The organism is Parabacteroides sp. Marseille-P3160 (assembly GCF_900162725.1).
In the GTDB taxonomy this organism is placed as follows: Bacteria; Bacteroidota; Bacteroidia; order Bacteroidales; family Tannerellaceae; genus Marseille-P3160.
Genome location: NZ_LT799418.1, coordinates 3,298,690 through 3,347,618, shown reverse-complemented (window position 1 = coordinate 3,347,618; position 48,929 = coordinate 3,298,690). Strand labels below are relative to the sequence as shown.

Annotated in this window: 53 protein-coding genes, 2 tRNA genes and 1 pseudogene (1 of these 56 running past the window's edge); 48 read left to right on the top strand and 8 right to left on the bottom strand. The window is 37.3% G+C overall.

Features of this window, described 5'->3' with window-relative positions:
* The 34 genes from BQ8014_RS13425 to BQ8014_RS19745 all read left to right on the top strand — a co-directional run.
* A partial coding sequence (locus BQ8014_RS13425) for an MATE family efflux transporter (protein WP_255376311.1) occupies nucleotides 1-439 on the top strand: 439 nt, incomplete at its 5' end.
* Nucleotides 440-498: 59 nt separating this feature from the next.
* Nucleotides 499-1,125, top strand: coding sequence for a cytidylate kinase-like family protein (locus tag BQ8014_RS13420; protein WP_080904788.1), 627 nt, complete (start codon nucleotides 499-501; stop codon nucleotides 1,123-1,125).
* Between the two features lie 61 nt (nucleotides 1,126-1,186).
* Complete coding sequence (gene radA, locus BQ8014_RS13415) at nucleotides 1,187-2,554, top strand: DNA repair protein RadA (RefSeq protein ID WP_080904787.1); 1,368 nt, start codon at nucleotides 1,187-1,189, stop codon at nucleotides 2,552-2,554.
* A gap of 5 nt (nucleotides 2,555-2,559) precedes the next feature.
* Entirely contained in the window at nucleotides 2,560-4,131 is a 1,572-nt protein-coding gene (locus tag BQ8014_RS13410) for an NAD(P)/FAD-dependent oxidoreductase (RefSeq protein WP_080904786.1), read from the top strand.
* A gap of 96 nt (nucleotides 4,132-4,227) precedes the next feature.
* A complete protein-coding gene (locus BQ8014_RS13405) occupies nucleotides 4,228-5,907 on the top strand; it encodes a putative transporter (RefSeq protein WP_080904785.1) in 1,680 nt (559 codons plus the stop codon).
* 97 nt (nucleotides 5,908-6,004) lie between these two features.
* A tRNA-Lys gene (locus tag BQ8014_RS13400) sits at nucleotides 6,005-6,077 on the top strand.
* 679 nt (nucleotides 6,078-6,756) lie between these two features.
* Entirely contained in the window at nucleotides 6,757-7,098 is a 342-nt protein-coding gene (locus BQ8014_RS13395) for an ArsR/SmtB family transcription factor (RefSeq protein ID WP_080904784.1), read from the top strand.
* Nucleotides 7,076-7,579: an SRPBCC family protein gene (locus tag BQ8014_RS13390; protein WP_080904783.1), complete on the top strand. Its 504-nt coding sequence runs from the start codon at nucleotides 7,076-7,078 to the stop codon at nucleotides 7,577-7,579. Before BQ8014_RS13395 ends, BQ8014_RS13390 begins: the two co-directional genes overlap by 23 nt.
* A gap of 890 nt (nucleotides 7,580-8,469) precedes the next feature.
* Nucleotides 8,470-9,654 (top strand): serine palmitoyltransferase, encoded by a 1,185-nt coding sequence (locus BQ8014_RS13375; protein ID WP_080904781.1) that lies wholly within the window; start codon nucleotides 8,470-8,472, stop codon nucleotides 9,652-9,654.
* Nucleotides 9,655-10,423: 769 nt separating this feature from the next.
* Nucleotides 10,424-10,498 (top strand) — tRNA-Val (locus tag BQ8014_RS13370).
* Between the two features lie 264 nt (nucleotides 10,499-10,762).
* Nucleotides 10,763-12,028 (top strand): site-specific integrase, encoded by a 1,266-nt coding sequence (locus BQ8014_RS13365; RefSeq protein ID WP_234998046.1) that lies wholly within the window; start codon nucleotides 10,763-10,765, stop codon nucleotides 12,026-12,028.
* Between the two features lie 107 nt (nucleotides 12,029-12,135).
* Nucleotides 12,136-13,443, top strand: a complete 1,308-nt coding sequence (locus BQ8014_RS13360) for a WYL domain-containing protein (RefSeq protein WP_080904779.1) — start codon at nucleotides 12,136-12,138, stop codon at nucleotides 13,441-13,443.
* Nucleotides 13,444-13,474: 31 nt separating this feature from the next.
* Nucleotides 13,475-13,798: a nucleoside triphosphate pyrophosphohydrolase family protein gene (locus BQ8014_RS13355; RefSeq protein WP_080904778.1), complete on the top strand. Its 324-nt coding sequence runs from the start codon at nucleotides 13,475-13,477 to the stop codon at nucleotides 13,796-13,798.
* Between the two features lie 3 nt (nucleotides 13,799-13,801).
* A complete protein-coding gene (locus BQ8014_RS13350; RefSeq protein ID WP_080904777.1) occupies nucleotides 13,802-14,380 on the top strand; it encodes a YybH family protein in 579 nt (192 codons plus the stop codon).
* Nucleotides 14,381-14,388: 8 nt separating this feature from the next.
* Complete coding sequence (locus BQ8014_RS13345; protein ID WP_080905970.1) at nucleotides 14,389-14,952, top strand: DNA-3-methyladenine glycosylase I; 564 nt, start codon at nucleotides 14,389-14,391, stop codon at nucleotides 14,950-14,952.
* The gene (locus BQ8014_RS13340) at nucleotides 14,949-15,329 is read left to right on the top strand and encodes a DUF1801 domain-containing protein (RefSeq protein WP_139785129.1); all 381 of its coding nucleotides are present in this window, start codon (nucleotides 14,949-14,951) and stop codon (nucleotides 15,327-15,329) included. Before BQ8014_RS13345 ends, BQ8014_RS13340 begins: the two co-directional genes overlap by 4 nt.
* Nucleotides 15,330-15,444: 115 nt before the next feature.
* Nucleotides 15,445-15,681 (top strand): hypothetical protein, encoded by a 237-nt coding sequence (locus tag BQ8014_RS19225; RefSeq protein ID WP_139785128.1) that lies wholly within the window; start codon nucleotides 15,445-15,447, stop codon nucleotides 15,679-15,681.
* Nucleotides 15,682-15,733: 52 nt separating this feature from the next.
* Nucleotides 15,734-16,084, top strand: a complete 351-nt coding sequence (locus BQ8014_RS19760; protein WP_234998045.1) for a hypothetical protein — start codon at nucleotides 15,734-15,736, stop codon at nucleotides 16,082-16,084.
* Between the two features lie 146 nt (nucleotides 16,085-16,230).
* Nucleotides 16,231-16,575: a helix-turn-helix domain-containing protein gene (locus tag BQ8014_RS13330; protein ID WP_080904775.1), complete on the top strand. Its 345-nt coding sequence runs from the start codon at nucleotides 16,231-16,233 to the stop codon at nucleotides 16,573-16,575.
* Nucleotides 16,576-16,879: 304 nt separating this feature from the next.
* A complete protein-coding gene (locus BQ8014_RS13325) occupies nucleotides 16,880-17,467 on the top strand; it encodes a BfmA/BtgA family mobilization protein (RefSeq protein ID WP_080904774.1) in 588 nt (195 codons plus the stop codon).
* A 12-nt stretch (nucleotides 17,468-17,479) separates the two neighbouring features.
* A complete protein-coding gene (locus BQ8014_RS13320) occupies nucleotides 17,480-18,445 on the top strand; it encodes a DUF5712 family protein (protein ID WP_080904773.1) in 966 nt (321 codons plus the stop codon).
* Nucleotides 18,446-18,465: 20 nt separating this feature from the next.
* The gene (locus tag BQ8014_RS13315; RefSeq protein ID WP_080904772.1) at nucleotides 18,466-18,867 is read left to right on the top strand and encodes a GNAT family N-acetyltransferase; all 402 of its coding nucleotides are present in this window, start codon (nucleotides 18,466-18,468) and stop codon (nucleotides 18,865-18,867) included.
* 339 nt (nucleotides 18,868-19,206) lie between these two features.
* A complete protein-coding gene (locus tag BQ8014_RS19535; RefSeq protein ID WP_200814398.1) occupies nucleotides 19,207-20,475 on the top strand; it encodes a hypothetical protein in 1,269 nt (422 codons plus the stop codon).
* A gap of 130 nt (nucleotides 20,476-20,605) precedes the next feature.
* Complete coding sequence (locus BQ8014_RS13305; RefSeq protein WP_080904771.1) at nucleotides 20,606-20,818, top strand: helix-turn-helix transcriptional regulator; 213 nt, start codon at nucleotides 20,606-20,608, stop codon at nucleotides 20,816-20,818.
* An 11-nt stretch (nucleotides 20,819-20,829) separates the two neighbouring features.
* Nucleotides 20,830-21,876 (top strand): nucleoid-associated protein, encoded by a 1,047-nt coding sequence (locus BQ8014_RS13300; protein WP_080904770.1) that lies wholly within the window; start codon nucleotides 20,830-20,832, stop codon nucleotides 21,874-21,876.
* Between the two features lies 1 nt (nucleotide 21,877).
* Entirely contained in the window at nucleotides 21,878-23,041 is a 1,164-nt protein-coding gene (locus tag BQ8014_RS13295; RefSeq protein WP_080904769.1) for a hypothetical protein, read from the top strand.
* A complete protein-coding gene (locus BQ8014_RS13290; protein ID WP_080904768.1) occupies nucleotides 23,014-24,051 on the top strand; it encodes a nucleoid-associated protein in 1,038 nt (345 codons plus the stop codon). The genes BQ8014_RS13295 and BQ8014_RS13290 overlap by 28 nt, the downstream gene beginning before the upstream one ends.
* Nucleotide 24,052: 1 nt before the next feature.
* On the top strand, nucleotides 24,053-25,096 hold the full coding sequence (locus tag BQ8014_RS13285; protein WP_080904767.1) for a virulence RhuM family protein: 1,044 nt from the start codon (nucleotides 24,053-24,055) through the stop codon (nucleotides 25,094-25,096).
* Between the two features lie 489 nt (nucleotides 25,097-25,585).
* On the top strand, nucleotides 25,586-26,113 hold the full coding sequence (locus BQ8014_RS18995; RefSeq protein ID WP_234998133.1) for a hypothetical protein: 528 nt from the start codon (nucleotides 25,586-25,588) through the stop codon (nucleotides 26,111-26,113).
* Nucleotides 25,998-26,252, top strand: coding sequence for a tyrosine-type recombinase/integrase (locus tag BQ8014_RS19755; RefSeq protein WP_080904766.1), 255 nt, complete (start codon nucleotides 25,998-26,000; stop codon nucleotides 26,250-26,252). Before BQ8014_RS18995 ends, BQ8014_RS19755 begins: the two co-directional genes overlap by 116 nt.
* A 218-nt stretch (nucleotides 26,253-26,470) precedes the next feature.
* Complete coding sequence (locus tag BQ8014_RS13275; RefSeq protein WP_080904765.1) at nucleotides 26,471-26,959, top strand: RNA polymerase sigma factor; 489 nt, start codon at nucleotides 26,471-26,473, stop codon at nucleotides 26,957-26,959.
* A complete protein-coding gene (locus tag BQ8014_RS13270) occupies nucleotides 26,946-27,551 on the top strand; it encodes a hypothetical protein (RefSeq protein WP_080904764.1) in 606 nt (201 codons plus the stop codon). The genes BQ8014_RS13275 and BQ8014_RS13270 overlap by 14 nt, the downstream gene beginning before the upstream one ends.
* Before the next feature lie 335 nt (nucleotides 27,552-27,886).
* Complete coding sequence (locus BQ8014_RS13265) at nucleotides 27,887-28,885, top strand: IS110 family RNA-guided transposase (protein ID WP_080902553.1); 999 nt, start codon at nucleotides 27,887-27,889, stop codon at nucleotides 28,883-28,885.
* 784 nt (nucleotides 28,886-29,669) lie between these two features.
* Nucleotides 29,670-30,164, top strand: coding sequence for a transposase (locus tag BQ8014_RS19745; protein WP_139785127.1), 495 nt, complete (start codon nucleotides 29,670-29,672; stop codon nucleotides 30,162-30,164).
* Nucleotides 30,165-30,333: 169 nt separating this feature from the next.
* On the opposite strand, the gene BQ8014_RS20075 is transcribed toward BQ8014_RS19745, so the two are convergent.
* Nucleotides 30,334-30,570 (bottom strand): response regulator, encoded by a 237-nt coding sequence (locus BQ8014_RS20075; RefSeq protein WP_369808830.1) that lies wholly within the window; start codon nucleotides 30,568-30,570, stop codon nucleotides 30,334-30,336.
* A gap of 68 nt (nucleotides 30,571-30,638) precedes the next feature.
* Here BQ8014_RS20075 and BQ8014_RS20070 point away from each other — a divergent pair.
* The 4 genes and pseudogenes from BQ8014_RS20070 to BQ8014_RS13225 all read left to right on the top strand — a co-directional run.
* A pseudogene (locus tag BQ8014_RS20070) lies at nucleotides 30,639-30,779 on the top strand (tyrosine-type recombinase/integrase); the annotation flags it as partial.
* A gap of 168 nt (nucleotides 30,780-30,947) precedes the next feature.
* A complete protein-coding gene (locus BQ8014_RS13235; RefSeq protein WP_080904761.1) occupies nucleotides 30,948-31,763 on the top strand; it encodes an AraC family transcriptional regulator in 816 nt (271 codons plus the stop codon).
* An 18-nt stretch (nucleotides 31,764-31,781) separates the two neighbouring features.
* Nucleotides 31,782-32,738, top strand: a complete 957-nt coding sequence (locus BQ8014_RS13230; RefSeq protein ID WP_080904760.1) for a ketopantoate reductase family protein — start codon at nucleotides 31,782-31,784, stop codon at nucleotides 32,736-32,738.
* A gap of 163 nt (nucleotides 32,739-32,901) precedes the next feature.
* Nucleotides 32,902-33,474: a GNAT family N-acetyltransferase gene (locus BQ8014_RS13225; RefSeq protein ID WP_080904759.1), complete on the top strand. Its 573-nt coding sequence runs from the start codon at nucleotides 32,902-32,904 to the stop codon at nucleotides 33,472-33,474.
* 97 nt (nucleotides 33,475-33,571) lie between these two features.
* Here the strand turns inward: BQ8014_RS13225 and BQ8014_RS13220 are convergent, their stop codons facing one another.
* Genes BQ8014_RS13220 through BQ8014_RS13210 form a run of 3 tightly spaced genes read right to left on the bottom strand, consistent with a single transcriptional unit; the run spans nucleotide 33,572 to nucleotide 35,240 of the window.
* A complete protein-coding gene (locus BQ8014_RS13220; protein ID WP_080904758.1) occupies nucleotides 33,572-34,285 on the bottom strand; it encodes a DNA alkylation repair protein in 714 nt (237 codons plus the stop codon).
* Nucleotides 34,282-34,815: a DUF2867 domain-containing protein gene (locus BQ8014_RS13215; RefSeq protein ID WP_080904757.1), complete on the bottom strand. Its 534-nt coding sequence runs from the start codon at nucleotides 34,813-34,815 to the stop codon at nucleotides 34,282-34,284. The genes BQ8014_RS13220 and BQ8014_RS13215 overlap by 4 nt, the downstream gene beginning before the upstream one ends.
* Nucleotides 34,812-35,240, bottom strand: a complete 429-nt coding sequence (locus BQ8014_RS13210; RefSeq protein ID WP_080904756.1) for a DUF3788 family protein — start codon at nucleotides 35,238-35,240, stop codon at nucleotides 34,812-34,814. The genes BQ8014_RS13215 and BQ8014_RS13210 overlap by 4 nt, the downstream gene beginning before the upstream one ends.
* Nucleotides 35,241-35,646: 406 nt before the next feature.
* Here BQ8014_RS13210 and BQ8014_RS13205 point away from each other — a divergent pair, with 406 nt between their 5' ends.
* The 10 genes from BQ8014_RS13205 to BQ8014_RS13160 all read left to right on the top strand — a co-directional run bounded on the left by BQ8014_RS13205 (nucleotide 35,647) and on the right by BQ8014_RS13160 (nucleotide 42,806).
* Nucleotides 35,647-36,582, top strand: a complete 936-nt coding sequence (locus BQ8014_RS13205; RefSeq protein ID WP_080904755.1) for a helix-turn-helix transcriptional regulator — start codon at nucleotides 35,647-35,649, stop codon at nucleotides 36,580-36,582.
* A gap of 121 nt (nucleotides 36,583-36,703) precedes the next feature.
* Nucleotides 36,704-37,135, top strand: coding sequence for a YybH family protein (locus BQ8014_RS13200; protein ID WP_080904754.1), 432 nt, complete (start codon nucleotides 36,704-36,706; stop codon nucleotides 37,133-37,135).
* An 11-nt stretch (nucleotides 37,136-37,146) separates the two neighbouring features.
* Nucleotides 37,147-37,710, top strand: coding sequence for a DNA-3-methyladenine glycosylase I (locus BQ8014_RS13195; protein ID WP_080904753.1), 564 nt, complete (start codon nucleotides 37,147-37,149; stop codon nucleotides 37,708-37,710).
* The gene (locus BQ8014_RS13190) at nucleotides 37,707-38,087 is read left to right on the top strand and encodes a DUF1801 domain-containing protein (RefSeq protein WP_080904752.1); all 381 of its coding nucleotides are present in this window, start codon (nucleotides 37,707-37,709) and stop codon (nucleotides 38,085-38,087) included. The genes BQ8014_RS13195 and BQ8014_RS13190 overlap by 4 nt, the downstream gene beginning before the upstream one ends.
* A gap of 118 nt (nucleotides 38,088-38,205) precedes the next feature.
* The gene (locus BQ8014_RS13185; protein WP_080904751.1) at nucleotides 38,206-39,009 is read left to right on the top strand and encodes an SDR family oxidoreductase; all 804 of its coding nucleotides are present in this window, start codon (nucleotides 38,206-38,208) and stop codon (nucleotides 39,007-39,009) included.
* Between the two features lie 94 nt (nucleotides 39,010-39,103).
* Nucleotides 39,104-39,682 (top strand): TetR/AcrR family transcriptional regulator, encoded by a 579-nt coding sequence (locus BQ8014_RS13180; RefSeq protein WP_080904750.1) that lies wholly within the window; start codon nucleotides 39,104-39,106, stop codon nucleotides 39,680-39,682.
* Nucleotides 39,683-39,733: 51 nt separating this feature from the next.
* Nucleotides 39,734-40,528, top strand: a complete 795-nt coding sequence (locus tag BQ8014_RS13175; protein WP_080904749.1) for an SDR family oxidoreductase — start codon at nucleotides 39,734-39,736, stop codon at nucleotides 40,526-40,528.
* Nucleotides 40,529-40,559: 31 nt separating this feature from the next.
* Nucleotides 40,560-41,555 (top strand): saccharopine dehydrogenase family protein, encoded by a 996-nt coding sequence (locus BQ8014_RS13170; protein WP_080904748.1) that lies wholly within the window; start codon nucleotides 40,560-40,562, stop codon nucleotides 41,553-41,555.
* 2 nt (nucleotides 41,556-41,557) lie between these two features.
* Complete coding sequence (locus BQ8014_RS13165) at nucleotides 41,558-42,475, top strand: helix-turn-helix domain-containing protein (protein WP_234998043.1); 918 nt, start codon at nucleotides 41,558-41,560, stop codon at nucleotides 42,473-42,475.
* A gap of 7 nt (nucleotides 42,476-42,482) precedes the next feature.
* Nucleotides 42,483-42,806 carry a nucleoside triphosphate pyrophosphohydrolase family protein gene (locus tag BQ8014_RS13160; RefSeq protein ID WP_080904747.1) on the top strand — a complete coding sequence of 108 codons (324 nt, stop codon included), beginning with the start codon at nucleotides 42,483-42,485 and terminating at the stop codon, nucleotides 42,804-42,806.
* 317 nt (nucleotides 42,807-43,123) lie between these two features.
* Here BQ8014_RS13160 and BQ8014_RS13150 read toward each other — a convergent pair whose 3' ends face one another.
* The 4 genes from BQ8014_RS13150 to bglX all read right to left on the bottom strand — a co-directional run.
* The gene (locus BQ8014_RS13150; RefSeq protein WP_080904746.1) at nucleotides 43,124-43,897 is read right to left on the bottom strand and encodes a class I SAM-dependent methyltransferase; all 774 of its coding nucleotides are present in this window, start codon (nucleotides 43,895-43,897) and stop codon (nucleotides 43,124-43,126) included.
* Between the two features lie 78 nt (nucleotides 43,898-43,975).
* Entirely contained in the window at nucleotides 43,976-44,416 is a 441-nt protein-coding gene (locus BQ8014_RS13145; protein WP_080904745.1) for a relaxase/mobilization nuclease domain-containing protein, read from the bottom strand.
* Between the two features lie 198 nt (nucleotides 44,417-44,614).
* A complete protein-coding gene (locus BQ8014_RS13140) occupies nucleotides 44,615-47,242 on the bottom strand; it encodes an alpha-L-rhamnosidase (RefSeq protein ID WP_080904744.1) in 2,628 nt (875 codons plus the stop codon).
* Nucleotides 47,243-47,302: 60 nt separating this feature from the next.
* On the bottom strand, nucleotides 47,303-48,929 hold the 3' portion of the coding sequence (gene bglX / locus BQ8014_RS13135; protein ID WP_080904743.1) for a beta-glucosidase BglX. 683 nt of this gene lie beyond the right edge of the window; 1,627 of the gene's 2,310 nt are visible here — the last part of the coding sequence; its start codon lies off the right edge, out of view; the stop codon is at nucleotides 47,303-47,305.

Genomic DNA, 48,929 nt, shown 5'->3' with positions numbered 1-48,929 from the left:
CGGCGCCCGCCTCTATAGCCGTGTGTTGGAAACAACAAAGTTAACAATCCGTTGGGCGGTCGGAATAGCGGTCGTCGGATTCCTTATTTGCCAGTTATTCCCGGGGGTGATCGTCCGGATGTTTACTACGGACCAGGAACTGATCGACCTTTCCATTTTCGGACTCCGGGTTACCTTGATTATTTTTCCCATTGTCGGATTCCAGATCGTAGCGACCAACTTTTTCCTTTCGATCGGGATGGCGCGTACCTCTATCTTTTTGTCACTTACGAGGCAGTTGATTTTCCTGGTTCCTTTCCTTATTATATTGCCTATGTTTTTCGGTACGACGGGAGTTTGGGCCAGTATGCCGTTGGCTGATGCCATATCGACAATTGTTACGGCGATTGTTTTTTTCCGGCAAATAAAGATCCTGCGAAAAAAATGGGAGGTACAATAATGGAATCCGATTAGAATGTGTAAATTAAAAGCGTGGAAATAAAATAAACGGATAAGGGCATGAAAAAGAGAATGATAATTACGATCGGGCGGCAGTATGGCAGTGGCGGGCGTGAAATAGGGAAGAGATTGGCCGAATCCCTGGGCATCGGTTACTATGATAAGGAGTTGTTGGCGGTAGCCGCCAAGGAAAGCGGCTTTTCGAAAGAACTTTTTGAAAAAGCGGATGAACGGGCAAGCAGCGGTTTGCCGTATGCTTTCAGCATGGGATTTTCCTATTTAGGCGGCATGACGCCTTATCATGATGTATTGTCAAATGAAGGGCTATTTAAAATACAGAGCGATGCTATCCGCAAACTGGCTGCCAGGGAGTCCTGCGTTATGATCGGCCGGTGTGCGGATTATGTGTTGAGGGAAGATCCGGCCTGCCTGAGCATTTTTATTCATAATACGGATGAAAACCGGATCCGGCGGATCATGGAGAGGCGGAAAGTATCGGCCGATGAAGCCAAAGAGCTGATGCGGAAAATAGACAAGACGCGCGCTTCCTATTATGATTATTATTCAAATAAATCCTGGGGGCGAGCTTCTTCCTACAACTTATCGATCGACGTTTCCGTCTTGGGTGTGGAAGAAACGGTCGGTTTCCTGAAAATATTTATCCATAAGAAATTTGATAAGGCCTGACCTTCCCGCCCGGGTTGATTCACGCGCTTTTTTGTATCTTTACCTCCTAAAATAGCAAAGAATGGCAAAGGCAAAAACAGTATATGTCTGTACAAACTGCGGTGCCGATTCGCCGAAATGGATCGGTAAATGTCCGGTTTGCGGCGAATGGAACACGTATGTGGAGCAGGTTGTCGTGAAAGAACCGACTGTCAGGCATACGATCCCCGGCCTGAAGCAGGAAGGGATGCGTATCCAGTTATTGCGGGATATCACCTCGCAAGAGGAAGTACGTGTCGATCTGCTGGACAGCGAGTTCAATAGGGTATTGGGTGGAGGCTTGGTGAAGGGCTCCCTGGTGCTGATCGGCGGAGAGCCGGGCATCGGAAAATCGACGTTGGTACTGCAGACCGTTTTAGGGTTGGAGGGACTTAAGACGCTCTATGTCTCCGGTGAAGAGAGCGCGCAGCAGTTGAAATTGCGGGCGGACCGCCTGCCGCACCAGAATGGGGATTGCTTGATTTATTGCGAGACCAATCTGGAACAGATTCTGGTACAGGCGCAAAACGTACAGCCGGATTTATTGATTGTCGATTCGATCCAGACAATTTTTTCCGAATCGGTAGAGTCTTCTCCTGGAAGCGTTTCGCAAATACGCGAATGTAGCGCCACAATTTTGAAATACGCAAAAGAGTCGGGCGTACCCGTTCTTCTGATCGGACATATTAATAAAGAAGGAACGATTGCCGGCCCGAAGGTGTTGGAGCATATCGTGGATACGGTGCTGCAATTCGAGGGCGACCAACATTATATGTATCGTATCCTTCGGAGTATCAAGAACCGTTTCGGCAGTACATCCGAACTGGGAATTTACGAGATGCGGCAGAACGGCCTGCGAATTGTCAGTAATCCTTCTGAGTTATTACTTACTCAAAACCATGAAGGACTGAGTGGGGTCGCGATTTCGGCAGCCATCGAGGGTGTTCGCCCATTCCTCATCGAAACGCAGGCGTTGGTTAGTTCCGCCGTCTACGGGACGCCGCAACGCAGCGCGACCGGCTTTGATATTCGGCGGATGAATATGTTGCTGGCCGTACTGGAAAAGCGGGCCGGCTTTAAATTGATCCAGAAGGATGTTTTCCTCAATATTGCGGGCGGATTACGAGTGAACGATCCGGCGATCGATCTGGCAGTGATTGCCGCCGTCCTATCTTCAAACCTGGATATTCCGGTGGAACCGAATAGTTGTATGGCGGGTGAAGTCGGACTTTCCGGAGAAATCCGGCCGGTCAACCGCATCGAGCAACGGATCCGCGAGGCGCAGAAACTCGGGTTCTCCCGCATGATTATTCCGTATAACAATTTGAACGGAATGGAGAATTTCAAAAGCGAAATCCAACTCTTTCAGGCAAGGAAGGTGGAAGAAGCCTTTAAAATATTATTCAGATAAGTTTTATGATAAAAGAATTACAGCTCCGTATTTTGCCGGAACAGGCCGCCCGGGAAGAGTTACTGAAAAAGGTGGTCAGCCGGGAGACGGGCGAGAAAGTGGAATCGATTTCTGCCATCCGGATTTTGAAACGTTCGATCGATGCCCGCCAAAGGGTAGTCTATATTAATTTGCAGGTTCGCATTTTTATTAATGAACTGCCTTCCGAACCGGAATACCGGTCGGTTTCCTATCCGGATGTGTCGTCCGGGAAGCAGGTGGTTGTCGTCGGGGCCGGACCGGGCGGGCTCTTTGCCGCTCTGCGGCTGATCGAGCTGGGGCTTCGCCCGGTTGTGATCGAGCGCGGAAAGGAGGTACATGCCCGGCGGAAGGATATCGCCTTGATCAGTCGGGAACATCAGGTGAATCCTGAATCGAATTATAGTTTCGGCGAGGGAGGGGCCGGCGCTTTTTCCGATGGAAAGCTTTATACGCGCAGCAAGAAACGGGGCTCGGTGGAGAAAATCCTATCCGTTTTTTGCCAGCATGGTGCTAATCCATCCATCTTGGCGGATGCTCATCCGCATATCGGTACGGATAAGTTGCCGGGAGTGATTGAGAATATCCGGAAACAGATCTTGCAGAGCGGAGGAGAAGTGCATTTCGAAACCCGCATGGAACGCCTGCTGCTTAAGGAGGGCCGCGTGATGGGAGTAGAGACGGCTTCCGGAGAGACCTTCTCCGGCGCGGTCATTCTAGCGACCGGGCATTCGGCGAGGGATATCTATACGTACCTGAACGAAGAAAAGATCCCGATAGAGGCCAAGGGTATTGCCGTCGGCGTCCGTCTGGAGCATCCGCAGACCTTGATCGACCAGATACAATATCATAGTGAGGAGGGGAGGGGAGCCTATCTGCCGGCAGCGGAATATAGTTTTGTGACGCAGGTCGACGGCCGGGGCGTCTATTCTTTCTGCATGTGCCCGGGTGGATTTGTCGTTCCGGCGGCCACTGCTCCTAAGCAAGTGGTGGTTAATGGCATGTCTCCGGCCAACCGCGGCTCCAAGTGGGCGAATGCCGGTATGGTCGTGGAGATTCATCCTGAAGATTTTTCTCGTTTTGCTCCCTCCGGCGCTTTGGCGTTGATGAAGTTGCAGGAAGAATTGGAGGAGCATGCCTGGCTGAACGGTGGCATGAAACAGACGGCTCCGGCACAGCGGATGGTCGATTTTATGCAGAAAAAAAACTCCTTCGACCTCCCTTCGTCTTCCTACACGCCGGGATTGCTGGCCTCTCCGCTGCACTTCTGGCTGCCGGAGTTCATTACGACCCGTTTGCGCGAAGGATTCCGGCGTTTCGGCCAATCTTCCCGGGGATTTCTTACGAATGAGGCAGTTTTGATCGGGGTAGAAAGCCGTACGTCTTCGCCGGTGCGTATCCTCCGGGATCGCGAAACGAATCAGCATGTCACGCTTCGAGGCCTTTTCCCCTGTGGTGAAGGGGCGGGTTATGCCGGTGGGATCGTTTCTGCTGCAATCGACGGCGAACGTTGTGCCGAAGGGGCTGCTGCCCTGTATGAGGCTGCCTATCCTTTATAATATTTGCTCCAATATTTTTATTTTTCAATTTTTATATTCTAATAAATGATTACTTTTGCACCTTATTGTAGATTTTTAAGGTAATCGGGTATTAGTATGGAATGGTTTTCGGAGTTATTGTTTGGTGAAGGAATTGGGCACTCAATTCTGTTGATGGCTGTCGTTATCGCTTTCGGTATTCAGTTGGGGAGGATAAAAATCGGAGGGATTTCCCTTGGTATCACCTTTGTTCTTTTTGTCGGAATCCTGTTGGGACATTTCGGGCTGAAGATAAACGAACATGTTCTTCACTTCTTTAAAGAATTCGGATTGATTTTATTTGTCTATTCTGTTGGAATGCAAGTTGGCCCGGGTTTTTTCTCTTCTTTTAAGAAGGGAGGGATTACGTTGAACCTGCTGGCTTCGGGCATTGTCTTTTTAGGAGTCGGCATTGCAATCATTCTTCATTTCGTTACCGGAATCCCGGCTGAAACAATGGTCGGTATTTTGTCCGGCGCCGTGACCAATACCCCCGGTTTGGGTGCCGCCCAGCAAGCTTACGGCGATATGTACGGGACGGCGGACGGCAAGAGCATCGCCTTGGGATATGCTGTTGCTTATCCCTTGGGGGTAGTCGGAATCATTTTGGCGATCATATTAATCCGGTTTTTCTTTAGAATCAACTTTGATAAAGAGGTGGAACGGTTGGATTCAGAGAATGAGACCCATATCAACGAGGCAAAGCCAATCTCTCTGATTGTACGGAATCCGGCTGTTTTTAATAAAACAGTGGAAGAGTTATCTGTTTATATGGAACACCGTGAATTTGTAATTTCGCGTATTTGGTATCATTCCAATAATAATATAGATATCGTCTCGGGAAAAACGGTTTTGCATGAGAATGATAAAATCTTTGTCATAACGACGGAACACGATGCCGATACGGTGAGAACTTTTATCGGCGAGGAGATTCCGATGGAACGCAAGGAGTGGCTGAATCTGGAAAGCCGGTTGATCAACCGCCGGATCCTGGTGACTAAACCGGAATTAAACGGGAAAAAATTAGGCGAATTAAAACTTCGTAAAATCTACGGCATCAATATCACACGCGTCAATCGTTCGGGCATCGACTTGGTAGCTACTCCCGGGTTATTGTTGCAGGTAGGAGACCGCGTCAATGTCGTGGGCTCGGAAGCAGCCGTAGCCAATGTTGAAAAAGTCTTGGGCAATTCACTGAAGCGCCTGAACGAACCGAATATCATGCCTATCTTTGTCGGAATCGCCTTGGGTATTATCCTGGGAAGCATTCCGTTCTTTATTCCGGGCGTTCCGCAACCGATAAAATTGGGATTGGCGGGCGGCCCGCTGATTATCTCTATTTTGTTGGCCCGCTTCGGATATAAACTGAAACTGGTTACTTATACGACACAAAGTGCAAATTTGCTTTTGCGTGAGTTGGGTATTACGATTTTCCTTGCCTGCGTCGGCCTCGGAGCCGGAGACGGCTTCGTCGATACAATCGTTAATAACGGAGGTTATCAATGGATCGGATACGGCTTCATCATTACAATTATACCACTGCTAACCATCGGGATTATTGCCCGCAGCGTCTATAAATTGAATTATTTTACTTTGATGGGATTGATTTCCGGAAGCATGACGGATCCTCCGGCATTGGCCTATTCCAATGGTGTTGCCGGGAATGATGCACCTTCGGTAGGTTATGCCACGGTTTATCCGTTGACTATGTTCTTGCGTGTGCTTACGGCCCAGTTGATGATCCTATTTCTGGCTTAATCGCGGATTATCGGAAGAAAAAGGAACGAAAAGTTTGTAAGAAAAAATATAACGCCTATCTTTGCACCGCAAAACAGAGAACGACCAACTTCTTATTGACTCCGTAGCTCAGTTGGTAGAGCAAATGACTCTTAATCATTGGGTCGAGGGTTCGAGCCCCTCCGGGGTCACTTCTTGGGACAAGTCTAAAAAAGGACTTGTCCTATTTTTTTTATCTTATAATTTACTGGTATTCTGATAGATCTGCATTAAAGCTGAATTCTCTCCAGGGTTCGATATGGTGTCCCGTCAAATGACAGAAATTAGGAGAACATTGAATCCACTATCCTTATTCCTTTCTAATATTCCCGTCTTTGATCTATATAGCAGTTGTTTGCGTAGTTTTTTCTTGAAAGAACCGTATGCTATTTGTTCCATTTTCAAAGGCAAAGATATATTAGTGTTCTTAACACAGTTACAAGGTCAAGCCTTCGGTTTGTTGAAAAATCTCCAAAATCAAAAATGCCCCCAACTTATAACATTTGGCGTAAGAAAACTAAATTAAGAGGCTTTCTAACAGGTGACCTTTCAATTCAAACTCTTATACTCATTAGGCGTTATGCCTGTCTTCTGCTTAAAAAACCGGTTGATATGTTGCGGGTATTTAAAGCCCAATTCATAGGCTGTTTTTGCTAATGGTGGATTTATCAATGTCAAAAATTCGTTCTTTGGCTACGTTGATGATGATTACACTTGCCAAATCCTGATCGACTTTTTTAATAATCTAAAAAAATCAGTAAAAAAAATTCGAAACTGAGAAGTTGCACATATATTCGCAACTGATTGGTTTCGTTAAAATAATTCAGGCAAATGAGAAGAGATATATTTCAAGCCATAGTCGACCCGACAAGGCGGGCAATCATTGCACTTATTGCATTGCAGGCAATGACACCGAACGCCATTGCCGAACGCTTTGACATTACCCGACAAGCAGTTTCCAAGCATTTACGTATTTTGACGGAGTGCGAACTGATAAAGCAGGAACACAAAGGCAGGGAAATTTATTACCAACTTGATAAACTTAGAAAACCTGTTGGCAACTTTGAAGCAATAAAAATAAATAAAGCCATAAAGATAAAAACATCATGTCTTTTTGCCTTAGTAGTAACAATTTTAAAAAACAGAAAAAATGAATGGCAATTTATTATTTGACTTTACAATCAACAAAGAAAACAATACCATTCACATCATGCGTGAATTTAACGCAGAGCTTGAACTGGTTTGGCAAGGATGGACAACGGCAGAACTGCTCGACCAATGGTGGGGACCGCAACCATGGAGAGCCGAAACCAAGACTCTTGATTTTCGGGAAGGTGGATATTGGCTGTATGCAATGGTAAGTCCCGAAGGAGAAAAACATTGGGCAAAAACCAATTATATTTCTATCGAAAAAGAAAAATCCTTTCGCCAAAAAGATGGATTTTGCGATGAGAACGGAACGATGAACCTCTCATTTCCTCAAAATTTAGTGGAAAACAGCTTTAGCCAAAAGGAAAATAAAGTGCTGGTTGATATGATACTTACTTTTGATACGCTGGCCGACCTTGAAATGACCATAGAAATGGGCTTTAAAGAAGGTATGACCATAGATTTCCAGCAATTGGACGAACTGTTGTCATCTCTAAAAAAGTAAGAGATAATAAACAACTCCTATATAAAATAGGATGTCAACTTCTTGTCTTGTGAAAAGTTAATTTTAAAATCACATTTAGCAGGACTTTTTTCATTATCGACTGACAGTATTGACGAGGTAAATAATATTGTAACAGATGGACTAAAAGCTGGTGGTACAGAACCTAACGAAATGCGGAATTATGGTTTTATGCAATAGCGAACTATTGAAGATTTTGACGGACATACCTGGGTATTTTTCTATATGGATATGTCAAAAATTCCAGATGAATAAGCAGCCGAAATGAAAAAAACAACTACAAGGGAAAATGTTGTTGAAGCGGAAAACAACCTTTTTTCGGCTTAGCTTGTAAGCCATGTGGGCATTCTTGACCAACTATTGCACGAGGATTTAATTGTAGTTATGCTGGAAGGACATTCGGGGCCTCCCTCGTCGGATAAAACGTTTGTTTTGTTACGTTCGATTACGGAGTTGAAGCAGAAAGGCGATATTGTCTCGCAGGCCGAACGAGAAGTATATGATTCGTTAGACGATGCCTTGCCCGTTGAAAATCCCTTTCAAACAGATTTTTACGCCGTTTGTAGAATTTTATAATATCCGTCATCCTAAACAATCGATTTTTTCTCCAACAATCAATAGTTCTTCGGCGAATGATATAAAAGTATTCGGATAAATGTCTTGTTTTTGCAAGGCGTGTGATTTTATAGGTGGTTAGATTGAAGAACCTGCGTATAAATTTAATTTCTTATTATAGAGTTCAAGGTATCCTTTTATCGCTTTGCATAAACTATCCAATAATTTTTATTATTTTTGCAGTGAAATTTAAGTTGGAAAAACAAAACTGACCTCTTAAAAAAGAAAAGCAAAAACAAAATCATTCTCTTTATAACATGAAACTTTTACAAGAGAAATTAGCCAAGTACGACCTTCCGCAAAAAGCGAAAGCCGCAGGTATTTATCCTTATTTCCGCGTTATTCAAGGTGATCAGGATACAGAAGTTCTTATCAATGGAAAAAAAGTCTTAATGTTCGGTTCTAATGCCTATACCGGATTAACAAATCATCCCAAGGTGAAGGAAGCCGCTATTGCCGCAATAAGGAAATATGGGACGGGATGCGCCGGTTCGCGTTTTCTGAATGGAACATTGGACTTGCATATCGAATTGGAGAAAAAACTGGCTCAATTTGTGGGGAAAGAAGATGCCATTGTCTATTCCACGGGATTCCAGGTAAATCTGGGAGTCGTTTCTTGTGTAACGGGCCGGGAGGACTATATACTTTGGGATGAATTGGATCATGCATCTATTATTGAAGGCCACCGCTTGTCTTATTCAACGAAATTGAAATTCAAGCACAATGATATGGAGTCTCTTGAGAGACAACTTCAGAAATGTGCTCCGGACAAAGTGAAGTTGATCGTAATCGACGGAGTCTTCAGTATGGAAGGCGATATTGCCAACCTGCCTGAAATTGTAGCCTTATCGAAGAAATATAATGCCAGCATCATGGTAGACGAGGCTCATGGCATTGGAGTCTTGGGCAGACAAGGCCGTGGAACCTGTGACCATTTCAGAGTAACGGATGATGTGGACTTGATCATGGGGACTTTTAGTAAATCTCTGGCTTCAATTGGTGGTTTTATCGCTTCGGATGAACCTGTGATAAATTATCTTCGTCATAATTCCCGTTCCTATATCTTTAGTGCAAGTAATACGCCGGCAGCTACTGCAGCGGCAAGTGCCGCTTTAGATATAATTATTAACGAACCGGAAAGAATTGAGCATCTTTGGGAGTTAACACACTATGCCTTGAATGGTTTCCGTACGATGGGATGTGAGATTGGTCATACGTCAACTCCGATTATTCCATTGTTTATCCGGGATAATGATTTAACCTTTATGATTGTACGTGATCTTTTTGATTTGGGCATTTTTGTTAATCCGGTTGTTTCACCGGCGGTAGCACCTCAAGATACGCTGATTCGTTTCTCTCTGATGGCGACTCATACCAAAGGGCAATTAGATAGGGCGTTGGACGCCATTCAACAGGTGTTCAAAAAATACAAACTGATTTAAGATAATAATATAATATTACGGATAGTTTCCGATGGGAGTAAAACACCTTATCGGAAACTTTTTGTTTTCAGACGGATGGGATTGGGATGCACACAACATAGTATATATAATTTGAGTTTTTAAAAATAAAAAAAAGGAGAGAGTAGCCTCACGGTCTCTCTCTCCCTACCATCCATTATGTATAAGCTAGAACTTAATACTTACCGTAGCGTAAGTATTCTGCGTACTAACTTTGCTTTTGTCATCTGTAATCGTGACATTTCCTATTTTTATATCGCTGTATGCAATATTAGTAGGTAAATGTTTTATCGTTATACATTAAAATCCCTTCTAACCTTAACGAAAATGAAATATGTCTAAGACCTTTTGTTTCCTAAAACGCTGTAAATATACAAATAAAATTCGGAAAGTTTCGAATTTGGATATATGAATGGTAGAAAAACCATATTCGTGTTTGTTCTTTTGTTGTTTCTTTGGTTTATTATCAGCTATGAAAGCTTGGATCTCGTCTATAATCCCTCTTTTCTACGTATTATTATTTATAGAGCCAGTCTTGATAAAAGAAATATAATATATAAGGTTACAATCCTGATTTTCCTAATTCATTTTTATCACTTGAATTATTATACATTCAATTTTAGCTGATTAGAAAGCTTTCATAAAAAACTATTAGATTCCTGTAAAAAAGAGTGCAATATTTTTGGCCATTAATATAAATAAGCATATCTTTGCAACGTCTTAGAAAAAGGACAACACCCTTAAGAGAAAGGGGCGTTTAGCTCAGCTGGTTCAGAGCATCTGCCTTACAAGCAGAGGGTCGGCGGTTCGAATCCGTCAACGCCCACTAAGACATAAAATTGGTGGAAGTCAACAAAAGACAGAAACTTCAATTAAGAGACAATAATCCTGTTAGTCAATAGATTAACAGGATTTTTCTTTTTACACGACAGACACAACAGGACGAAAAAAGACAGATTAAGACAGTGGGTTCGTGTGCAAACCGTGTGTGAAAAACAACCTCAAATTCTGCACACGAATAGATGAATAATCAACTGGAATTAAGCGTCTTACAATGACCTAACTTGGCGTTTTCAGAGCGACAAATCCTTTGACTTTAAGCAATAACTTTGTCGAATTAAAACGTGTAAAAATGAAAAGTACGTACCGCATTCTTTTCTACATCAGAAAAACAAGACCAAACAAAGATGGTTTGGTAACGATTGCCATCCGCATCACGATTGACGGAGAGTCTTTAGAGTTTAACCCAAAACTGTTTGTCAATCCTGAAATATGGAATCCCATCGGACGAGCGGAAGGAAGAACAAAAGAAGCAAAAGAAACAAATTATGCTTTGGATAAAATCCGAATGGATTTGAAAAAACACTACGATAACATCTACGAACGAGACGGTTTTGTGACTCCTGAAAAACTCCGTGACGCTTATCTCGGCCTTGAAATACAGAAAAACACAGTACTGTCTTTGTTCGATATCAAGATTGAACAGAAACGTAATCTAATTGGCAACACAATTCGTGACACCACTTTTGTTAAATATCAGGCGGCTCGGAATCGTATAGGAGAATTTATCCATAACAAATACAATAAGGAAGACCTTCCGATCCGGGAAGTCAATTTTCAATTCATATCCGATTACGAAATCTACCTAAAATCGGTTTGCCGTTGTGGGCACAATTCCAGTGTAAAGCATCTTCGTTTCCTTAAACAAATTGTTACCAATGCTCTAAAGAATCATTTAATCTCAGTTGATCCTTTTGACAACTACAAATTGGGCTACAAACCCGTAAACAAAGAATTTCTGATTGAACCTGAAATAAAGAAGTTAATGAATAAAAAGTTTGAAGCAAAACGACTGGAAGAAGTGCGTGATGTGTTTTTATTCCAAATTTTCACCGGATTAGCTTACATAGATGCTGCCAATCTAACAGAAGAAAACATTATTGAGGATGGTTTTGGGCAAAAGTGGATACAACTAACTCGGCAAAAATCTTCTGTTCAGGCAAATATCCCACTATTGGATGTTCCTTTGTCAATCCTCAAAAAATATAAAGGATTGGAGAATGGTAAACTCTTGCCAATTCATAGCAATCAAAAGATGAATGAGTATTTGAAAGAAATTGCAGCCTTATGTGGTATAAATAAGCGACTTACAACACATTGCGGCCGCCACAGTTTCGGAACGATTATGCTGACCAAAGGCGTTTCTATAGAAAGTGTTTCTAAAATGTTAGGGCATACAAATATCACAACAACACAGATTTATGCGAAGGTTTTGAACCAGAAAATTTTCACAGAAGTCAATAAAGTCCGAGGGGAGTTTGATGATATGATGAAGTATTATAAGCAGCGAAAATAATAGCTTAGTGATGTCTAAATACCACTAATTTTATCTACAACTAAAAATACTAACTGACAGACAGTTGTCAGTTGTATGTCTTTATCTTTGCAATAAGTAAATGAGATATGAATAAAATAGAAAGAATATCATCAATACTCATCAAACTGCAATCCCGTAGAAATATTACGGCACAGCAAATAGCAAACGAGTTTGGAATCAGTATCCGAACTGTTTATCGGGATATACAGATTTTGGAGGAAGCGGGAATCCCAATCGTTTCTAATATGGGAGTAGGCTATTCAATTATCGAAGGTTATAAACTGCCTCCTCTTATGTTTAGTATAAGTGAAGCTGTTGCTTTTCTTCTGGCGGAAAAACAGCTTAGTACTCAATTTAATGTTGACGGCTATGAATTATTTCGTAGCGGGATGGATAAAATACGCTCTGTCTTAAAGTTTGCAAACAGAGATATTTTAGAAAAATTTGAAAATTATATTGATGTATTGCAACTAAGCGAAGTCCGGCAAGAATCGAATCCTTTCCATGTATTGGAGCCACTTATACAAAGTATTATCGGAAACAAAACTGTAAAAATCGAATATGCCGCTCTATATAATGGGGAAACAACGATAAGGGAAATTGAGCCTGTTGGGCTGTTTTATATGTTCGGCCAATGGTATCTGTTGGCATGGTGTAAACTGAGAAATGATTATAGGACTTTTAAGTTAAATAGGATCGGCAACATTACGATGACCGAAAACCTTTTTGAGAAAAGACATCCACCCCTAAAGAATCTAATCAGACAAATATATTCTTCGCCTCCTTATCATAATATTGTTTTAAAGATAGAAAAAAGTGTATTGTTCGGGATAGGGTCTTTGAAGTATAATCATGGACTTGTAAGTGAGGAGATTGATGGCGGATACGTCATTCAGACTTACAAAACAAATTCGTTGGAATATTTTGCCCGATGGTACCTTTCATTTGCAGATAAGGCAACTATCATTGAATCGCCTGAACTTGAAATTATGGTAAAAGACTTATTAAATAAGCTATGGAATAAAACTATTTCTAACGAATTCAAGAATAATCAAAAAGTAAAAACAATGAATATGAATTTACCAAAAGTTATATCAGACTTATTAGACGCACAGAACAATCATGACAGTACAGCTTATGCGAACTGCTTTAGTGAAACGGCAACCGTTGTCGATGAGGGAAAAACCTACAAAGGAAGGGTTGAAATTAGAAATTGGATTAACGATGCTAATCAACAGTATAAAATCGCAATGGAAGCTATCCAATATATTGAAGATAATCAGACAGGTATTCTGAAAGCGAAAGTGTCAGGTAGTTTTGACGGCAGCCCTGTTTTATTAAACTATCATTTCAGATTTAACAGTGGGCTTATTGAAAACTTAGAAGTAATATAGGATTGCATAAAGCTCTTAAATTTATAGTAAAATGGCAAAAAATGATTTCGCGGAAATAATTCAACGCTCAAAACTGATAAGATCTAAATATCATCAGTTGGAAAAACTTCATCACGAAAGCGAATGGAGTATAGAGGAAGATGCACTTGCTTTTTTGAGTGATGCCGGATTAATCGGACGATATACTATGGCGCAGCAAGGACGTTGGCCTGCAAACAATTCGAATGCTGAACTTCAACATAAATTGGGTGAATGTATATGGTGGTTGATTATTTTAGCGGAACGTATGGATATCAATATAGATGAAGCCTTGGAAAAATTCCTTTCGGATACAGAAAAGCGTTTAAATATATAAATTATGATGAGAAAAACATTCTTCTTTTTCCTTTGGATGTCAATGATGTCAATTTGGGGTTATAATAGCTTGCTGGCAAATACTCCATTGTCTCCAAGCTTGGCTGATAGTATAGACAATAACTCTGGTATAGAATTAATTAATAAGAAAATGAAAACAAGTAACAGTAATCTAGAAAAAGATAAGGAAACCCTTATCGCTATGGTAAAAGATATGTCAACGTCAATGACTGGGAAACAGAGTACAAAGAACTGGGCAGAAAACGTTTTATGGTTTGATATAGCACCGTTTGCATCAAAAGGTATCAAACCCGCAAAAAAAATGTTTGATGATGCCTTCGGAGAGTTGGCATCATGCGATGTCGAAATCTTATCATATGATTTTTTTATAAATGGGGATATGGCTATTGTCTGTTCCGTTCAGAAAATGAAAACAGTAAGTAAAGACGGTACGGTGAACGCCCCGATTATCGTACGTCAGACGGATTGTTTTGAAAAGCAAAACGAGGTTTGGAAAATAATCCATGAACATTCTTCCATTCCTGCATCGGAAGGATGGGATGGTACATTTACGATAAAATAAGACTGCAAATGAGTTATTGTACCTATATAAACACTATCGAATCAGAAGAAAAACAGATTTTACATAAGAATTATCACGATAATCTTTATGGATTCCCATTACATAATGATAATGAACTGTTTGGACGGCTAGTATTGGAGATTAATCAGGCAGGATTGAGTTGGGAAACTATTTTGAAAAAAGAGTCGTCGTTCCGTAAGGCTTATGATAATTTTGAAATTGTTAAGATCGCCGCTTATGGTGAGAAAGACAAAGAACGGTTATTAAATGACCCGCAAATTATCCGCAACCGATTGAAGATAAATGCAGCTATTGAGAATGCAAAAACTGTTATGAAATTGCAGAAAGAATATGGCTCTTTTGAAAAATGGCTTGAAACCAATCACCCTAAAACCAAGGAAAAATGGGTAAAACTCTTTAAACTGACATTTCGCTTCACTGGGGGTGAAATTGTCGGTGAATTTTTAATGAGTATTGGGTATTTGCCTGGAGCTCATGATGAAGATTGTCCTGTTTTTAAGAAAATTCTCATGCAAAATCCAATATGGGACGTAAAAGGAAAAGCCAAATGATCGACAATGATTTCAATCCATTAACAACATTGGATCATTATTATGACAAGCAGGATATCTATACGAGAGAGTGCCTGCTTGCCTTAAAAGCAATGATAATGTCTGTTAGTCCTAAAATAGTCCCCATGAGGAAGTACCAAATTCCATTCTTTTGTTATGGCGATTTTAACATTGTTTTTCTATGGGTACACCAAAAGAAAATAATAGTTGGCTTTGTTGAAGATAAAAAAAGTTTCACCAAATATCAAATAAGTAGAAGCAAAGATCGAGTAATGACAATGGAAATCAATCCGATGGAAGATATTCCTATTGATACAGTCAAAAACAATATTAAGAAACTGATCGAAAGATATAATTCGTTTTTAGCTTCTACTTAAAAGTAATATGTATTTCTCTTATCCTAATCTTTATTGAAGCAAACATAGGAAAGTGACAGGAATACATATCAGAATATTTAAGAATAGAATCAATCCATTCTAATTTTAAATAATTATGCAAGTAGATTTATTAAAAACAAGGATGTATGATTTATTAATCGACTCCTGTACCATTTCGCACAAAGAAATGCAAGAAGCCTATGCTGAATTTGTAGAAAAAGAAAAAGTAAAAGTCAACATGAAGTTCGAAAGTGATTACTTAATAGTTTTTCGAGCATTAAACCTTACTCGTATAGAGTTTGATTCCCTTGAATTATCTCCTCTTTACGAGCGGGGGAAAAAATGCGTATAAAAAAGTATTTCTTAGAAAAGCAATTCTATTTCTTGAATCTGAAATTGAGTTATTGAAACTTATATATCTACAAACCAATCAGACTCCCCATAATAATATTAAATCTGATAAATCAAAAATCTATTTTATTCCTGACCCGCAAGGATTAGGAATTGATAGTATGGGAGAATTTGCTGCCACATTCGAACTGTCCAATCAGTTTTTAGATGAGAATGGCAAATCTGTTCCATTCAAATATATTGCCGAAGCTTTAGAAAATGCTTTCAACTTTACTTTTAGGAATGCTTACAAGTCCAAATCCAGAGTATTCAGCCGAAAGCCTTACAATCTAACAAAAGCGCTTGATTATCTAAAGAAATTACTCATCCGTGAAAGCAGAGACAAAAAGATAGGTAAAAGATAATTTTATAATAAGCTTATATTCATTTGATTACAAAATAGTTTTAGGGGAGTCCATAGGGATTCCCCTATTTTATTTGCTTCGATCTACCGAGCTTTGCTTCATCAATCGATTGAGAAAATTAGTATTAATCTCAAAAAAGAAGCAATATGTATATCAATAATGATGATTTTGAAACATGGATGCAGAAGCTATCCAAAAAGCTAACTGAAATAGGTCAGGACTTGAAATCTCTGATTAACACGTCCGATGTGTTTGAAGAAGATGAGAAAATTTTAGATAACCAAGATTTGGCTTTTCTTCTCAAAGTATCTCCCCGAACTTTACAACGATACAGGACAAGTAAGAAACTTCCTTTTTTTTCGATAGGCCATAAGACTTACTATCGAGTGAATGATGTCCGTTCATTTGTCCGAAAACATATGGATTTTGGAATATGTCAGGAATTTGAAAAGAAGCATCCAAAGAAAGATAAAGACGAAAACAATGAATGATTCTGCTGTTTTACGATTTAAGCAGAATAAAGCAAATGAAGGAGGCTTGTTTGTAGTTTACACCTCCTGTTAATAGCTCCGCATTCATCTAAACCAACATCGCCTCATGGCTCTGTTTGTTTCGCTGAATTGAGCAAGAGGGAACTGGACTTTGTCCTGTTCTTCCTCTTGCCCTGCGGGGCAAAGCCTTAGGCTTTAGTGCTTTAGGATAAAGCACAGTTATAACACTTGCTATAACTTGAATTGATATTCAATTCTATATAAGCAAGTTAAATGTATAAATAGTCATAAAATAGTTATAACTATGATGAAACAGAATCGAAATATCGTATTTACCACTATCGGGATAGATAAGGATACCAATGTTCTGATAGAGAAAATCTGTAAACGCTATTCGCTGAAAAAAGGGGAAATTGTAAAGCTGGCTTTTGTCTATATCGACAAAGCCCATATCAACCCTGCCGATGCTCCCGAATCAGTAAAATCGGAACTATCTAAAATTAACAAACGGCAAGACGATATTATCCGCTTTATCCGAAACTACGAGGAAAAGGAACTCAACCCGATGATACGAACAAGCCATTCGATAGCTAGTAAATTTGATAAAACAGTAGAACGGTTATCCGCAAAAGTAGATTCAGAGATAGCCCATTCAAAAGATACCCTTATCAATGTATTAAGAAAGTTAGATGAACAGTTCGGTAAAGTGGCAGATGTGATAAATAATCAATCTAAAGCCATTAATAACCAGTTCCAAGCACAGAAAAAGGATTATGCAAAGTTGCTGAAACTAATTAGCCTGTATTCGGAACTGGCAGCCTGCGGAGTGATGGACGGCAAGCGGAAAGAGAATCTAAAAACGGAGATTATTAGCCTGATAAACGAAAAATAGAAACAATACCCCATGAATATAGATTTCCCGCCACCGTCCAAAGGCACATACAACAATGCAGGTAGTAGCAAACGGCTATGTAGTTACATGGAGCATGAGGATTTAGAGCGCATGGAACAGGGAATCTATACAGAAGGATTTTTTAATCTGACGGATGATAATATCTATAAATCCCAAGTAGTCAAAGATATTGATGGTAATATCGGTCAGCTATTAAAGACAGATGCTAAGTTCTACGCTATCCATGTCAGCCCATCGGAACAGGAGCTTCGGACAATGGGTAACACAGAAGCAGAACAAGCAGAGGCTATGAAGCGGTATATCCGTGAAGTGGTTATTCCTAAATATGCCAAGAACTTCAACAAAGGATTATTGCCAGAGGATATAAAGTTTTACGGAAAAATTCATTTCGACAGAGATAGGTCAAACAATGAACAGAATATGCACTGTCATTTGATTGTCAGCCGAAAAGACCAATCCAATAAAATCAAAATAAGTCCGCTTACCAATCACAAAAACACCAAGAAAGGAACGGTTAAAGGAGGTTTCGACAGAAAGAACCTGTTCCAACAGGCAGAGCAGGAATTTGATAAATTATTCGGTCATGATAGGCAACTTACCGAAACCTTTGAATACTATAACACGATGAAGAACGGCAGTATTTTCGCCCAACTCAACATGCAGGAAAAACAGATTGCCGATGAAAAGAAAAATGCAAATATGCAGGCAGATGTACAGATAAGCAATGATACCGACAAGATTGAAAACAAGTTTGCAAATTCTCAAATTACCAATTCTGAAAATAACCGTTCAAATTTGATTGAAGATAAGCAGGAAAATAAGCAATCTTTCAATCTTCCTGATTTGGGATTGTCCTCTGCTTTGGGATTGCTTACACCTGATGTCAACAAGCAAGAAGAAGAACAAAGCCCGATGAAAAGAAAAAAGAAGAAGCCAAAAAAAGAAATACGAAGATAAAATACAAATACCGAGACATTATGACAGAATATGAAACCATACGAAAAGAAATAGACAGTTACCTGATGGAGCGGTTCAAATACCGTGTTTCCCTTCTATATCTCACGCCTGATAATATCGTAGCCACCCGAAGAAACAGCCGAGTTGGTTTGTATCTGCGAATCCGAAAAACAGAAAGTTTATTTCCGCCCGATTGCTTTATTATAGCTCAAATCAGCTTTCGAAAAGAGCGTATAGGTAATGGAATGCATTTTATCCGTTTTCTGTCTGAAATGGCGGTAAAATACGGATTTAAGTATATTGGGATAGAATCCGTAAATCATAAAAGCAGGGCATTTGCCGAGAAGTTGGGTTTTCTGTCAATAGACGGTTCGAACTATGCAGTATTGATAGAGGATTTAATGTCTTATTTTCAAGATTAAATTTAATGTAATCCTTTATTTATCTGTACACAAAGGTATATTCCAAGAATGAAACGTCAATGCCAAGCCCTACGGGTTTGGAAGAATTTCTTCCTTTTTGCTGCACAAAAAGAGTAAATTCCCCCAAAGCATTGCCTTATTCATTCTTTCCATAAGATAGATGTTTAACAGATGAAAAAAGAAAAAAATATATGCTGGGGGGGTAGTGGTTTCGTTGGTCTGCTAAAAAGTATTTCAAGTATAATTGTTACTGTATTTCAAATATTTACTATTTTTGCTGATGATAGTCTGAGCTATTGTATTTGAAATATATAGTTTCCATATTAATTGCAAATGTTAATGGCTAAAGGTAATGCTGTAGTGATTTTTATGAGCACATCAAAATTAAAGATTTATTTAGACGATACAGTTAAGGATTCTGAGTTATTTCAGTCTAAAAAAGAGTTTGAAATCTGCAAACCTGAAATATTCAAATATGGTATTATGATGGAAGAGATTCCTAACCATATTAAAGAGGCTGATTTTGATTATTTACAATCTAAGGTGCCAGCTTATGATTTATTGCACTCAGATTTTATCAACTTGTATACTAACCGGATTGAAAATATTTCAAATGATGACAGAAAAAAGAAACTAATATCAGAGATTATAGGCGTTGCTTTTGGAATAAAATATACCACAGAATTATTAAAGACCAATCCTAATAAATTTAAGAAGATAGGAGTTCCTGATGATGGAAAGTATTTGGATTATTCAATTATAGAAGACAACAAAGAATATGAGTTAGAAACTAAAGGTACTGTTGCAAAATATTATTCTACATTTAAAAATGACATTCTTCAAAAAAAGAAAGACCAATCATCTAAAAATGTTTTCTTGAGATTTGGAACAATAGCAATGATTAATAGTCTTGGTGATACAAAAAAATCTCAATGCGTTATTGTAGATGATCCTCCAAACGAGGATAATGTCGCAAATGATAAAAATTCTTTTGAAGTGCAATTATTAAATTATGGAATTTTTCTAAGTTATATTTTAGATTCAAAATATTTCAATAGGTATATTAAGCCATTAAAACAGAAAAAAATCAAAAAAGTAAAAATTGACAAAAATAAGTTTTTTACAAAATACATATTTAGTGGAAAGGAATTTTACGGAGAGTGTTTTGACTACAGATTGATTCGAGAAAATGAATACACAAATTTAAATTTGTCAGAAGATAAAACTTCTGATTTTCAAGAACGAACAAGACTATTTGGTAAAACAAAATTTTTCATCGGTGTTGATTCAAGTGTAATAGAAACTATAAACAGGAAAGATATAGAGTCATTAAAAAATTACAAAAGTAACTGGATATTCGAAGACAAAGAATTGACAACTAGATTTCTTGATAAAGATGGAATATTAATTGTAAAATCAAAGGATGGAGACGACAAACAATTAGAAAGAGTTTTTCCGGAAAAAGAAGTGGAAAAGAGATTAGGCTTATCAATAGACCAACAACGTGGTATCGCTCATAAGTGTGGAGCACCATGTAGAAGTAAAGAGATAAAAGGAAAACCTTGCGAGATCAGAACTTATCGTGAATACTGCCACTTTCACAGATAACAACAGAAAAACATACTATAGTTCATAAGACTACCACTTTTTTATATATGTTGAAAACTAAAGAATAGTACTTTATTGGAAAACTTAAAACGAATCAATACATTCGCAATACACATCAATATTTTGACAAATGGAACTAAATAGATTAAAAGTTGTACTTGCAGAGCAAAAACGTACAGGAAAATGGTTGGCTGAAACATTAGGGAAGAATGAAGCAACTATTTCCCTTTGGTGTGCGAATGTATCTCAACCGTCACTCGAAACGTTGTTTGCGATTGCAAAGGCGTTGGAGGTGGATGTGAGGGAGTTGTTGGTTTCGACAAAAGCGAATATAAACTTCTAAATATAAACGTTATGGCAAAGCAATTTAGAGAAATCGGGGCAAACATCAATTTGAAAAATATAATCATACATCAGGCTTTAAAAGAGCAGAATATCAGGCATACCGCCATTAAAGCAGCAGAAAGCCCCATAAAAGTGGGTCAAAAGGAGAGGTTATTCGTTGGCAGAATCAATAAAACCTATTACAAGAAGTCTAATCCAATATGGGGCATATTCGGAAATGAGGATACTACATTTCAAGCTCTTTTGAAGAAATATTGCACTGATTCTGACTTTTATACATTTTCGGTTGAGTCATTAAAGCATTATAAAAAGGCGTTAGAAAAAACGATCGCTGCTACAGGCGGGTTTATGATTTTTGCTCATTTTGAAAATACGGATATTAAAAATGATTACTTGCTTGTTTTAATGATTAATAACAAAGACGGGTATGTTGTAAACGATGATGATTTAACCATCAGAGATATTAAAAATTTAGATTTAAGCAAAGTTGATATTGCTTGTATGATAAATTTATCGAAATGGAATGATATCGAATCAGGTGTTGATACAGAAAGCAAAACTTATCTGTCTTTTGTTAAAGGGAACAAAGATGTAAGTTATTACTTTATGTCCTTTATTGATTGTAACAATAAAACAACTAGTGCGGAATCAACCCAAAGACTTCTTAAGGCAGTAGATGCATATAGTGACACGAAATCTCTCGATAGAGAAACAAGAATCCAAAGACGAAATGAAATATATAAATATTGCGACGGCTGCATTTCTGATAAAAAGGAAATACATTTATCTGTAATCTCTGCATTATTAGACCCTGATAATCCTTTGGAATTTCAGGAATTTGCATCAGATGAAACCTTTGGTGTAAGTTCGGTCATAAGTGGAGATAAAACAAAGTTAAAGCCAATGAAATACGTCATATACAAAGCCAAAGATAAAAAAATTGCAATTGAGTTTGATTGTAGTATTTTAGGCAAGGATGTGGTATATAATAAGCAGAAAAACGAACTTACAATAAGGCATTTACCTCAAGAATTTGTAAGTCAAATTCCACAATAATATGCTTCAGGAAATCGTTGACTCTATAAATTGTTCACAGACTTCAATAGACGATGGAACACTGTTTTGCAATAATTACACTATTGTAAAAATGGATTTCATTGATTTCTTAGAGGAAAAGAGCATTCTTATTAACACTCTTTCTACAAAACAAGTAGGAGCCACTGTGAATTTAGAATTGTCATTACCTCATCTAAACTCAAATGGATACTACGAAGATTGTGCTGCATTTGTATTAAAGAATAAATATACACATCCTTCCACTTCGTATTACATAGAAGAGTTAAAATGCTTTAGTAGCGAGTCCAATGACTTTATTTCACGCTATTGCCATGTTGTGAAGCTAATAGATGCAATAAAACATATCTCAAAGCATAATTATACCGATGTTGATAAAGATAATTCTATAATTTTCAGAGAAGACCGGTCTTTATTCTTGTCTTTCACATATAATCATGCTGATATTGAGAATATAAGTATTGAAAATATTGATAAACTAAGTACTGTAACGGATACTTTTGAAAAAGATAATTCTGAAAAAAAATTATTGTATATTAATGAACTGATTGATTTTCTGAGCAAAGAGAATGAAAGTAGCCGATTTGAATATCTATTACGACATATTTCTGACTTTGTTGATAAATCTGATAACGCATATCAGTATTATATCAGAAATTTCTCATATAATAAACTTAAAGCGGAATTAGATAATTCCGCATTGGACTATTCAAAAAAAATCCAGTCTATCATCAATGATGCTCAAACAAAACTTATTGCAATACCTGTTGCGTTTGTTCTTGCCGCAAGTAGTATTGATTGGGTTGATATTTTCTCAATCAAAAACATCGTAATACTATTCAGTTTATTCATATTTGCCACGTTGATAGAAATATTTTTAAGTAATCAATCAAGTTCTTTAGCAATTTTGAAAAATAATATTCAATCATACAAAGCATCATTTGGCAATAACAACCAAGTAGTAAGTGATTCTTTTTCTTCGGTTGATGACGAATTCATCAAGCAGAATAACCGACTTACTCTAATACGATGTATTACATGGGGAATCCCGATTCTCTTGACACTTGTATTTGTAGTAAAGTCATTTATAACATTAAGCCCTCTAAAATTTTTATTGATATGCTTTATACTAACTCTGCCTATTTAAAAAACATTTCATTGCATATTGTGGGGAATAAGCAAAATGAAGAAAATGTCCACATTGCAAAATCATTGCTTCAACTGCATGATGAGGTGCGAGATATACTGTCCTTGTATTTTCTTTCCTCTTTTAAATCCAATGAATATTTTATTTTTTTTCATGATAGTGATTTAAAATATAATGAGGTTTACGGTTTTGTTACAGATATTTTTAATCAACCCGATTCATTGTATGAAAATTCCGTAAGACTTGCAAAGCATCTTTACGAGCAAAGTACACATCCCAAAATCAAAGGTGGAGAATTTTATACAGTATATTTCAAAGGTTGTATTATAGATGGCGAAACTGTTGATGCTGTCGGTTTATTCAAGTCAGAAAATAAAGATACATTCCTGAAAGTATTCTCATCGGGAGAAGATTTTGAAATAGAAAGCGAGAAGGGGGTTAATATCAACAAACTGGATAAAGGATGTTTGATTTTTAACACAGAAAAGGAAAAGGGATATGTTGTTGCGGTAGTCGATAATACAAACAAAGGGGCTGATGCCCAATATTGGATAGATCATTTCTTACATGTTCGGCAGCGTAAAGACGAGTATTACAATACTCAAAATGTAATGTCGCTTTGCAAGAATTTTGTAAAAACTGAATTGCCGCAACAGTTTGAAGTTTCCAAAGCCGACCAAGTCGATTTTCTCAATAAATCCGTCCAGTTCTTTAAGGAAAATGACAACTTCAACCTGAATGAATTTGCAAATGAGGTAATCAGACAGCCTGAAATAATAGAAAGCTTCAATCAATACAAATCTTCATTCCAGAAGGACTTTGATATTGAAATTGCTGATAACTTTATGATTTCAGAAAGTGCCGTCAAGAAACAATCTCGAACCTTAAAAAGTGTCATTAAATTGGATAAAAATTTTGATATCTATATTCATGGAAATAGAGATTTGATGGAGCAAGGCGAAGACAAGAAAGGTAAGTATTATAAGGTGTATTATAAGGAGGAATCGTAAAATGGCTAAGAAAAAGAAATTTCAAATCCGCAATAGCACCGTAGAATTTCTGGTATTTACCTCTCAATCGGGTGAAGATACTATCGAAGTACGTATTCAAGATAATACAGTTTGGCTTACTCAAAAACTGATTGCCTCATTGTTTGACGTAGATAGGAGTGTCATTACCAAGCATCTGGCAAATATTTATCAGGAAGGCGAATTGACAAAAGAAGCAACTTGTGCAATTTTTGCACAAGTTCAAACCGAGGGTAATAGACAGGTTACCCGTGATATTGAATTTTATAACCTCGACGCTATCATCTCTGTCGGCTATCGTGTCAATTCCCAAAGAGCAACACAATTTCGTCAGTGGGCGACATCCGTTTTACGTGATTATGCCATTCGTGGTTATATTATCGATAAAAAACGCATGGAAAACGGAACATTCCTCAATGAGGATTATTTTGAACACCTACTTGCCGAAATCCGGGAAATCCGGTTGAGCGAGCGTCGATTCTACCAGAAAATAACGGATATTTATGCTACGGCAATGGATTACAACAAGGATGCAGTTACCACAAAAGAGTTTTTCGCCAAAGTCCAAAATAAATTGCATTATGCTATACACGGTCATACGGCTGCCGAACTTATTATATCAAGAGCCAATGCAGAGAAAGAACACATGGGATTGACTTCGTGGGAAAAAAGCCCTGATGGCAAAATAGTGAAAACCGATGTTTCCATTGCAAAAAACTACCTGACTGAAACCGAATTAGAATCTTTGGGACGTATTGTCAACGCTTATTTGGATTTAGCAGAAGACCGGGCAAGAAGACATATCCCTATGACAATGGAAGATTGGGCGAAACGTCTTGATAGGTTTTTAGAAGCTGACGACCGGGAAATATTACAAAACAGCGGAAAAGTCACCGCCCTGATGGCAAAAGATTTTGCAGAAAGCGAATTTGAAAAATACCGTATCGTACAAGACCGTTTATTTGAATCCGACTTTGATAAAGAAATAAAACGTATCGAAGGGAAGCAGGACAAACCGGAAGATTGAAAAAGAATTCAGATATTTTCTAAACTTTTCTTTGTAAATATCAGGAAAACAGCTATTTTTGTCTTATAGTTAAAGCGATTTATTCGCATCTATTTCGCCTCAAAAAAATGTGTGCAATCTGTGTGTGAAGAAAAGCACCTGAAAGTTAACACATTGATTATACAGGGTTTCGTTTGATTGAACAAGTTCCGTCAACGCCCACCAAAAGGCAAAAAGGTCGAAAGACAATTAAAGACATAAAGTCTGTTAATCAGTAGATTAGCAGACTTTTTTGTTTTTCACAGAGGACATGAGAAGACGCAAAAAGACATGAAAAGACAACTAGTCCGTGGACAAATCGTAGACAAAATCAGACTATCTTTTTTGTCCACGATTTAGCAGATTAAGCGGTTATTATCAAAGTCTTATCATGTCTGCTTTTGGCACAATTTAAGAGGCTCAATCTTTTAACGATAAGCAATAATTTTATAGAATCTAAAAGAAAGAGCAATGAAAAGTACTTATCGTATCCTTTTTCTTCTTAGGAAAAACAGACAAGACAAAGACGGATTATCCAAGGTTGCCGTCCGTATTACTATTGGCTGTGAAGCTGTTGAATTCAACACCCATCTATCCGTATTGGTATATCTATGGAATCCAGTCGACAGATTGAACGGAAAAACCAAAGAAGCCATAAAGGCAAATGATGCCTTATTCAAAATCAGGTCAGACATAAATGCAGCCAATCTAACCAAAGACAATATCTTTGAAGATGTCTTAGGTCAGAAATGGATACGGCTAACCCGACAGAAGTCTTCCGTTCAAGCGAACTTCCCATTATTGGATGTGCCTTTATCTATTCTGAAAAAATATAGTGGATTGGAGAATAGCAAACTTCTGCCCATTCATACGAACCAAAAAGATGAACGAACATTTGAAAGAGATTGCTACTTTATGCGGAATCAACAAGCGTTTGACAACACACTGCGGAAGGCACAGCTTCTCAACCCTTATCCTGACCAAAGGTATTTCCATTGAGAGTGTTTCTAAAATGCTTGGACATACAAACATCACGACCACGCAGATTTATGCAAAGGTTTTGAATCAGAAAATTTTCACGGAAGTGAATAAGGTTCGGGGGGAATTGGATAATATGATGAAGTATTATGAATCGTAATAATAAGTTGTTGGAATCGTTTGGAAATAGGTTAACAGGATATAAAAATTGTAATTATTTATTGCGGGTCTCTGGCTGAACAATTTTCAATCTACATTGAACATATATTTTTGTGGTCAAGGCATTGGAAATACATATTTTTGCTAATAAATCAGTCTATCTGTAATAATTGTTTGGCTATATCCGACTAACCTATTAAATCGAATAATTGTATAAGAGTGGAAAAAAAGTTTGTAGAACTAATTAATAAGCATCAAGGAATATTACAAAAAATCTGTAATATTTACTTTTATGGTAGCCCTTACAAAGAAGATTATTATCAAGAAATAATTATCAGGCTTTGGAAAGCGTATCCAAATTTTAAAAATCAATCATCCTTTTCGACTTGGTTATATAGAGTTGCTCTTAATACGGCAATTGACATACTACGTAAGCAAAGTATTCGTCCTGTTCATGTTGAACTTAGCGAATATGAATATAGTCGGCCAGATGATAGTTATCAACTCGAATCTGAAAATAAGGATAAATTGTATTGGGCAATTCACCATCTGACAGAAGTTGAAAGAGCTATAATCCTACTCTATCTGGAATCATACGAGTACAAGGAAATTTCTATAATTATAGGCATTTCGGAAGGTAATATTGGCGTTAAAATTAATCGGATAAAAAACAAATTAAATAAAATACTTAAAGATGGAAAAGAATGATATAAAACTGATGTGGCAGAAAATAAACCCTGTTAATTCATCATTGAGAGAGATAGACATCGAAGAGATTATCAAGAAAAGTCACAGCAAAATAATTCTAAAGACACTAAATATGCAAAAAACAAAGATGCTGATATATTCTTCTGTCTTAATTGTTTATTTAGGTCTTATGACATATGCTTTTGTTATTCTCAAACTGAATTTGTCAATACAAGCAGTTATACCGCTTTCACTGACAGGAATATTTCTCTTTATTAGAACAATTTTCGAAATAAACGGTTTTCGACTATTACAAAGCACAAAAAGTGATATTGCTATTAAAGAATCTATTTTCTCTTTTAAACAAAAACTTAATCATGTAAAAATGATTGAGTTTATATCTACCCTTATATATTGTTATGGTTGGGCAATTGGAATTGTTTGGGTTGTAATTAATGATTTTAATGGACTAATAAAGAGCTTGCTGCCCCTCTTAGTATTACTTATCTTGATACTTCTTATTATTCCTTGGTACATAAAATATTTTCATCCCCAATATAAAAATCTATACACGAGTTTAGATAATGATATAGAGTTCCTTAAGTCAAAATAGTTTGTCTCGTAATTGGATTTATATAAAAGTCATACAGCATAATAGATAATTTACTCCAGCATCAATATTCACCTTTAAAATTTATGCTTACCTTAAGTTTGCATGAGAACGTTTAGATGAAATAGGAATGATAGTTTTGTATAAACTGAATTAGTTGAAAGAAAGGGAGGCAAAGTGTGAACCAATTTATGCGCTGAATTGATGCTTCATATTCATAATCGGACTCTTTATCTTTCCTTGAACTGAGACCTGAATAAGAATTTAACCTTTTATTGTTAAGGTAGCTAGGGTAAGTTCAAGTTCCTTTCCTTCGATTGATGTTCAAAAACAAAAATATGGAAAATTTTTATTTTATCGGTGTAGATGTATCTAAAAGAAAATTAGATTTCTGCGTAATGCTCCAAGGTAAGGTTTTGCGAGAGGATCAAGTCAGTAATCATCAACAAGCAATTAAAGCTTTGATTAATGAGTTTAAAAATGATTTAGGAATGGATAACAACCAGTTTTTGATTTGTGCTGAACACACGGGACAATACACATATCCTCTAATATGCGCCTGTAAATTACACGAATGCAAACTATGGTTGGAGAATCCATACCAGATCAAATATTCTTCTGGTATGCAACGCGGTAAGAACGACAGGATAGACGCAAAACGTATTGCTCTTTATGCATCTCGTTTCGGCGATAAGGTTCGCTATTATGATGGCCCAACCGAGCAGATAGAACGCCTTAAGCAATTAGAACGAGAGCGTGATCTTTACACCGGACATTTAGCTGCGTATAAAGCACAGCTAAAAGATCAGAAAGATTTTATGCCTGAAGATATTTATCAAAGGAAAGCTAAACGGCTGGATAGTGTAATGAGGAATCTTCAAACAGTAATTGCGAGCATTACGACTGAAATGGAGAACATTATTCGTTCGACGGAAGTATTGTATAGGCAGATGCAACTGTTGATGTCAGTGGATGGTGTAGGTAAAGTTGTTGCTCTAAATATGATTATTGAGACTGGTGCTTTTACTCGTTTTAATGATTCAAGGAAATTCTGTTGCCATGCAGGAGTAGCTCCGTTTTCATACACGTCCGGTAGTAGCCAACATTCGAAAAACAAAGTCTCACACAAAGCCAATAAATCCATAAAGAGACTATTACATTTGGCAGCTGTGTCTGTGATACATAAAACCGGGGGACAACTTAAAGAATATTATCTGCGAAAAGTTGATGAAGGGAAAAATAAAATGCTAGTAATTAATGCGCTAAGAGCTAAAATCGTAGCACGGATGTTTGCAGTTATAAAAAGAAATGAATTTTATGAACCTATTTATATCTAAAAAACTTGCAAAAATCATAAGAATATGAATGATTTATTTATTTCGAGATTTTTCGGCCTATTAACCGAATCCTCACCAGTATCAAACGAAGAAATGAAAACCGCTTATGAACATTTTCTGAAACAAGTATTAACTTTAGATCAATCCGAAACTGATTATTCGGTAATCTTTCGGACACTGAATTTGACTCGTATAGAGCTTAACTCGTTACAGGCGCAGATTTTATACGAGGAGGGAAAAAAATGCCCCCAAATTTACTTATTTAAAAAGAGCATTAGCTTTTGTCATTTCGGAATTAAGACTCTTAAATCTCAAAATTCTCTATCCCGAACAGTTTTGTCAATCTGAATCACGACCATCCCAACACAATCTACACATAATCCCCAAGTCGAAAGGCTTGGGGATTATTGGTATGGCCGAAATTGTAATAAGTATCTTTCTGTCGAAAGAAATCAAAGACAGAAATGGCAAACCCGCTTCACTAATTCAGCTAGCAAATGTTTTTGAATACGTTTTCAATTTCAGTTTCGGAAGTATATACGATAAACGTGCAGAAGTATATAACCGTAAGGCTTGTAATCTTACGAAGACATTAAGTTTTCTAACAAATGTCTTAGAACGAAGTAGAAATAACAAACCGTCTGATAAAAATGAAAAAAAATGATTTTTCAATCAGCTGGATATTAGATGATTATTTGTTTATTATCGGGTAGTAGTTAACTACTACCCCTGTTTTTGCATGTTTAATCAGTCGATCTTTGTACCAAATCAATAAGTTGCGGGTATGAAAATAGTAACTATAGAATCAGAAGCTTATAAAAAGCTGGTGCAAAAAATCGAATGGATTTATTCCTATACAAAAAAGAGAGAGGAAAAGAATGCAACCTTGCAAGCCAACCCGTCTGAGGTTTGGCTAGACGACCAAGATGCTGCCGCTATATTGCGGGTAAGTAAACGTACCATGCAACGGCTACGCAGTAACGGAGAAATAACTTATTCAATCAGAGGCANAGCTCCGTTTTCATACACGTCCGGTAGTAGCCAACATTCGAAAAACAAAGTCTCACACAAAGCCAATAAATCCATAAAGAGACTATTACATTTGGCAGCTGTGTCTGTGATACATAAAACCGGGGGACAACTTAAAGAATATTATCTGCGAAAAGTTGATGAAGGGAAAAATAAAATGCTAGTAATTAATGCGCTAAGAGCTAAAATCGTAGCACGGATGTTTGCAGTTATAAAAAGAAATGAATTTTATGAACCTATTTATATCTAAAAAACTTGCAAAAATCATAAGAATATGAATGATTTATTTAAAACAGAGTTTTTCGATCTGATGAACGAAAACTCGGAAATCACAAACGAACAAATGCAACATGTTTATGAAAAGTTTATCACACATATAGACTCTATCAGCAATGTGGGAAATAACCTCACAAGTATTATCAGAAAGCTGAACATTGCTCGTATTGAGTTGGTATTTCTATTGAAGCAAAATCAGTACGAGCAGGGGAAAAAATCCGACCTGAAGAATCTAATGACTCCAATAATTCCCGACCTGAAAGTCGAGGCATGTTTATATCAAGAAACATCAAATCTACCTCTTGCTCTTTTATAGACTTTATAGCTTCCATTGCGGAAGAACATCTTCCTGCTAAATGAAGATATTCCAAATTCTCCATGTAGTCAATAACACCGTCAATTACCATATCCTCATCATCAACAATCAGGCATATTTTGTAATCGGTAACTTTGTTTCCTCAATAAACGGCTTATGACACATTTCGCCAGGTATAGTTTCGGAACGATTATGCTGACCAAAGGTGTTTCAATCGAAAGTATATCCAGGATGTTGGGGCATACAAACATCATTACTACACAGATTTATGAGTAAGTACTCAATCAGAAAATATGCACTGAAGTAAATAAAGTTAGATATGAATTGGACGGTTTAGCAAAGTTTTACAAACAGAGAAAATAGTTAGTGCGTTTTTATAAATGTCCTTTTTATACACCGAGTTTTAGGATAATATACCTTATTTTTGCCTAAATTGCTTATATGGAGAGATTTTCGTCTATATTGCCATCACCATTACTTGCGCCATATATCAAGGAGTATTGGTTTTTATCCGATAGTATATACCAGGGTAAACAACGTGCTATTCCTTCTGGATATGCAGGATTAATATTCAATCGGGGAGGTAATATCTATTCAGAAGAATATGGTTTACATCAGAAGTCATATCTTTTTGGACAATCCGTTAGACCTATAGATATGCGCTTTAATAATCTGAATATAGTAATAGTCGTTTTTCAGCCTACTGGCATCAAAATGTTATTGGATATATCAGGCAATGAGCTTAAAGGGCAAAATGTAGGATTAGACTTATTAAGTCCACAACTTAAAGAATTAGAGAATCGTATACTTGATACTTCGAATGAGCAAGCAGTTGTATGTTTAGTTGAGAATTTATTATTAGGCTATCTCAATAGCTGTGAGGATTATAACTATAAACGATTTGCTTCGGTTATTCAATCAATAGAAATGGGAGAAAGCAATATCTCTAAATTGGCATACAAAGCCTGTCTTGGATATAAACAATTCAAACGACTTTTTTCAGAATATATAGGATTAAATCCCAAAGAGTACATCCAGATAAATCGATTCTCAAAAACGCTGCATTCATTACAGACGAATTCTTCCACAAACTTAAATGAGATTGCTTGTCAATGCGGCTATTACGACAAATCGCATTTAATAAGGGAAGTGAAATCCCTATCAGGTTACACTCCGAACGAGTTTTTATCGAATGCTGACCCTTATTCTGATAACAGGTCATTGTTTCAATCTTTTTTTGTTGATATGAGAACATAATGTAATAAGCAACCCAATATGAAAATACTAATTTACGGAGCAGGAATTGTAGGAAGTACCTACGGCTGGCAATTGTCAAAAGCTGGTCACGAAATAACTGTTTTAGTTAGAACTGAAAAGAAACAAGATGTAAAGGAAGAAGGCGTCCACATCCATTGTTCAGATTTTAGAGGAGGGCAAAAGAAAATAGAAGAAGTCGTTTTTAAGCCTGATGTTATAGATTCTTTGTCAATAGATAACAATTTTGAATACATTATTGTATCAACAAACAATCTTCATTTGAAAGAAATACTACCGATTCTCTCTAAGTCAGCAGGGAACGCTCACATCCTTTTCCTTCAAAACATGTGGATTGATGACTTGGATAGTATCAATAAATATCTTTCCGGGAAACAGTATTTTTTCGGATTTCCCTTTATGGTGGGAGGTGGCAGAGATGCAGATTGTATAAATAGTGTTATTTCTGGATTAAAACAATCACATACTCCATTAGGCGAGTTAAATGGAGAAGTATCTGGGCGAGTACAGAAAATAGCCAAAGCGTTTGAAGATGCCAATCTCAAACCGATTATCTACAATCAGATTAAAATTTGGCTTATAACCCACTATGCAGTTGCAGCGGGATTGTCTGCGGGAATCATGAAAGCTAAAAGCGGACGGAATTTTGCGAGCAACTCCAATATTTTAAAAGAAGCAATAAGGGCTATCAGGGAAGGATTAGAGGTTTGTCAAAAATTAGGTTATAACCCGAAAGTAGAAAAAGCAAATACGCTTTATTCTTTACCTTTCTTTATCGCAATCCCAATAGCTAAGAAGGTTTATAGTAATGAAGCATTATGTCTTATGTTTGACGGACATACCCAGCATTCACCTGATGAAATGAAGAAAATGCTTGAAGATATTATAATGGGTGGAGAAAAATGCGGAGTTAAAGTTCCCATTCTTAAACATATAAAAGAGGAAATATTTAATTAATGCCTTAATCATTCGATAAATAGAATCTACGATTTAAATCCTGATGCTAAACATAGTACAGCCTGAAAACGAAAATATACCTTCATGTAAAGCACTTATGGCAAATGGCTTCGTTTATGATGAAGAAATGAGTTATTATAAACTGACATAAAGATTTGACGACATGAATCATAAACTACGTACGTGGAAACTATCTGATATCGAAAGTATTGTTAAACACGCCAATAACTACAACGTTGCTAAATGGCTGACAAACCAATTTCCATACCCTTATGATAAAAAAGATGCAGAAATCTATATCAATTCCGTATTTGATAGTCTGCAAAAAGTTTTTGCTATTGAAGTAAATGATGAAGCAGTTGGCTCAATTGGTATTTTTCCCCAATCGGATATTCATGAGAAGAGTGCCGAAAAAGGTTATTGGCTATCGGAAAAGTACTGGAGAAACAATATTATGCCGAAAGCAATAGCCGAAATAGTTGATTATGGCTTCAAAACCTTTGATATTGTGTGCATTTATGCTCGTCCGTTTTCCTCCAATAAGGGCTCGCAACGCGTACTGGAAAAAGCTGAATTTAAACTCGAAGCAAGACTAAAAAAGGCTTTATATAAAAATGGCGAATGTCAGATTAGTTCTTTAATCAAATCATCCGGCACATCGCTATCCAAAGTAACCAGATTCCATAAAGGAGTCTTAAAGTCAGTTTCGGTTATTTCATTTTATACATCACATTAAAGGCCAAGACATTATGCCCCCCCCCAAAAAAAGGGAGTGATTCTTTACAGTCCTTTATAGATATGCAATATTCTCTGAACTCTTCGATATTCATAGTTTATTTTTTCATTGCTTCAACTCTCAGGTCGGCAGGCATCTTTTCGATAGCATATCGCAAAGCTGTGCGAGGCATTACCGCTTTCTTCGACATTACATAATTGAATACTTCTTTTTGATGGGCCTCGCTGGCTGCTTTCAGCATCCAACCATATCCCTTTTGTACCAAATCGTCCTTATCGAACAAAAGGATATCGGCTATTTCAAAGATGTCATTCAGAAACAATCCTTTACGTGCGGGAATAATCAAGGTTACAGCAGAAGCCCGTTTTACAAACCGTTTGGAGGAGGTTGCCCATTTTTTCAGTTCGGCGATATATCCGGGATACATCATCACGAAATTACCTATCGTATGATTGCATAGGGTGTCGCAATCCGCCCAATTAGTCAGATAGTCATGTACCCAACGCTCAAACATCTTAAAATCGGCAGGTTCATACTGTTTATGCAATGATTCCGCCCAAATGCAGGCAACTACCGATTCTTCCAGATAACCTGACCTCCAAAGCTCTTCACATAAACCGAATATTTTCTCTTTAGGCAGTTTCTTTATCTGCCGGAAACTTTCTTTACCGATTTTGCCAACTTTACCCATTCGTACGCCATGTACCTTTGCTGCTTCACCTTCTTTGAAAAAATGGTCGGACGAGGCAAGTGTTTTTGGGTCGATACTATCGATAAGAACCTGACGGACATCATCTATAATATTTTTCATATTGACATTCTTTTTATAGTACTTTTAAGCATATCTTTCACAATTATTTTATGAAACGGACGGATAAAGAAAAAATAGATCCTTCCTAACCGGTTATGATAATGTACAAGTGTTATGGCAGTTGCTGTTTGCGAGTGATGGCTTTCAGTTATAAAAACCGATATATAGGCATCGAGGTGCTTATCATTAAGTAAAATAACCGTTTCATTCCCCGATTTGGCAACTACAGACATCAAACCGTTGCTCGCTTGCCCTTCGCGAATCATCTTTTTAAGTTCTTCGGAGCGGTCTTTATTATCCCCCGTTTCCATTCCAAAAGGACGAACCAACACATTTCGCAGCTTGAACAAGGCATTTACCCATCCGGGCATAACTGTCCAAAAGTCGATCATTACTTTATCTGCCGACAGTTTCTTCGCTCCGGTTATTTCGCAAGCAAAAGCATCCGTATAGTCAGCCGGTAGATATTGATGGGTCAAGCTATTAACAGGAACGTCTGTCTTGTGAACGTCTGTCTTGTCGTTTTTCATTTCAGGCTTTTTTTAAAGCGGACAACAGTTAGCAAATCATCGAGTTGTACTTTATCAATAATATCGAAAATCATTGGGATTAGGCGACCGGAAGGTTTCGGCTTGGCAAAGTCTTCCTTAATTGTTTCGGAAATATCCAATGCTGCAATACTATTAATATGTTTCTCACTGAAATAAAAACTCACTTTGAAAAACCCTTCCCAGACAGAAAGCCACAGGACAGTTTTTTTCTTATATTGTATCTTACAAAGCCACGTTTTCCCATCGTTATAGAATCGCCACTCAGGAGTTAGTCCGTATTCTTCGTTAGTGATTGTCCCGATAAAAGATTCCAATACTTTATATATAGCATCGCCAAGGGCGTCTTTCAATACCTCATCCGACGGGAATTCTTCCGGGTTTCTTAATAAGATTTGTGCTTCCATATAAATAGATATTATTGTGTTTTCAAAGATACATCTTTTAGTAACTTCATATATCTGGTTTGCCTATATTGTCTGTAGACAGGAACTCGGCACAACTCCATACGGATATCTTCTATCCGTGTAGCCGGGTCTTCGACATAGCGGGGTTCACCATCGTTTTCACCCTGATAGCTTGGTCATACAAATATTACTACTATGCAAATTTATGCGAAGGTTTTGAATCAGAAGATCTTTACGGAAGTCAATAAAGTCAGAGGCGAGTTTAATGATATGATGAGATATTCTAAGCAGAGAAAATAATTGCTTAGTGATGATTACATCGCATTAAATTTATCTATTATTAAAAATACTAACTGACAGACTGTTGTCAGTAGACTCCTTTATCTTTGCACATAATAAACGATATATGAATAAAATAGAAAGAATATCATCAATACTCATTAAGCTGCAATCCCGTAGAAATATTACGGCACAGCAAATAGCAGACGAGTTTGGAATAAGCATCCGAACTGTATATCGGGATATACAGATTTTAGAGGAAGCAGGAGTACCAATTGTTTCCAATATGGGAGTCGGTTATTCTATTATTGAAGGCTATAAGTTGCCTCCTCTTATGTTTAGTATAAGTGAAGCTATTGCTTTTCTTTTAGCTGAAAAACAACTTCGTATTCAATTTAATATTGACGGCTATGAATTATTCCGTAACGGAATGGATAAGATACGTTCTGTTTTAAAGTTTGCAAATAGAGATATTTTAGAAAAGTTTGAGAATTATATTGGTATATTGGAGTTAGGAGAAATCCAACAAGAATCGAATCCCTTCCATGTATTAGAGCCACTTATACAAAGTATTATTGAACATAAGACGGTGAAAATTGAATATAGTGCTATATATAACGGGAAAACGACAACAAGAGAAATTGAGCCTGTTGGATTATTTTTTATGTTCGGACAATGGTATCTATTAGCATGGTGTAAACTAAGGAATGATTATCGGACTTTTAAGTTAAACAGAATCAATAACATTACAATGACTGATAGTCTTTTTGAAAAAACTCATCCGCCAATAAAAGATTTAATCAAACAGATATATTCCTCACCTCCTTATCATAATATTGTTTTAAAGGTTGAAAAGAATGCATTATTTGGAATAGGCTCTTTAAAATATAATCATGGACTCGTAAGAGAGGAAGTTGAGGGAGATTACATCATTCAGACTTACAAAACAAATTCGTTAGAATATTTTGCACGATGGTATCTTTCTTTTGCCGATAAATCAACAATAATAGAATCAATGGAATTGAAAGACATGGTAAAAAACTTAATAAATAAATTACGATGAAAAATATATATTGCTTTTGGATTTTAATTTATGGATGTAATTGTCTTTGGGGAAATAATCCATTACCTCAAAGCTTAGCTGATAGTATCAACAATAATTCAAGTATAAAATTAAATAAGAAATGAAAACAAGTAACGGTAATTTAGAAAAAGACAAGGAAATCCTTATCGCTATGGTCAAAGATATGACAACATCAATGACCGGTAAACAAAGTACAAAGAACTGGGCAGAAAACGTTTTATGGTTTGACGTAGCATTTGCATCAAAAGGTATTAAACCCGCAAGAAAGAAGTTTGATGATGATTTCGGAGAGTTGGCATCATGTGATATTGAAATTTTATCGTATGATATTTTTATAAATGGAGATATGGCGGTTATTTGTTCCGTTCAAGAAATGAGAACAGTAAATAAAGATGGTACTGTGAACAAGCCAATCATCGTACGTCAAACAGATTGTTTTGAAAAACAAAATGATATTTGGAAGATAATTCATGAACATTTATCTATTCCTGCATCGGAAGGAGACTGGGATGGTACATTTACGACAAAATAAGACTGCTACCAATGAGTTATTGTACATATATAAATACCATACAATCAGAAGAAAAAAAACGCCTACATAAAAATTATCATGATAATTTTTACGGATTTCCAATACATGATGACAATGAATTATTTGGTCGGCTGATATTGGAAATTAACCAGGCCGGATTGAGCTGGGAAACTATTTTGAAAAAGGAGACGGCATTTCGTATAGCTTATGACAATTTTAAAATTACGAAAATTGCAGCTTATACCGAGGAAGAAAAAGAACGGTTATTGAACGATTCGCAAATTATTAGGAACCGATTGAAAATAAATGCGGCAATTGAAAATGCAAGAACTGTTCTTAAGTTGCAGAAAGAATATGGCTCTTTTGAGAAATGGCTTGAAATTAATTATTCCAAAACAAAAGAAGAATGGGTAAAGCTCTTTAAACAGACATTCCGGTTCACCGGAGGTGAGATTGTTGGTGAATTTTTAATGAGTATTGGATATTTACCTGGAGCTCATGATGAAGATTGTCCTGTTTTTAAGAAAATTCTCATGCAAAATCCAATGTGGAACGTAAAAGAAAAAGTTAAATGATAGATGGAGATTTCAATTCATTGGCAGCGTTGGATCATTATTATGACAAGCAGGATATCTATACGAGAGAATGCCTGCTTGCCTTAAAAACAATAATAATGTCTGTTAGTCATAAAATAGTTCCCGTAAGGAAATATCAAATTCCATTCTTCTGCTATGATAATTTTAATATTGCATTTCTATGGGTACACCGCACGAGAATAATAGTTGGCTTTGTTGAAGATAAAAAAGTTCTCTCCAAATATCAAACAAACAGGAGTAAAGACCGAGTGATGACAATGAAAATCAATCCCATGGAAGACATACCTATTGATACAATCAAAAACAATATAAAGAAACTGATTGAAAGATATATCTCCTTTTTAACTTCTACTTAAAAAATAACATACCATCTCTCTTATCCTATGTCATTTCAGCTACAACTTTACTCATTTTGGTAACATAGGACTTCTATCTTCTCACGATCTTTGTAAAAACATTAAACAAGAGAAAAGAATGAAAACTATTTTTATCACAGGAGCATCGTCAGGCTTAGGTAAAGCCGCAGCCAAATTATTTCAGTCAAAAGGTTGGAGCGTAATCGCTACAATGCGAAACCCCGAAAAGGAAATCGAACTGACTAAATTTACAAACATTACCATTTTGAAATTGGACGTAACAAATCCGGAAGAAATTCAGGAAACAGTAAACAAAGCGATTGAAAATTATTCGGTAGACGTTGTTCTGAACAATGCAGGTTACGGGTTAGTCGGAATACTTGAAGCATTTAGCGATGAGCAAATTATCCGACAAATCAACACTAATTTATTGGGTACAATCAGAGTTACAAAAGCATTTACACCGTATTTCCGTGAAAAGAAAAACGGAATGTTCATTAACATTACCTCAACGTTCGGACTGATTGGCTATCCGACTTGCTCCATTTATTCCGCTACCAAATTCGCATTGGATGGTTTTTCAGAAAGTTTGGCGTATGACTTAGCTCATTTCAATGTTAAAGTCAAAATCATTGCACCGGGCGGAATGCAGACGGACTTTGCAGGACGCTCAATGGATGGGGGACAACATGAAGCCTATCATAAATTGGTGGAAAAAGTAAGTGAAGGTTACAGTGCAGAAAAAGTAAGCCAATATTCCACAGCGGAAAGTATTGCAGCCGTTATTTACGAAGCGACGACCGACAACAAAGACCAACTTAGATATGTTGCCGGTACAGACGCTATTTCGTTGTATGACGAAAGAACAAAAATCGGAGCAGAAGCGCAATATAAAAAAATACAAGAAATGTTTATCTATTGATTGGGATCTCATAGATAATTTTTGGGGTTGTCTGTAAAAAAAAGTAAATATTAAAACGATCATTTCAAAATAATATTTATCTTTGTCTCCGAATATGGCACGAAACAGGGAATTTAATGAGCAGGAAGCGATTGCAAAAGCAATGGACGTCTTTTGGAAAAAAGGCTACAACGGTGCATCTATACGCGATCTGACCGATGCGATGCAGATAAACAGCAGCAGCCTTTACAACAGCATAGGCGATAAGCACCAGCTTTTTATAAAGTGTATCCGTAACTACACCGAAAGCCGGGTGAAAGAAGCCGAAAACCGTGTAGCAAAAGCTAAATCGCCCTTAAAGGCAATTGTTAATTTTATCAATGATTCTGTCAATGCTATTTTGTACAGCAGTAACAGTTGCCTTGCTATCAAGACTAGTTTTGAGTTGGCAGCAACCGATAAAGAGGTACAGGAAATCCTCAAAAATGATACAGACCATACGCACAAATTATTAACATCTATGGTCAAAAAAGCGATGGAAAGCGAGGAAATAAACAACGAAACTGATGCCGAAACAATGGCGGATTTTATTGTCAATTCATTGACAGGTTGGCACGAATCGTATATTTTGCATCAAAATCCTGTTCGGATAAAGAAAATGGCAAAGTTTCTTATTCAACAGATTTCACAATAATTTTTTTTACCCTGTTTTAAAACAATCATTTCAAAATAAATAATAAAGAAGATGGAAAATAAAGAAAACAATAGATCAGAATTAGCAGGTAAAATTGCGCTTGTTACAGGAGGAACCAAAGGAATCGGTAAAGCCATTGCCGACCAATTGGCTGCAAACGGAGCTACGGTTATCGTTACCGCCAGAAATCCTTTACCCGAAGCAGAATCAACACACTATTTTATAGCAGCCGATTTATCGAAAGCGGAAGATGCTGTAAAAGTGGTGAATGAAATCAATTCCCGGTTCGGGAAAATAGATATTCTGGTTAATAATTTGGGCGGAACAAGCAGCCCTGCCGGCGGTTTCAGCGTAATGACAGACGAACATTGGCTTAACGATTTACAACTCAATCTACTGTCTTCTGTACGTTTGGACAGAGCGATAGTGCCGCTGATGATAGCACAAAAAGAAGGTGTGGTTATACACATTTCTTCGCTCAACGGAATTTTACCGTTGTATGAATCCAATTTGGGATATGGTGTGGCAAAAGCGGCTTTAAACAATTACAGCAAGGCGTTATCCAAAGAAGTATCTGGAAAAGGCATTCGGGTCGTGGCGGTATTGCCGGGTATGGTACGTACAGGTGCTATGGAAGCTTTTTTGGAAGAACTATCCGGTTCTTTAGGTAAAACAAAAGAAGAAACGGCACAATTGGTAATGGATAATCTCGGCGGCATTCCAATGAAAAGAATAGCAGAGCCCGCTGAAATAGCCGATTTGGTTGCATTTCTCGTGTCGTCACGGGCATCGTATATTACAGGAACGAATATCACAATTGACGGAGGAACAACACCGACAGTATAATCAGCTTTAATTTTAAAACAATCATTTCAGAATGACAACAAAAAACAAATTGCTCATTTACGGAGCAGCAGGATACACAGGAACAATGATTTCCGAACGTGCAAAAGAATTAAACCTTGACTTTGAAATAGCAGGTCGGGAAAAAGATAAAATCAAAGCATTAGCCGAAACGCTAAACGTGCTGTATCATGTGTTTACGGTAGACGACGAAGCCGCTTGGCAAAAGGCGTTAGCCAATAAACAATGCCTTATCAATGCTGCGGGGCCGTTCCGTTATACAGCCGAACAAGCGATGAAAGCTTGCTTGCAGGCAGGCGTGCATTATTTGGACATCAGTGCGGAGTTGGAAACATATCAACTGGCGGAATCGCTTGACCAAAAAGCCAAGGGAGCGGACATTCAACTGATTTCAGGTGCGGGCTTGTTTGTGAGCTACGATGCGTTAGCGATTTATGTAGCGGGTAAAGTCAGGAACCCGCAAAAACTGTCGGTTGGTTTCAGGCATTTTGGCGGATTTTCGAGAGGTTCGGTTATTAGTAGCCAAAACATAGCCGATTTGGGTGTGTTGGTACGAAGAGATGGCGAAATCGTTACCGATACCGAGGCCAAACCCAAGACATTCCGATTTGTGAATGAGGAAGAAGAATGTTTGCCAACGCCATTGGGCGGAATTATTATCTCGTATAAATCGACAGGCATTCCGAATATTGAAGAATATTTTTCGCTGAAACTTCCGGCAGCATATTTGCCTGATCTTTACCCAGCAACGTTGCCCGATGGCCCGACTGCCGAAGAACGTGCAGCAGGCAGAAACGCACTGTCGGCAGAGGTCATAGGCGAGAATGGCGAAGTATTTCGTGCTGTAATGGACACACCGTCGGGTTACACATTTACACCTTTGGCAGTTGTTGCTGTTGCCAACCGCATATTGAATAACGATTTTAAAATCGGTTATCAATCACCTGCTTCGGCTTATGGTGTTTCTATTATTAACGAAATTCCCGATATACGTATTATTGATTTGTAACAGTGAAAAAAATAGATTTGACACCCCAAAAATTCCATTCTTTAACGGTGTTGCACAAAGCAATGGGGCAAACGGCTCCGCTGCACCCGTTAATCAGCATATTGGATTACGGCAAAGCGGTTTTCGACCCGGAGGACTTTGAAGACGGCATTGTACTGGATTTTTACAAAATTTCGTTCAAAACCCATTTCAGAGGGCAGTTGAAATACGGACAGGGATTTTATGACTTTGAAGAAGGTGGAATGTCGTTCGTATCGCCCGGGCAAATCCTCCGAATGCAGGACGAAGAAGCCGACTACAGCGGTTGGTCGCTGCACATTCATCCTGATTTCATACGTCCGTATCCTTTGGGAAAAAACATCAAACAATATGGCTTTTTCTCGTATTCGACGGCGGAAGCCTTGTATCTTTCCGAGAAAGAAAAAACGAATATTTTGGGTATTTTCAACAGCATTCAGGAAGAATTAAACCAGCGGATCGATCCTTTCAGCCAAGATGTGATCATTTCCCAGATCGAATTGTTGCTTAATTACAGCAATAGGTTTTACAACAGACAGTTCATTACACGGAAAGCCGTAAACCACGATTTGCTGACACGGATGGAACAACTGCTGAATGATTACTTTGACAACGAAGACGCTTTGCAAAACGGACTTCCAACTGTAGAATATTTGGCTGGTCAACTCAATCTTTCGCCCCGCTATTTAAGTGATATGCTTCGGAATCTGACAGGACAAAACGCACAACAACATATTCACGAAAGACTGATTGAAAAGGCAAAAGAATATCTGACGGCTACCAACTTATCCGTAGCGGAAGTAGCCTATCAATTAGGGTTTGAACGCCCGCAATCATTCAACAGGCTGTTTAAAAAGAAAACAAGCCTTACCCCCATAGCATTTAAACAATCATTTAATTAAAGACAAAATGGCAAAAATAGATTTTAACGGGATAATTCAACGCTCAAAAAGAATAAGAGAACTGTATCATCAATTAGAAAAACAACATCACGGAAGTGAATGGACAGTAGAAGAAGATGCATTGGCTTTTTTAACCGATGCAGGATTGGTCGGACGGCACACGATGTCGAAACAGGGACGTTGGCCTAAAGAAAACACAAATGCCGAATTGGAACATAAATTAGGTGAATGCATTTGGTGGTTGGTTGTTTTAGCCGACCGGATGAATATCGATATGGAAGAAGCTTTAGAAAAATTTCTTTCTAAGACAGAGACGTTATTAGAAAAGTAAATCATTGATTTATGTCCTATTGCTTTTATATAGACACCATATTCTAATTTTAAATAATTATGTAAGACCCTATCGGATAAAAGAAAAGAATATTTATTTAACTCTCTGAAAAACAATATTATAATTATAGACGACGAGGGAGGACGAGATACCCAAACTGATCTCTTCGGGAATAATGGAGGCTATCAAACCATCCTGTCCGCCAAAACATGGAAAAATCCCTGTCCACGTTACGGTAGCATAGTCAGAAAGGAGGCATATCTGGGAGGATCGATTTACTATTGTCCTAAATGTCAGGAAATAGAATAACATATCAATTATTTTATTCCTGAGAGTATGGCTGCGTTCCTAAAAAACATAGGAGTATTAAGCAGATAAGGGATTGAGATTTGTTCTTTGGCTTTTTCTAAAGAGACGGACTCTACACTTAAATCTTTTACATATCGGACTAAATCATTAGGTTTACCATATAGCTTTTCAGATAAAAGAAGATCCTGAAATACAAACTGTCCACCTTTCTTTAATACCCTGAGAGCTTCTTTTATTACTTCCCGTTTATCTTTTGCATCGGCAACCTCATGAAAAACCATATTACTGATGACTATTTCAAAAGATTCATTTTTAAAAGGCAAAGATGAAGCACTGGCCCTCTCAAAGTTAATACGATCCGATACGTTATAGTCTTTCGCAAGTTTCTCACATTTTTCTTTTGAATAACCCCACATACTTCCCCAATAATCAATACCCTGAATTTTCAATGCCGGACATTTTACCGCTAATTCAACAGCTAATATTTCGCTTCCGCAACCAATATCTAATAACCGGCCTGTAGATTTTACGTCTATCTTATTTGTTGCCAGTGCAGATACCTGGCTTTGTAGATCACCTCCCCCAGGAGACAGTTTATAGTATGCATAAGAAAAAAAGAGAATCATGAGTAGCATCAAAGTAGATAGTATGCCGCTAATGATTACTACGACAGTGATTTTGTAAAATAGGATGCTTATCAGAATCAGAGCAAGCCACACAACGAGCATTCTCTTTAGCATCGTTTTTGAAACCCAACTTTTTTCGGCTTTGACCTTTTCCATGTGATTTTTATTTAAATTGATACGATGTAAAAGTAGCAACTAAAATAAAGAAAAACAATCCCTATAAATTAGTAAATTTCATAGTTGTCTTCTCCGTTTTCTCCTTTTTGCTTTCCTCTGTCTTTGCTTCTCTTCCCATCCTTTTCCCGGGCCAATCTGTAACGACACGATATGTGCATATGTCCGGTTTATATCCGTATGCTTAAAAATGATATAAGGTTGATTTCCGTATTCGAGCTTTTCCATATAACGTCGGGCTATCTTTGATAACTGTTCATCAGATAATTTATTTTTTGGATCAGGATTGAGTGAAACATGAAAAAACGCCTTTTCGGTTCTGCTATTTACCGTCAAATAAGGATAAAACGAATCCATACAATCATAGATAGAGAATTCACTATCAGGAGAATCAAATATTTTTTGACTATACAAAACGTCGGATTGTTTATCCGTTACTTTGATATTGTTATAGGTTAACATGCCGAAAACCAACTTTCCGAAACTTATTTTAGCAAGCATCTTTCTCAAATTTGAATGGTTAAATCTTCTATTTGGTTTTTCAATAAGATAAAATCCATTGTAGATTTTTCAATAATTATCATCATTGAGCAAACTCTATCCTCTCCTAAATTTTATGCTAATTTAGTTAGATGGTTAAAGTAGGCCGAAAGATAGGAGCTTGCTCTAACCTTTTTTATGTTTTGCCAAAATTATTTGTTATTTGAGTGATAACTTGAAATAGTGTGTGCCACAGACTAACAAAGTTTCCTTGAAATTCTCTTTAATATTTTCAGGAAACAATAATGTAGCTGTTGAATTCGGGGGTACGGTTATCTGATACTCTATATAATTCTGCTTTTTTGTCCATTTAGATTCTATTTTCCCATAAGGAGAGGTATGTTCAGCATCAAATGAGTCTATACCTTCAACGAAATTTGGTCGTAAAAAGAAATGTTTAAATCCCGGATTCTCTTCATCAGCATATATTCCTCCTAAACCTTTATAAAACCAAGCTCCAATTTCGCCAAGCATTATATGGTTTAGTGAATATTTCGTATCAGGTTCAGAAACATCCCACCCTTCGTAAATAGTTGTTGAACCATTAACCATCCAATACCCCCAAGAAGGATAAGTCGTTTTCGAAGCCATTTCATAAGCAGTTTGAGCAAAGCCATTATTAGTCAAAGCACCAAGTATGACTTTAGAACCTAAAAGACCCGTGTCGATATGGTAGTCAGTCTCTTTTACTTTTGCAAGGAGATTCTCTGCTACTCGCTTTTTATAAATATTGGGTACAATATCCCAATAGAGCGCAGAAGCAAGTTCCGTTTGTGAACCATTGCAATAAATACCTTTCTCTGCATTGAAGAATTTATTATTTATTGCTATCCTTATTTTATCGGCTAATTGAGAATATAGAATGTGATCTATTTCTTTCTCCAAAACAGAAGCCATTTTAGATAAAATCAAAGCATCTGTATAGTAATAAAGGGAAGATGTAAACTCAGTGTCAGACTGTGTTTTTATAGCTAGCCAGTCACCCAATCCCCATGTAGTCAGTCCGTTCGGACTTTGCTTATCTATATAATCAACATAAAGTTTTATATTTTCATACATTATATCTAAGATATGTGTATCGCCATAAAATTGATATATCTCCCAAGGAATAATTGCGATTGCACTTGTCCAGTCTATGCCGTTACCAAACTCCCAATCGGCACAGCATTGCATAGCAGGTATAATTGCCGGAAGCACTCCATCATGTCGTTGTATATCTTTGAAATCTTGCATCCATTTTTCATAAATGGTGATGACATCAAAATTATAGAGAGCTAACTGTATTGCAATATGTGCATCGCCAGTCCATCCATTCTTTTCCCGCTGGGGACAATCTGTAGGATAACCATGCAGATTAGATAAATAGGAATGACGACATGCCTGATGAATCTTGTTTATTATAGCGTTAGATGAATTGATATTCCCTGCCGAAGGTACATTGCTATGCATTTGTAATGCCGAAATATTATCTTCAGATATTTTTATTGGTTTAGATGATAATACTTCTACATATTGAAATCCTTTATAATTGAATTTGGGCGAAAAGTGATCTTCATTACCACTCAAAGTAACAATGTCCGTTTGGAAAGGGTGATTATCATCTGCAGTATAAAAATAATCAAGATTAGATAAATTCAAGCTGCCATCATCATACAATAATTCTGAGTGTTTTATTTTAAGTACGGTTCCTTTACTTCCTTTTACCTTTAGGTCAATGATACCTGCAATATTGCGATTGAACTTAAATCTGTAGCATGTGTCTCCCATATTTGTCAATAGAGTGGGACGTAAAATATCTGTAACTTGTATCGGGTGTAATTGTTGTGACATAAGTTTATCTGATGGAGCGACAGTCTCTATCGAAGGTGTCCAATTGGTATCATCAAAAGTAATTGAATTCCAGTCTTTACTTTCTTTATTAGCATCGTATTGCTCTGCTGTGTATATGTTGTTTGACACAATTGGACTATCGCTAAATTTCCAGGACTTGTCTGTGAATATAATATCTTTCGTTCCATCCGAGTAAGAGATATGAATGTTGGCTAAAAATCGTGGACGCGCCCTCCATGGAGCATTCTTAAAGTTCCATTCAGTTGTTGGTTGATGATTATACCATCCATTTCCTAATATTATCCCCAATATATTATCTCCTTGCTTTATTTGCTTCGTAATATCGAATGTTACATATAAGCATCGTTTTTCATAATTGGTGAACATAGGGTCGAGCATATGATTGCCAATTTTTTCCCCATTAATAAAAAATTCGAAGAAACCTCCTGCCGAAATGTATGCACGTGCTGTAATAATCTGTTTCGTTACTTTAATCTGCTTGCGGAACTGAGAAGCTATAGGATACTCAATGTCTTTGTTGTCAGTAATCCAACTCCCTATCCAGTCATTGCTATCTAACATTGCTGTTTCAAAAGATGAGACTGAAGATAAGTTTTTTTCCCCATTATTATCAATAGATGTTACGTTCCACCAATATCGGGTAAAAGACTTTAGAGCTTCTCCATTATATTTTACCAACAAAGGATTGGCATCATTTGATTCGCTTTCCCAAAGTATATTAGTGTTCTTAGTCAAAGAAAGTGAGTCTGTTGATACTCTTATTCTATATTTTATACCCGATTCTTTTCCACAGCCCTCATCTGTCCACATAAGGCGAGGCTTCTTAGTATCTATTCCGATAGGAGCAACTAGATATTCACACTTCAAATTGCTTAGTTGAGCAAGCAACGATATATTATACTGTAGCAAAATTATAATGAAAACTATTTTTTTCATGATTTGCCAATATTTAGTAATTTGTCTCAGAAATATAGATTACTTCTGAGACAAACCGCTTTATAATTTTAGTGAAAACAGGGCGGTTTTCACATCACGACTGTTGGTTCCAATCATTACTTCAAAATCACCCGGCTCGTTTACGAAATTCAGATCATAGTTATAAAACTTCAACATTTCTCCATTGATATTGAATTTTATAGTTTTCGTCTCTCCTGGCTTTATGTTGATTTTTTTAAAGGCCTTCAATTCTTTTATAGGGCGACTTACACTTCCTACAAGATCTCTGATATAGAGTTGAACAACTTCTTTTCCTTCGTACTTTCCAGTATTAGTAACGTCAATACTAGCCTCGATAGTTTCTCCTGCTATCATAGTTTCCTTATCCAATTTAATATCGCTATAAGTAAATGTTGTATAACTCAATCCATAACCAAAAGGATAAAGAGGTTCGTAAGTTTCATCAATATATCCTGTTCTGTATTTGCCCATCGGATCTTCCTTTACAGCAGGACGACCTGTTGGCATATAGCTGTAATAGATAGGTATCTGCCCAACACTACGAGGATATGTCATTGTTGTTTTCCCACTTGGATTTATGTCTCCAAACAAAACATCGGCAATTGCATTACCGGCCTCGATTCCCGGAAACCAAACATTTAGGATGGCATCTAGATTCTCATCTTCCCATGTAATAGTCATCGGGCGACCGGAAAACAAGATCAAAACAACAGGCTTTCCCGAGGCGACTAATTTTTTCAATAAATCTTTTTGTGCATCAGGAATATTTAAATCAGTACGTGATGCGGATTCTCCCGACATTTCGGCACCTTCTCCCATAACAGCTAAAATAACATCTGAATTAGAAGCAATACTCATGGCCTCGGCAGTAAGTTGTGCATCAGTTCTTCCATCACGAATAAAAACTTTTCCTGCATGGCCTGCACGCTTTTCCAAACTCTCGTCGTAAGTCAAGTTGCTCCCTTTTGCATAGCGAATGGTAGCTTTATCAGCAACAGCGTTTTTTAATCCCTCTATAACAGAAATTGGAGAATCTAAGTCGGCACTAACTGTCCATGTGCCAAGCATATTGGGTTTATTGTCAGCTAAAGGACCGATTACAGCAATCTTTTTCCCTTTCGATAAAGGTAGAATGTTATTCTTATTTTTCAAAAGCACAAAGCTTTCTGTTGCAATTTTTCTTGCAGATTCTTTATACTCCGGAGCTAATAAAACTTCAGCAGCACGCGTTTCATTACAGTATTTAAAAGGGTCTTGAAATAAACCGAGTTTATATTTTGCAACCAGTATTCTACGGCATGCCTTATTAATATCAGATTCAGTGATTCGACCTTCTTCAAGCGATTTTTTTAATGTGCTAACAAGACCTTCGCTAGCCATATCCATATCAAGGCCTGCTTGTAGAGATCGCGCTGAAACTTCTTGTATGTTGCCAATACCATGGACGGTCAATTCATTAACCGCATCCCAGTCTGCTACTACGAATCCATCAAACCCCCATTGTCCTCTCAGTAAATCAGTGAGTAACCATTTGTTCGCTGCCGCTGGAATACCGTCGACCAAACTGAAAGCACTCATAGTACTACCAACACCTTCTTCTACCGCTGCTTGGAACGGAGGTAAATAGGTATTAAACATTCGTTGATGGCTCATATCTACTGTGTTG

Coding starts and splice junctions, on each gene's coding strand:
- BQ8014_RS19225 (WP_139785128.1), top strand. CDS start 15,445: ATGCAAGTAGATTTATTAAAAACAAGGATGTATGATTTATTAATCGAC.
- radA (WP_080904787.1), top strand. CDS start 1,187: ATGGCAAAGGCAAAAACAGTATATGTCTGTACAAACTGCGGTGCCGAT.
- BQ8014_RS13420 (WP_080904788.1), top strand. CDS start 499: ATGAAAAAGAGAATGATAATTACGATCGGGCGGCAGTATGGCAGTGGC.
- BQ8014_RS13350 (WP_080904777.1), top strand. CDS start 13,802: ATGATGAGAAAAACATTCTTCTTTTTCCTTTGGATGTCAATGATGTCA.
- BQ8014_RS13330 (WP_080904775.1), top strand. CDS start 16,231: ATGTATATCAATAATGATGATTTTGAAACATGGATGCAGAAGCTATCC.
- BQ8014_RS13340 (WP_139785129.1), top strand. CDS start 14,949: ATGATCGACAATGATTTCAATCCATTAACAACATTGGATCATTATTAT.
- BQ8014_RS13215 (WP_080904757.1), bottom strand. CDS start 34,815: ATGAAAAACGACAAGACAGACGTTCACAAGACAGACGTTCCTGTTAAT.
- BQ8014_RS13170 (WP_080904748.1), top strand. CDS start 40,560: ATGACAACAAAAAACAAATTGCTCATTTACGGAGCAGCAGGATACACA.
- BQ8014_RS13305 (WP_080904771.1), top strand. CDS start 20,606: ATGGAACTAAATAGATTAAAAGTTGTACTTGCAGAGCAAAAACGTACA.
- BQ8014_RS13360 (WP_080904779.1), top strand. CDS start 12,136: ATGAATAAAATAGAAAGAATATCATCAATACTCATCAAACTGCAATCC.
- BQ8014_RS13175 (WP_080904749.1), top strand. CDS start 39,734: ATGGAAAATAAAGAAAACAATAGATCAGAATTAGCAGGTAAAATTGCG.
- BQ8014_RS13200 (WP_080904754.1), top strand. CDS start 36,704: ATGAAAACAAGTAACGGTAATTTAGAAAAAGACAAGGAAATCCTTATC.
- BQ8014_RS13410 (WP_080904786.1), top strand. CDS start 2,560: ATGATAAAAGAATTACAGCTCCGTATTTTGCCGGAACAGGCCGCCCGG.
- BQ8014_RS13265 (WP_080902553.1), top strand. CDS start 27,887: ATGGAAAATTTTTATTTTATCGGTGTAGATGTATCTAAAAGAAAATTA.
- BQ8014_RS13390 (WP_080904783.1), top strand. CDS start 7,076: ATGAATGGCAATTTATTATTTGACTTTACAATCAACAAAGAAAACAAT.
- BQ8014_RS13145 (WP_080904745.1), bottom strand. CDS start 44,416: ATGCTTGCTAAAATAAGTTTCGGAAAGTTGGTTTTCGGCATGTTAACC.
- BQ8014_RS13150 (WP_080904746.1), bottom strand. CDS start 43,897: ATGGAAAAGGTCAAAGCCGAAAAAAGTTGGGTTTCAAAAACGATGCTA.
- BQ8014_RS13405 (WP_080904785.1), top strand. CDS start 4,228: ATGGAATGGTTTTCGGAGTTATTGTTTGGTGAAGGAATTGGGCACTCA.
- BQ8014_RS13320 (WP_080904773.1), top strand. CDS start 17,480: ATGAATATAGATTTCCCGCCACCGTCCAAAGGCACATACAACAATGCA.
- BQ8014_RS13315 (WP_080904772.1), top strand. CDS start 18,466: ATGACAGAATATGAAACCATACGAAAAGAAATAGACAGTTACCTGATG.
- BQ8014_RS13180 (WP_080904750.1), top strand. CDS start 39,104: ATGGCACGAAACAGGGAATTTAATGAGCAGGAAGCGATTGCAAAAGCA.
- BQ8014_RS19535 (WP_200814398.1), top strand. CDS start 19,207: ATGGCTAAAGGTAATGCTGTAGTGATTTTTATGAGCACATCAAAATTA.
- BQ8014_RS19755 (WP_080904766.1), top strand. CDS start 25,998: ATGAACGAACATTTGAAAGAGATTGCTACTTTATGCGGAATCAACAAG.
- BQ8014_RS13295 (WP_080904769.1), top strand. CDS start 21,878: ATGCTTCAGGAAATCGTTGACTCTATAAATTGTTCACAGACTTCAATA.
- BQ8014_RS18995 (WP_234998133.1), top strand. CDS start 25,586: ATGAAAAGTACTTATCGTATCCTTTTTCTTCTTAGGAAAAACAGACAA.
- BQ8014_RS13375 (WP_080904781.1), top strand. CDS start 8,470: ATGAAACTTTTACAAGAGAAATTAGCCAAGTACGACCTTCCGCAAAAA.
- BQ8014_RS13190 (WP_080904752.1), top strand. CDS start 37,707: ATGATAGATGGAGATTTCAATTCATTGGCAGCGTTGGATCATTATTAT.
- BQ8014_RS13210 (WP_080904756.1), bottom strand. CDS start 35,240: ATGGAAGCACAAATCTTATTAAGAAACCCGGAAGAATTCCCGTCGGAT.
- BQ8014_RS13230 (WP_080904760.1), top strand. CDS start 31,782: ATGAAAATACTAATTTACGGAGCAGGAATTGTAGGAAGTACCTACGGC.
- BQ8014_RS13225 (WP_080904759.1), top strand. CDS start 32,902: ATGAATCATAAACTACGTACGTGGAAACTATCTGATATCGAAAGTATT.
- BQ8014_RS13205 (WP_080904755.1), top strand. CDS start 35,647: ATGAATAAAATAGAAAGAATATCATCAATACTCATTAAGCTGCAATCC.
- BQ8014_RS13185 (WP_080904751.1), top strand. CDS start 38,206: ATGAAAACTATTTTTATCACAGGAGCATCGTCAGGCTTAGGTAAAGCC.
- BQ8014_RS13355 (WP_080904778.1), top strand. CDS start 13,475: ATGGCAAAAAATGATTTCGCGGAAATAATTCAACGCTCAAAACTGATA.
- BQ8014_RS20075 (WP_369808830.1), bottom strand. CDS start 30,570: ATGGAGAATTTGGAATATCTTCATTTAGCAGGAAGATGTTCTTCCGCA.
- BQ8014_RS13140 (WP_080904744.1), bottom strand. CDS start 47,242: ATGAAAAAAATAGTTTTCATTATAATTTTGCTACAGTATAATATATCG.
- BQ8014_RS13160 (WP_080904747.1), top strand. CDS start 42,483: ATGGCAAAAATAGATTTTAACGGGATAATTCAACGCTCAAAAAGAATA.
- BQ8014_RS13325 (WP_080904774.1), top strand. CDS start 16,880: ATGATGAAACAGAATCGAAATATCGTATTTACCACTATCGGGATAGAT.
- BQ8014_RS13395 (WP_080904784.1), top strand. CDS start 6,757: ATGAGAAGAGATATATTTCAAGCCATAGTCGACCCGACAAGGCGGGCA.
- BQ8014_RS13290 (WP_080904768.1), top strand. CDS start 23,014: ATGCTTTATACTAACTCTGCCTATTTAAAAAACATTTCATTGCATATT.
- BQ8014_RS13300 (WP_080904770.1), top strand. CDS start 20,830: ATGGCAAAGCAATTTAGAGAAATCGGGGCAAACATCAATTTGAAAAAT.
- BQ8014_RS13285 (WP_080904767.1), top strand. CDS start 24,053: ATGGCTAAGAAAAAGAAATTTCAAATCCGCAATAGCACCGTAGAATTT.
- BQ8014_RS13345 (WP_080905970.1), top strand. CDS start 14,389: ATGAGTTATTGTACCTATATAAACACTATCGAATCAGAAGAAAAACAG.
- BQ8014_RS13220 (WP_080904758.1), bottom strand. CDS start 34,285: ATGAAAAATATTATAGATGATGTCCGTCAGGTTCTTATCGATAGTATC.
- BQ8014_RS13195 (WP_080904753.1), top strand. CDS start 37,147: ATGAGTTATTGTACATATATAAATACCATACAATCAGAAGAAAAAAAA.
- BQ8014_RS13235 (WP_080904761.1), top strand. CDS start 30,948: ATGGAGAGATTTTCGTCTATATTGCCATCACCATTACTTGCGCCATAT.
- BQ8014_RS13270 (WP_080904764.1), top strand. CDS start 26,946: ATGGAAAAGAATGATATAAAACTGATGTGGCAGAAAATAAACCCTGTT.